The sequence below is a fragment of the Chloroflexota bacterium genome (assembly GCA_016875535.1).
GTDB lineage: Bacteria > Chloroflexota > Dehalococcoidia > SHYB01 > SHYB01 > VGPF01.
Genome location: VGPF01000003.1, coordinates 1 through 57100 on the forward strand (window position 1 = coordinate 1; position 57100 = coordinate 57100).

Genomic DNA, 57100 nt, shown 5'->3' on the forward strand with positions numbered 1-57100 from the left:
GGGCGCACGGCCGCGCGCCTTGGCGGTCACACCTTCCCGGCTCGCTGTCCTGGCGAAGGCTTACACGTAAAGATATACCATGCCATCTGCGTAAGTGTCAAGTTGTGAGGAGCGGAGAAATGTAGGAACCGGGAACGAGGGAAGAGGAGCGGAGAGTAATCCACCGAGGGCACAGAGAGCACAGAGGCAAGAACGGAGTATCGTCCGCAGATATCGCAGAGAATGCAGATGTGAGGAGGAAGCAGGGTATCCGGAGACAAAGATGATGCGCTGAGAGCGCTGAAGTCACTGAGCGGAGGAGAGTAAGTCGGAGGGAGCGGCTTGCTACGATGTGAAGAGGGAGTTCCGGCATGCGCCTTCATCGGCCCGGTTTGTTATACTTTTCGGGCTGAATCTCCCCTGTGAGGCACGCTTATGGCCGATGTGCGGCCCTTCCACGGCATCCGTTTCAATCCGGCGCGCGTTCCCGACGTGGGCGCGGCGCTCTGCCCGCCGTTCGACATCATCTCCCCGGAGGAGCAATCGCGGCTGTACGCGAAGAGCCCGCATAACATCGTGCGGGTGGAGCTGACGAGGGAGGAGGGCGGGAGAGAGAAGTATGCGCTGGCGGCGGAGACGATGCGGGCCTGGCGCGCGAGCGGCGTGCTGATGCAGGAGCCGGAGCCGGCGTACTACGCGGCGGAGCACGATTTCACCTATCGCGGGAAGACGATGACGCGGCTGGAGCTGACGGCGGCGATCCGGCTGGAGGATTTCCCCGGGGCGGTGAAGCCCCACGAGGATACGCGGAAGGGGCCGAAGGAAGACCGCCTGAAGCTGATGACGGCGACGGAGGCGAACGTCAGTCCCATCATGCTTCTGTACCAGTCGTCGCCGATGGTGCGAGAGGTGCTGCAGAAGGCGCGGGCGACGGCGAAGCCGCTGGCGGTGGAGCTGGGCGGCGGCGAGCGGTTCCGCCTATGGCCAGTGACGAACCCGGTCTTTCTGGCGGCGCTGCAGCACGCCTTTTCTCAGGAGTATCTCTACATCGCGGACGGGCACCACCGGTATGAGACGTCGCTCTATTACAGCAAGCAGAACCCCGGGAAGGGCGAGGCGGCGGCGCATGTGCTGGCGACACTGATCGCTTTTGACGATCCGGGGCTGTTGAGCCTGCCGTACCACCGGGTGCTGAAGGGGCTGGACGGCGCGGCGATGGCGAAGCTGAAGGGGGCGGTGGAGGGGCATTTCACGATCGAGCGCCACCATGCGCGAGGGCCATCGGAGGGCACCGCGGGGGCGATCCTGGACAGCCTGGCCAGGGAGGATGTGCTGTTCGAGGTGTGGGGGATGGAGCCGGAGCGCCGGTGGACGCTGCGGCTATCGGATAGGGGAGTGATCGAGAAGATCGCGGGAAGCGACCATTCGAAGTCGTGGGCGGGCCTGGGGGCGACGCTCTTTCGGGAGCTTATCCTGCTGCCGACGCTCGGCGTGAAGGAGGAGGAGGCGGAGAAGGAGGGGAGGCTGACCTTCGCGAAGGATGCGATGGAGGCGGTGGAGCTGGTGGGCAAGGGGGGCTATCAAGTTGCTTTCCTTCCGCACGCAGTGCCGATGGCTGGGCTGAAGGAGGTCTCCGACCGGCAGGAGAGGATGCCGCCGAAGGCGACGTATTTCCATCCGAAGCTGCCGACGGGGTTGGTGATGAAGTCGTTGGCGGGGGGGTTGTAGGGGGAGACCTCTCCCTTGGTCCCTCCCCTGCGAGGGGAGGGATAGGGGCTGCTGGAGCAGCCCAGTCCAGTGGTTGGGTTGCGAGGGCAACCCAGGGAGCGTAGGGCCGTTTTGTTGTGGCAAGTACCATCGCCGATGCTCAGGATGATGGGGGAGAGGGTAGTGTGAGCGGGGTTGCGGTGTGGCGAGATGGAGCGAGGGCGTGGTATACAATTTGGCCATGAGCAGACCATATCGCATCATTTCAGCAGATTCGCACGTGAATCCTTCGCCGGCGATCTATGCCGAGCGGCTGCCGCGGGAGTATCGGGACCGGGCGCCGAAGGTCTTTGAGAAGGGCGGCGAGGAGGTCGCCGTTTTTGAGGGGCGGGAGGAGAAATTCGAGATGCTGGCCTCGGTGGCTGGGATGGGCTATGAGAACTACAAGGCGGATGCGAAGAGTTATCAGGAGGGCAGGGCGGGCGGGTATGACGCGAAGGCGCGCCTTGTTGATATGGATACGGACGGCATCCAGGCGGATGTGCTGTTCGGGAGCGGGAGCGGCGGCGGCGTCCGGTTGAAGACGGAGGATAGGCCGTTCCGCTTTGCGCTGATGCAGGCGTATAACGATTGGCTGGGCGACTATTGCAAGGTCGCGCCGGGCAGGCTGATCGGGATCGCGGAGATACCGCACTGGGACGTGGAGCTTGCGGTGGGCGAGGCGAGGCGGGCGCGGAAGATGGGCTTGCGCGGCGTGGCGATCCCCGCGATCCCGACGATCGCGCCGGGGGACCGCTCGTACCTGGACCGGGTGTACGAGCCGCTGTGGTCGGCGCTGGAGGAGCTGGAGATGCCGGCGCACATGCACCTGGGGACGCGCCCGGTGACGGCGGGGATAGACCGGAATTTCTTCGTGCGGCTCTCCACGAACAAGGCGGTGATGGCGGAGCCGATCGCAAGTATGCTCTTTTCCGGCGTGCTGGAGCGGCACCCGGAGCTGAAGGTGGTCTCCGTGGAATCGGGAGTGGGCTGGATGGCCTTTCTTGTGCCGTGGATGGACAACGTATACGAGCGGCACCGGCACTGGACGAAGCTGCGGCTGCCCGAGAAGCCGAGCCACTATTTCCAGCGGCAGGTGCGCGCGACGTTCATCGAGGACCCGGTGGGCGTGCGGGAGCGGCACACGATCGGGATCAGCGTGATCATGTGGTCGAACGATTACCCGCACAGCGACAGCACGTGGCCGCATTCGCGGAAGGCGATAGACGAGCAGTTCGCGGGCGTGCCCGCGGCGGACCGGGATGCGATGGTGTACGGGAACGCGGCGGCGCTGTACGGGGTGAAGTGAGGCTAAGGGCGCGCGCTCCGGTGAAGCACACGGAGTCCTTCAGAAAGGACCGCGCGCTGACATCAGCGGCCACTGCGCGGGCGGAGAGGTGATTTCATCCGTCGCGCCGCCTGCGATGTGGTCGTAGGTGGGGCCTGGGAGACGCGCCTTCGCCAGAGCTTCGTAGTCGAAGATGTTGATGGCTTCATGGCAGGCACCGAGGCCAATCGGAGGCCACGGTAGCACAGAAGGCACCGAAGCTCAATTCCAGGGACAGGGCGAAGAAGGACCGCTTTGGACAACGGGTCCGATTCCCAAGGCGCCCGCTCCGGGCCAGAGGGCACGGGCTCTTGGCGCGGCGTCGCGGCTAGCCGTTGAGGTAGGCGAGGGCGCTGCGGACGAGGGCTTCGACGCCGACCGGAAGGGCGGCTTCATCGAAGTCGAACTGGGGATGATGGTGCGGCTTGTCCAGGCCTTTTTTGAGATTGCCGGAGCCGACCATGATGTAGCAGCCGGGGGCGTGATCGAAGAAGTAGGCGACATCGTCGCCGGTGGTGGCCTGGTCAACGGTGACGACGCGCTTTTCGCCGAAGGCCTTGGCGCAGACGCCGCGGACGAACTCGGTGAGCTTGGGATCGTTGACGAGGGGTGGGCAGCAGAAGCGGGCTTCGAAGTCGTACTCGCAGCGCATGGCCTGGCAGATGCCTTTGATGAGACCTTCGATACGGCCGATGAGGTGGTCGCGAAGCTTCATATCGTAGGTGCGGAGGGTGCCGCTCATGGTGACTTGCTCGGGGATGATGTTGTAGGCGGTGCCGCCCTTGATGGAGCCGACGGTGAGGACGACGGGATGGAAGGGCGAGACTTCGCGGCTGACGAGCTGCTGGAAGGCCATGACGATCTGGGCGGCGGTGGGCATGGGATCAATGGTCTGGTGGGGCAGGCCGCCGTGGCCGCCCTTGCCGCGGATGGTGATGCGGAGATCGTCCACACTGGCCCAGAGGGCGCCGCTGCGAAGGCCGACGGTGCCGACGGGGAGGTAGTTCCAGAGGTGGATGGAGACCATCGCGTCCGGCTTGGGGTTCTTCATGGCGCCGTCCTGGATCATGGCGACCGCGCCGTTGGCCGTCTCTTCCGCGGGCTGGAAGATGAACTTGACCTGGCCTTTGAGCTCGGGGGCCAACTTGGAGAGGACGTAGGCGGCGCCGGCGACGATGGCGGCATGGCCATCATGCCCGCAGGCGTGCATGACGCCGGTGTTCTTGGAGCGATAGACGCGGTCGGCGGTTTCGGTGATGGGGAGGGCGTCTATATCGGCGCGGAGGGCGACGGTCTTGCCCTTTGCGCCGCCCTTGAGGAGGCCGACGACGCCGGTTTTGCCGACGCCGGTCTGGACGGGGATGCCGAGGCTTTCCAGGTGTTTAGCGAGGACCTGGGCGGTGCGCTGTTCGTGGAAGGAGAGTTCGGGGTGGATGTGGAGGTCGCGGCGGAGGGAGACGACGTCCGGGGTGATGCGGGCGATGGTCTGCTTGAGGTCGGTGGGCATCTGGCTCCTTCGGCGGTATTTTAGCTTTCGCGCCGGGGTGTGTCGAGGAGAGGCGGAGGGAGGCCGCACCCCCGATGCGGCATCGGGGCCGAAGGTCCGGCCTGAGGACAGATCTCGATGACTCGACCTGTGAGTGCTTTCTCCCGGCCGCTCCGATGAATCGGAGTTGGGAGAGGGTAAGGGCGCAGTGATGCGCCCGATGGGGATGGAGTTACCTCGTGGAGGGATACCAACCGAAGGGGTCGTTCCAGGGGTCGCGGGCGCCGTTTTCGAGGCGCTGCCACATGGGGCCGCGAGGGCCGGAGAAGCCGCTGGGGAGGGATTGCTCGCCCCACATGCCTTGAAACTGGAGCCAGGGAGCGTCGTCGCTGATGAGGGCGATGACGTATTCATCGGGCGTGAAGGTGCGATCTTCGTAGGTTTCATCTTCGTTGTGGGAGCTTTTGGAGTCTTGCCGCTCGTCTTCGTCATCGAAGTAGTTGGCGTGGGAGCCGGCGCCGACATAGACGACGGGCGCTGAGCCGAGCTTTTCGACGGCGGGCCAGGGACGCGCCGCGCCGACGCCGTGCCTCGAGTAGACGAGCTCGACCGGGGGCGTGCCGGAGGCGATGGCGGCGAGGTCGTCGGTGGCGAAGTTGACCTGGAGCCATTCCCAATCGCCTTCATGGTCGTTGTAGTAGTCGTTGAAGAAATAGAAGAGCCAGTACTGGATGAAGAACCTGCCGTCTTTCGCGCCTGCGCGGGCATAGAGGGTGACGGGGTAGCGGCCTTTGTTCTCGCGAAGGATAGCGTTGTAGAGGTTGCGGGCACCCGTATGGTCCAGGATGCGGTTGCCCTTGGGCTCAAGGTCCGGCACATCGAGGAATGAGGTGGGCTTGTTCCATATGCTGTTGATCAGCTGTGCGGAGGAAGGGCGCCGGAGAACAGGCTGTGTGTCCCGCGAGAGGCGGAGAGAGGAGTGATCGAGGAGGATGTCCACGGGCATGGGGGCGAAATCGCGTCGGGCTAGGTGAAGCGCAGGGGCGTAGCGTTCGGCGATGGCGGCGAGGCGGGTGTCGCGATCGGCGATGGTGAGCCAATCGGCGTGACTTGCCGAGGCGTAGCGGACGGAGCTGGGAAGCGTTGTGGCGCCGCTCCAGAGCTCGAAGTCCACGGCGTAGCGGCCCGGGCGGGCGTTGGTGGGAACGATGAAGGGGCGCGTGCAGACGTGCCGTTCGGCCTGGGCGGGAACGGGGCACGAGGCCTCACGGAGGCGATCGGGGATCGCGCCGTCCGGCCCGATGATGGAGAGACCGAGGCGGACGTTGACCGCTTTCGTGTTGGGATTGCGGATGACGTAGGTGGCAGTGAAGGGCTCGCCTGGGCGAAGGGCGATGGGATAGATGCCGGAGGAGGCGCCGCCGGGCGAGATGCCGCCATCTTGCAGCGCAAGGGGAAGTTTGACGGCGGAGTCGCCTCCGCAGGAAATGAGGAGGAGGCCTGCGGCGGCGATGGCGATAAGGAGAGCGGAGAGGCGCATGATCGGGCTTTCTGAGCCTGTCCTTTCGGCGATGGGTCTAGCGACGGACACTACCGTACTAGATGCGCGGGCCTTCGCCAAGGTTCCATGGCGCCAGGAGTGAAAATTGACTCTGACGGAGGGCCTTTGGTAGAGTGGACGCGCCCCAGAAAGGCAAGCAACTTCCCAGAGGCGCGTTCCAGAGGCGCGCACGGCCGCCGAGGGCGGCGCAAGGAGAGGCGCATGGCGACAAAGATCGGCATCAACGGCTTCGGCCGCATCGGACGGCAGGTTTTCCGGGCGATCCACGAGCGGTACCCCGGCACGCTGCAGGTGGCGGCGGTGAACGACCTGACGGACGCCAAGTCCAACGCGCATCTGCTGAAGTACGACACGAACTACGGCCAGTTCCCCGGGAAGGTGGAGGCGAGCAACGGGAACCTGGTGGTGAACGAGCGCACGATCAAGGTCTTCGCGGAGCGTGACCCGGCGAAGATCCCCTGGCGCGATGTGGGGGCTGAGTTGGTGATCGAGTCCACGGGCGTCTTCACGGACGCGGACAAGGCCGCGGGCCACACGAAGGGCGGCGCGAAGAAGGTGATCATCTCCGCGCCGGCCAGCGGCGAGGACCAGACGCTGGTGCTGGGCGTGAACGACAAGGTTTTTGCGCCGGGGAAGCATACGATCGTCTCCAACGCCTCCTGCACGACGAACTGCGTGGCGCCCCTGGCGAAGGTGCTGCACGATACGTTCACGATCAAGCACGGCTTGATGAGCACGGTGCATTCGTACACGAACGACCAGAAGATCCTGGATGTGGTGCACAGCGATCTGCGACGGGCGCGGGCGGCGGCGATGAACATCATCCCGACGACGACGGGCGCGGCGAAGGCCGTGGGCCTCGCGCTGCCGGAGCTGCAAGGCAAGCTGCACGGGCTGGCCTTCCGGGTGCCGACCTCGACGGTCTCCGTGATTGATCTGGTGGTGGAGGTCGGGCGCAAGGTGACGGTGGAGGAAGTGAACGCGGCCTATAAGAAGGCGGCGGACGGCCCGATGAAGGGCATCCTGCAGTATTCGGACGAGCCGCTGGTGAGCAGCGATTTCAAGGGGAATGCGCACAGCTGCATCTTCGACGCGCCACTGACGATGGTGATGGACGGCACGATGGTGAAGGTGGTGGGCTGGTACGATAACGAGTGGGGCTACAGCTGCCGGGTGGCTGATCTGGCGAATTTCATCGCGTCCAAGGGGTTGTAGAGGGAATAGCGGCCGTTTCGGCAGAAGACGATGCGAGGGGAGGGTCACAAACCCTCCCCTCATGATTTCGCCGAGAGCTTTTGGCGATGACGGCTTTTCAGTGAGGAGGCACGACCATGACGACACGGCCGAAGTCGTTCATCTACAACACGAGCCTGCGGTGGCAGAGGGATGTGGAGGGCGTGCTCTCGGCGCCTGGGAAGCCGGATATCAAGGTATCGTCGCCGCCGGAGTTCAAGGGGCCTGAGGGGAACTGGACGCCGGAGAACCTGTACATCGCCGCCATCGAGACGTGCCTGATGCTGACGTACCTGGCCTACTGCCGCTCGCGGAAGGTGGAGCTGGCTTCGTACACCAGCGCCGCCGAAGGCGTGCTGGAGCCAATCTCCGGGGTGCAAATCATCAGCAAGGTGACGGTGCGTCCGAAGATCGTGGTGAAGGGCCAGGAGCATCTGGCGCAGGCGCAGGAGATCGCGAGCTTCGTGCAAGAGAAGTGCTTCATCTCCAATTCGGTGGAGAGTGACGTGATCGTGGAGCCGGAGATCTCAGTCGCGGGGTAAGGCGCCTTGGCGGCGGTAGATCTCCACGCCCTCGGCCAGGGCGTGGGCGATGAACTGGTTGCCCTCGCTTTGCATCTTGTGCAGTTCGGCCTCCGTATAGGCGAAGAGGTCAACGGGGATGCCGACGGGCGGAAGCCTGTAGTCGTCGAAGCGCTTCATGAAGGGCTTGGCGCTGTGCTTGAGCACGAGCAGGACATCGGCGTCACTGCCTGGGACGGCATCGCCGCGGGCGAGGGAGCCGAACAAGAGAGCGCGAAGGACCTCCGGGCGGCGCGCCGCGAGGCGACGCACGGCGGCGCGGACTTGATCGCGGGCGCGCCGGCGGTCAAGCGATATGATTTTCACAGAAGCGGACGATCTTGCGGGCATGGATGACCGCTTCGGCCGCCTCTGCCTTTGTGTAGTAGTCAAAGGGCGCTCCTGCAGGGTGGGCATCTGGATATCTCGACGGGATGTAGTGCCTATCGAGGAGACGCGCCGATTCGCCCAATTCGAGCGGCACGCGCTCGCGACGCTTCAGCGCCTCAAGCATCTGCCTGAGAGAATGACCGGCCACAACGCGCATGCCACGCTTGAGGAAGAGGGCTTTGAGCGCCTTTTCGCTCGCTTGATGGGCGGCGAAGCATGACCATTCGAAGTGGCCTGCTTTCGCGGCGTCTTCCGCGTGGTCGAAGTCGCGCTTGGCCTGCGCGAGCCAATCGGCGTGACGGCTTGGCACTGGTCTGCTCCCGGAAAGAGTCATGTGCAGTATACCAGCACGCCCGGAAAGACCCGGGGGAAAGAGAAAGGCTCCGGCGCACAGCCGGAGCCTTTCGTGCGAGGCCGCTGGATCGAACTAGCCGTTATTCCGGGTCGTTCTTGAGGCCGTAGAGCTGCATGGCGTTGCCGCAGAGGATCTGGTGTTTTTCCGGCTCGGAGACGCCATCGAACATCTCATTGATGACCTTGCGGGTGTAGGGCCAATCGCAGCCGTGGTGGGGGTAGTCCGTGGACCACATCATGGTCTGGACGCCGATATCGTGGCGATTCTTGACGCCGAAGCGGTCAATGATGAAGGTGACGAGCCAGTTATCGAAGAAGTACTGGCTGGGGAGCTTCTTGAGCTCGCAGTGGGCCATGGTGCGGTTGCGCCAGTAGCGATCGTCCCACCAGGCGAGGACGGCGGGGATCCAGCCGGCTTGGACTTCGACGCCGACCATCTTGAGCTTGGGATAGCGATCGAAGACGCCGGAGTGGATGATCTCAGAGCAGGCGTTGGGGAAGTTGCCGAAGGGGATGCCGCCGAGGAGACGCTTGAGGTCTTCCGAAGACTGGGCGGCCTTGATGGCCGCTTCGCGGGCGTTGCGCTCGCCGCCGCCGATGTTGATGTGGATGTGGACGGGGAGGCCCATCTCCTGCGCCGTGGCCCAGAAGAGGTCGTCGTCCTTGCTGATATTGGGCTTGCCGCTGGGATAGTGGGTGAGGATGACGCCGCGGAAGCCCTCCTTGCGCGCGCGCTTGAGCTCCGTGACGGCCGTTTCCAGGCCGAGGTTTGGCATCTGGTACATGGGGATGAGGCGCTTATGGTCGGCGCCTGAGAACTCTTCATAGATCCACTTGTTGTAAGCGTCCACGCCGGCGCGGTGGAACTCCAGGTCGTCGCTGCCGGTGAAGTAGGTCATGGTGCGCTGGGAGGGATAGAGGACTTCAGCGTCCACGCCATCGAAGAGCATCTCCTGGACTCGGGACTTGCCGTCCCAGCAGCCCTTGTTGATGGACTGATAGGTGGAGCCGTACCAGTGGAAGTCCTCATAGCGCTTGCCAGCGGTGGTGACCATGCCGATGGCGCTGGAGGGGACGTCCGGATAGAACTGCCAGGCGTCGCCGCCCTTCTTGTCCTTGACCACTTTAGGGATCCGGTCATGGAACTTCTTGGGCATATAGCGCTGCCACATATCGGGTGGCTCGATGGTATGGCCGTCGGCGTTGATGACGTTGTACTTCATAGCTCCTCCACTCTCAATGCTTCGCATGCGATTGGGCGTTGGTTGGCGGATTTTGCTCCTGCCGTAGGCGAAAATCAAGCCGCTGGGGATGAGGCTCATACTGCCATGACGAGAATCGTCATGGCAGGCAGGCGCGGCTTTGGGAGACGCGGCGTATCCGACGGGAGGAGTCGCCGAATCTTGCCCGTGCGATACCACCGGTGTACCATCACCGGGCCCTGAAGGAAAGCAGCTAGCCCCAGGCCAGCCGCAAGGAGCGCCGATGCCGTTGTCCGACTTTTCGATCGCGGGGAAGACGGCCGTGATCACCGGGGCGAGCCGAGGCATCGGCAAGGCGATCGCCCTCACGTTCGCCGAGGCCGGGGTGGACCTGTGCGTCACGGCCCGGAGCGGGGCCGACCTAGAGAAGGTGGCGGCGCAGGTGCGGGGGATGGGTCGCACGTGCGTCGTCGCGGCGGCGGATGTGGCGAAGGCGGAGGAGGTGGACAGGATGGCGAAGACGGCCATCGAGGGACTGGGTCGCGTGGATATCCTGGTCTGCAACTCCGGCGTGAACTTCGGCAAGCCGCTGGTGCCGCTGCCGGGCTACAAGTCGGAGACGGCATCGGGCGACCCGAGCTACTACCAGCCGACTTCGGACGCGGAGTGGGACATGGTGCTGGACACGAACCTGAAGGGCGTCTTCCATTGCATCCGCGCTCTAGGGCCGCAGATGCTGGAGCGCAAAGATGGCAAGGTCATCATCATGAGCTCCATCGGCGCGGTGAAGGCCTCCGTGAAGCGCGTGATGTATGACACGAGCAAGGCGGCGCTCTCCGGGCTGACGCGCTCGCTGGCGGTTGAGTGGGCGAAGCACCAAGTGCAGGTGAACGCCATCGGCCCCGGGGTGACGAGCGTGGAGTATCTGGAGAACGACCCGAACTTCCCGCGCATCAAACAGACCATCGAGTCGCGCATCCCGATGCGTCGCCTCGCGACGACGCGGGAGGTGGCGCTGCTGGCGGCCTACCTCGCATCGCCCGCCGCTTCCTACATCACAGGCCAGACGATCTTTCTCGATGGCGGCGTGCTCGCCTAAGGCAGGAGGGACGATGGACTTCGCCTGGACAGCGGAAGATGCGGCCTTCGCCAAGGAGTTGGACGATTTCCTGAAGGCGGAGCTTCCCCCGTGGTGGCGCGGCATGTTCACGAGCGGCGAGCGCGGCTGGGAGTACACGAAGGAGTTCTGCCAAAAGATCGCCAAGAAGGGCTGGCTCACGATGGCGTGGCCCAAGGAGTACGGCGGAGGGGACGCCTCCCTGTGGAAGCAGGTGATCTTCCGCGAGGCGATGGCGCGGGCCGGGGAGCCGCGGGGCTCGCAGTATATGAACACGAACTGGATCGGGCCGACGATCATGCAGTTCGGGACGGAGGAGCAGAAGCGCTACCACCTGACGCGCATCTCCAAGGGGGATGTGCTGTGGTGCCAGGGCTTCAGCGAGCCGAACTTCGGCTCGGACCTCGCCTCGCTGCAGACGCGGGCGGCGCAGGACGGCGACGACTATGTGATCAACGGACAGAAGATCTGGACGAGCTATGCGGAACGCGCCGAGTTCTGCTTCCTCCTGGCGCGCACGAACCAGGACGCGCCGAAGCACAAGGGCATCTCCGTCTTCATCGTGCCGATGAAGACGCGGGGCGTGACGGTGCGCCCCATCATGAGCATGGCGGGCGGGGACGACTTCAACGAGGTCTTTTTCGAGGATGTGCGGGTGCCGCGATCGGCGATGCTTGGGGCGAAGGACGAGGGATGGCGCGTGGTGACGGCCGTGCTCAACTTCGAGCGCATCGGCCTGGCGCGGTACGAGGCGGCGAAGTGGGCGGTGGACGAGGTGATCGCCTATGCGAAGCGGAGCGAGACCCACGGCCGATCTCTGGCGAAGGACCCGCTGCTGCGCCAGCGCGTGGCGGACGTCTATGCGCGCTACCGAGTGGCGCGGGCGCTGAACTATCGCCTGGCCTCGCTGATGTCCAAGAAGGGCGAATCGCCGGGGCCGGCCGATGCCTCGCTGACGCGGATCCACAATATCCTGATGACGCGCCGCGCCGGAGACCTGGCGATGGAGGCGCTCGGCCTGGAAGGGCGCCTCTCCGAAGGGACGGCGGATGCGCCGCTGGCGGGCATGCTGGAGTATGAATGGCGCAAGTCTATCTCGGCGACGATAGCGGCGGGGACGCTGGAGATCCAGAAGGACCAGGTGGCGACACGCGGCCTGGGGCTTCCGAGGTAGCGATGGATATCACGCTGAGCGAGCAGGAGCGGATGCTGCAGGAGCAGGCGCGCAGCTTCCTGGCGAAGGAAGCGCCGCTGGAGCTGGCACGGGCGATGGAGCATGATGCGCGCGGCTATCCGCCCGCGCTGTGGAAGAAGATGGCGGAGCTGGGCTGGCTGGGCATCCCGCTGCCTGAGGCGCACGGCGGCGCGGGACTGGGCCTGCTGGAGCTGACGATCATCATCGAGGAGATGGGGAAGGCGCTGGCGCCGACGCCGCTGATCCCGACGGTGGCGCTGGGCGCGATGGCGGTGGCGGAGGGCGGAAGCGAGGAGCAGCAGCGTCGCATCCTCCCGCGCGTGGCCGGCGGGGAGCTGGTGCTTTCGGTCGCTTACATGGAGCATGGGAGGCCCGACCTGGGCTGGGTGCGCGATGTGGTCGCCACGGCGGCGCACAAGACGAAGGACGGCTACACGGTCACCGGGCAGAAGCAGTTCGCGCAGTATGCCCACGTTGCCGATATGCTGTTGGTGCTGGCGCAGGAGGCAGCCTCGGGGAAGCCGCTCTGGCTGCTGGTTGACCGCAACGCGCCGGGGGTGACGGTGCGGCATCTTTCCACAACGGCGGCGGACCACCAGTGCCACGTGGAGCTGAAGAACGTGGCCGTGCCTTCGCAGGATGCGCTGCCCGGGGATGCGTGGACGCTGCTGGAGCGCATGCTGCAGCGCGGAGCCATCGCCACGTGCGCCGCCATGACGGGCGGGGCACAGCGCATGCTGGAGATCACGACGGAGTATGCGAAGACGCGGGTGCAGTTCGGGAGGCCCATCGGGACGTTCCAAGCGGTGAGCCACCGGTGCGCCGATATGGCGGTGGAGACGGAGGGGGCGCGATATATCACATACGAAGCGGCGTGGGCCTATAGCCAGGGGCGCGATGCGGCGCTGGACGTCTCCACGGCGAAGGCCTATGTGAGCGATGCGGTGCGCGAGGTGATGCTGAACGGCCACCAGGCGCATGGAGCCATCGGCTTTTCCGAAGAGCACCCGGTGCCGCTCTATTCGCGGCGGGCGAAGATGGGAGAGGCGCTCTTCGGCAGCGCAAGCCTGCACCGGGAGCGCGTGGCGCGACTGCTGGGGATGTAGCGCGGGGCGCTTGGTCGTTACGGTTTTCCCCTTCGCCCAAGCAGACCCATCCAACCTCTGTCCGGTAAGACAAAGCGGCCGGTGACGGGACCCCGTCACCGGCCGCTTTGCTTTTACAGAGGCCTTTTGCGGTTCTTACGAGAGGGCGATGGTCTGAACGCGGTCCGGATATGCCGCGCCGATCTCCACGCTCACGGCCGGACTGCCCGGGACATTTTCCCAACTGATCGTGGAGGCTTCGCCGTAGAACTCCCGCCCCCGACCGTTCGCCGGCTTCCGTCCCACGGGATCGTGCATGTAATACTGCTGCGCTTCACGATTTCGCACCACGGCCAAGCGCATCCCTTCGCCCACCGTGAACGGCCCGTAGGGCATGCTGGTATCCGAATAGTGGACGGCCAGGGTGCTCAGGGGTTTCTTTGGGAATGTCACGGCCCCCTGGGAGACCGGATAGCCTCGCGAGACCTGCCTCCTGGCATCCGGCAGATTGTCCAAGCCGCAGTTGGGGTTAAGATACAGGGGATGGCAACTCCTGCGCTTCAACCTGGCGTTGTGATGCTATCCTGGTGGCGATAGGAGCCATAAGACTGCCATGCCCCTCATCTTCACGGAACGGGCCCGCGCCGCGCTGAAGCGTCTCTTGGATGAGACGGAGCATGAGCCTGGGCAGGTCATCCGCATGCGGTCGGACGTGCACGGGCACTATCACCTCGTCTTGGGAGCGCGCCAGGAGGACGACCAGGCGGTGGAGCACGAGGGCGAGGTGGTGCTTGTCATAAAGGCGAGCGTTGGCGCGCATCTCGCCGAGCACTTGCGCGGGGCGGAGCTGGACATCCTCGAGACGGCCGAAGGACCCGTTCTTGACGTACCTAAAGTGCAGGAGGGGCGATGACTAGGCTTTGGAAAGCTGCTGTGGGCCTGGCGAATTGGCTCAACGGTACAGGGGCACCGAAAGAGAGGGGCCGTTCAGCCCTTTCCAAGCGTGACTATGCCTTGGCGCTGGACCCGCTCTTCCGCTGAGAGGACGAGGCCCTCGCCGTCGGCGAGATCTACTCCCTCGCAGGCCTGAACCCCCGCACGCCGTACTGAATCCGCCAATCCGCAGCGGGTCTCAGCGCGTATACCAGAGCGACGCTACTCTAGGGGGCTGCTATGCGACGTGCGCTCTTCCTCTCCACCTTGGCCATCGGCCTGACGTTGACCCTGGCCGCGTGCAGCGGCGACGACAAGCCCGCGCCGACGGCGACACGAGCGCCGCAGCAGCCGACGGCTGCGCCCGCCGCCACGGCAACGCCGGTTCCCACCGCTCCGCCGCCCACGGCCACCCGCCCACCGGCGACAGCAACGTCTGCGCCCGCGACCAACACGCCTGTGTCGCCGACCGCGACGTCGCGCCCAGCCGCCACAAACACCCCGGCGCCCACGAACACGCCCGTTCCTTCGACGGCGACTTCAGCGCCCGCCCCAGGGGGGCAGACGCGCGAATCGCTCATCTCCGGCTTCACCCTGGAGACGATCACGATTCGCAGAGGGACGGCGATAGCCTGGACGAACAGCGATCCCGCTCCCCATACAGCCACGTCCTCGCAAGGGGCGGTCCAGCGGTTCGATACCGGCATCTTGAATGGGAGCCAGCGCTCCGGGCCGATCGTCTTCAACACTGCGGGGACGATCAACTACTTCTGCGCCGTGCATCCCAGCATGACAGGGACGATCACCGTTACGCAGTAAGCGCAACCGCGCCGCAATGAACCAAGAGGGAGGGGACGTCCCTCCCTCTTCTCTTTCATCTTTCACTGGATGCGTTCGCCGCGCGCGTGGTATAGTGCCGCCGACTTTCCCGATGGAGAGAGCCATGCCCCTTGACCCCCAGATGAAGGCCTATGTGGATATGATGGCGCACGTCCGCGCCGTGCCGATGGAGACGCTGACGCCCCAGGAGGCGCGCAATATGGTGCAGGCCGCGCCCCGCCCGCCCGCGCCGGAGCCGGCGAAGGTGGAGGACCGCACGATCAAGGGACCGCACGGCCCGATCCCCATCCGCATCACCTGGCCCAAAGGGAAGGGCCCGTTCCCCGCCTTCGTCTGGTTCCACGGCGGCGGCTGGGTCATCGGAAGCATCGAGCTGACGGACCACCTGGTGCGGCACTTTGTGCACAACGCGGGCTGTGTGGGTGTCTCCGTGGACTACCGCCTGGCGCCGGAGAACAAGTTCCCCAAGGCGGTGAACGATTGCTACGCCGCCACCAAGTGGGTCTACGACAATGCGAAGGCGCTGAACGTGAACCCAAAGAAGCTGGCCGTGGGCGGGGATAGCGCGGGCGGCAACCTGTCCGCGTGCGTGGCGGTGATGGCGCGGGACAAGGGCGGCCCCAAGCTCTCCCACCAGGCCTGCATCTACCCGGTGATTGACCGCGATTTCACACGCAAATCATACGTTGAGAACGCCGCCGGGCCGGTGCTGACGCGCGGCATGATGGAGTGGTTCTGGAAGCTGTACATGCGGACAGATAAGGATGCCAAGGATCCGTACGTCGCGCCGCTCTACGCGAAGAGCCTCAAGCGGCTCGCGCCGGCAACGGTCATCACGGCGGAGTTCGACCCGCTGCGGGATGAGGGAGACGCCTACGCCAAGAAGCTGAAGAAGGACGGCGTGCCGGTGGACTACAAGTGCTACGCCGGAGTCACCCACGGCTTCGTGAGCATGTGGCCGTATGTGGACATCGGCAAAAAGGGCGTCGAGCACGTCTCGAAGAACCTGAAGAAGGCCTTCAAGTAAGCCGCATCATCGCTTGAAACGGAAGGGCTTGTCCGTCACGGAGAGGCCCTTTTTTTTATTTCTAGCAGCCGAGCCGGTTCACCACAACGTCGCAGGGGTTGGCCTGCGTGATTTCAACGCTTCCCGCCATGGAGAAGGGCGTCATGAACTGCTTGACCTTCGCCTCGTTCGCCGAGTCCAGGATGAGGTAAAAGGTGTGCTTGCCGTCCAGCACGGCATCGGCGTGGATGTTGACGCCCATCTTTGCCGAGTTCTCCTTGGAGACGTGATGGAGGAGCATCTGTCCCATCTTGGGGTCTTTGGCGGGGCAGCGCTCGGCGGGATGCTGATGCTTCACAACGAACAGGGCCATGGTCTTCTCTCCTAACCGGGTTTGACTTCTTCTTTCTTGACGATGCTGACAAACTTCATCTTGCTGTGGGAGCTATCGCAGAAGGGCTTGTTCTGGGAGTGGCCGCAGAGGCAGAGCCAGAACTCGCCCTCCGTGGGGATCTGGTTGCCTGCTGAGTCCTGCAGGACGACGGTCCCCTTCACATGATACGAGCCGTTCCGTGTCGCGCGAATCACTACATCCGCCATGAAAACGCCTCCTCAGTCTTGCGATGTGGCACGCGAATCGCCATTGTACTTTGATGCCGTTCCGGGCGAAAGGTTCCAGGCTGCGGCAGCCTTACAGCAACGGCTCGCGCCCGATGATCTTCGCCGCCGCGAGCCGCGCCGTCTCGGCGTCGCTTCGCCCCAACAGCTCGCGTAGGGCGTATTCGTTGTGCTCGCCGAGCATCGGGGCCGGACGCTTCCACGGCACAGGCTCCCCTTGGACATGGAATGGCAGGCCGGGGTAGGGCTGCCTGCCGATGAGGTCGCGCTCGAGCCACTGGTTGAAGCCGCGCGCCTCCAGATGCGGGTCCTTGATCAGATGCACAGCATCGAAGGCCGCGCCCGCCGCGACGCCTGCGCGCTGAAGGGCCTCCATCGCTTCAACCTGGGTGCGCAGGCTGGTCCAGGCGGCGATGTGCGCGCCCAGGGCCTCCCTATTACGGTAGCGGCTCAGCGTGTTGGCGAAGCGAGCATCGTTCACCCACTCGGGCCGACCGATGGCATTGGCGAAGCGTTGCCATTCCTCCTCCGTGCGCACGCTGATGCCGACCCATTTGTCTTTGCCCTGGCATGGGTAGAAATCATGCGGCGCGGCCAGGGGTTCATCGTTGCCGGCGCGCATCGTCTCGCGCCCGGTGAGCTGGTAGGTGAGGAGGGACGGCCCGGCGAAGGCCGTAAGCGACTCTAAGTGCGCCAGGTCCACGAACTGCCCTTGGCCGGTGACGCGCCTGTGCTCGAGGGCGGCGAAGACGGCGAAGGCGCCGTGCATGCCCATGATGGGATCGGCCGCGGCGCCGATGTTGCAGGGCGGGCCATCGGCGAAGCCGGTATGGTGCGCGATGCCGGAGAGCTGTTCCAGGTTGAAGGCGAAGCCGGTGAAGTTGCGCCAGGGGCCATCGTTGCCGAAGCCGGGCATGGAGACCATGATGAGCGATGGGTTGATCGGCCTCAGGTCGTCATAGCCCAGGCCCAGGTTGCCCATGACGCGTGCGCTGAAGTTCTCCAGCACCACGTCTGAGATGCGCACCAGCTCCTTCAGCGCCTTCTTCCCATCGTCGCGCGTCAGGTCCAGAGTGATGTCCTTCTTCATCATGTTGATGAAGTTATAGGTGGGGCCCTTCTCCCAGGCGTGCTCGCCCGTGGCCGCGGCGCTGCCGCGATAGCCGTCCACCCGCTGGATGGACTCCACCTTGATGACTTCGGCGCCCCAACCGGCGAGCTGGACGGTGGCGTACGGCCCTGCCCAGTAGTGGCTCAGGTCAATGATGCGGATGCCGGAGAGGGGGTAGCGCATCAGATGTCCCTCTGCTCGCGGAGCAGCGAAAGTTCGCCGCGCGAGAGGCCGAGCATGCCGCAGAAGACCTCTTCGTTATGCTGGCCGAGTCGCGGCGCGGGGGTTCGCAGGGCCCACGGCGAGCGCGTGAGGCCGATGGGCGCGCCCGGCTGCAGGGCATCGCCCATCTTGGGATGGCGGGTCGTCACGTAGTAGTCGCGCGCCGCAAGCTGCTCCGATTCCAAGGCGTCCTTGGGCGTGGAGACAAGGCCCGTTGCCACTTGCCAGCCCTGGCCTTCATGGAAGAGTTCTTGCTTGGTGCGCGTGGCGAAGTAGGCCTCCGCCCTCTGGCGCAGGTAGGCGGAGTGCTCCCAGCGCCCGGGGCCGGTGGCGAAGCGCGGGTCCGCCAGGGCATCTTCCATCCCCAACCAGCCGCACATGAGCTCCCAGTGGCGCTCCGTGAGGGAGTTGAGGCCCACATAGCCGTCCTTGCACTGCAAGATGCCCTGGCTGGGGAAGGGATACATGCCGCGCGTCTCCACCGCGCCGGTCATGGAATAGCGCAGCATGGAGCCGGGCAGCATCTGGTTGATCGTCTCCATGATGGAGAGGTCCACGCTCTGGGAGCGGCCCGTCTGCCGCGTCATCTCGCAGGCCGCGACGGCCGCCGAGGCCGCCTGGACGCCCGCGACGAGGAGCGAGAGATTCATCCCAGGCTGCAGGGGCTGGCGGTCCTTGTGCCCCAGGTATTGCGCCCACCCTGCCATGGCCGAAAGGGTCATGTGGTCGGCCTTGTAATCGCGATAGGGGCCCGTGAGGCCGAAGTTGGTGATGCTGAGGCATGCGGCGCGCGGGTTGGCCTTGGCGATATCGCGATGGGTCAGGTGCAGGCGCTCCAGGCTCGCGGGCGAATGGCCGGTGACGACGAGGGTGGCCCAGCGCATCAGCTCCCGGACGATCTCCTGCCCCCCATGCGTTTCCAGATTGATGGTGACGCTCTTCTTGTTGCCGTTGAGATAGATGAAGGTCCCGCTGGCCTCGCTATCCGGCACGTCGTTTGGGAAGGGGCCGAGCCTGCGTGAGGAGTCGCCTTTCCCCGGGCGCTCGACCTTCAGGACGTTCGCGCCGTAATCGGCAAGGAACTTGGTGGCGTACGGCCCGGCGATGTGCTGGGTCAGGTCCAGCACTGCGATGTGCGAGAGGGCGCCCCGGCTCATGTGTAGGTGACTCCCTTTGAGGGGATGGCCTTCCACACATAATCGGGCTCGCCGGGGTTGGGCCGCCGCATCACCAGGATGCGCGCGCCCATGAGGGAGCGCGGGTGCAGGGTGAGCCGGTAGAGCGATTGCTCCTTCATGACGCCGACGCCTTTGGAGCGGAAATGGGTTGCCGCCTTGTCTATGTCCGTTGAGCTGAAGCCGACGCTGTGGATGCCTGCGCCCTGGCTCTTCATCACCTTGGCCAGGGTGGAATCGGGCGAGGCGGGCATGATGACAGAGAACTGCGCGCCGCCGAGCATATAGAGGAGGGCCAGCTTCGCGTGGACGCCGTTCACCAGCGCGCCTATGGGCTTGGCGTGGAAGACCTCCTTCCAGAATTGCTCCGTCGCGCGCGTCTCTTCCACCAGGACGGACATGGAGCGCAGGCCCTGGATGCCCATGGGCGAGGCGGCCCAGCGCTCGGGCTTCCAACCCGGCTCGTTGCGCGGATCGCCGGGAAGGCGGGCGTCCGTGAACTCATAGCGCGCGCCGTGCATATCGTCCGGGTGGGCCGTGAAGCAATGGGCTCGCCTCTCGATGGTGCGCACCCCTGCCTTGTGCAAGGCCTCTTCGGCCGCCTTCAGGTCCTTGACGCCGAGGAGCATGGAGGTGAAAAGGCCCCCGTATCTCTTGATATACGGCGATTCGCGCTCTTCCTTGGTCGCCGCCACAAGCTCGAAGCAGACTTCGCTCACCAGGAGGTGCGTGGCGGTGCGCCCAGTGACAGCCGCCTTGCCGCGATGGAAGACCTGCCCATCGAAGATGCGCTGGTACAGCTCTTCGGCGGCTGGAACGTCCGTGACGGTATGGGCGACGGAAAGGAGGCGCGTTATCTGAAGCATGGGCGTGGTGACAGCCTATGGGAGGCTCGAAAACGAGTCAAGGGAAAGGGGGACGAGTCAGCCCACAAGCCGCCGGGCGTTCTCGCTCATGATGGCGCGCTTCGCCCCGGTGGGGAGCTTGGCCTTCGCCACCTGCTCGCCCAGGCGCGGCTGCGCGATGAGGGGCCAATCGGTGGCGAAGAGGATCTTCTCGTGGCCGATGAGCGTCGCCGCGGCCTCAAAGACCTTTGGCTCATAAAGGAAGGGCGAAGCGGCGGTATCGAAGTAAGTGTTCTTGAGCGCCTTGCGGACCTCCGGCATGAGGGCGTAGAAGGGGAGGCCGCCGCCCCAATGGGCCAGCACGATGGGCTGGTTGGGAAAGGTCTCCACAAAGGCGAGCAACCGCTCGGGCGTCACGCGTCCCTTGCCCGGGTAGCGGTGGCCCACCGGCTCCGAGGCGTGCGCGGCGACGATGAGCCTGCGCCTGCGCGCCGCCTCCATCACCGGCGCCATCACCCGCGCGTTGGCGATATCGTAGCCCTGGGTGTCCGGGTGCAGTTCGCCGAGGCCCCGAGCGCCTAGGGCGGCGCAGCGCTCGATCTCCTTGACCGCGAGGGCGCCCCACATGGGATTGACGGAGCAGAAGGGCACCAGCCGCTTGGGGTAGCGCTTGGCCGAGGCGAGGATGTAGTCGTTCGATTCCCGGCAGGCTGCGTAGGTCTGCCAGCCGATGTTCAGGACCCAGGCTGCATCGAAGCCGGAGCCATCAAGGGCCTGGACGAGCTCTTCAGCCTTCGCCAGCTTTGCCTTCGAGCTGCCGTACAGGTCGCCGAAGGTCGCGTCCGCCTTCGCTAGAGCCGTGCGCCTGCGGGCAAAGGAGGGGGGGAATATCTTGGTATGGGCGTCTATCTTCATCGAGAGTCATGATAGCAAAAGGTAAGCATCCAGCCCTTTGCCAGGCGCATCCAGCCTCGTTAATTTACACAAGGTGGCGGGATTGGCTGCCCTGCCGGTTAGATGGGCGTGACGAGCGGTAACATACCTGTAACAATGGGGTCTGTGAACCATGGAACTAACGAATCTCGTCAGAGTGGGTTCGGTAAATTGATGGACTTTTTGCTGGACATAGCCCCTCCCCCATGCCATAATTTCACCGCGTCGCCACCTGTAGCCCAGGCTGGCGGCGATCCGAAGCATCAGGAGGAGCATATGAAGAAGACCGTCCAGCACAGCCGCCCCTCCAGCTATCGTTTTGGAACAACAACCTTGTTTAGCCGGTAACCCCACAGGCTGAACGAGGCGACGGATGTACCGGAAGCTCTCCCACGCTCTCTCGTCTGAATCTGACGCTGCTCCTCGCGCGGTTTCCCCACAGCAAGCTTTGGAGTCTGACATGGCTGTTACCAAATCGGCGGTGCGCTGGTTCAAAGATGTCGGCAAGGAGAACCTGGCCGAGGCTGGCGGCAAGGGCGCCAACCTTGGCGAGATGACACGCCACGGCATCCCCGTGCCTCCAGGTTTCGTCGTCACTGCCGGCGCCTACTTCGATTTCATCGGCCAGGCGGGCCTGCGCTCCCTTATCCGGGAGGCGACCCAGGGCCTGGACGTCCATAACTCCGCCGCCTTGGAAAAGGCCGCCGAGCGCATCAAATCGGCCATCCTGTCCGCCAAGATGCCGGTGGACATCGTAGAAGAGGTCCGGGAGGCCTATCGCCAGCTTGGCGGCGGCTATGTCGCCGTGCGCTCATCGGCCACGGCGGAAGACCTGCCGGACGCCTCCTTCGCCGGACAGCAGAGCACCTTCCTCAACATCCTTGGGGAGGAAGAGGTCGTCCAGGCCGTCAAGGCCTGCTGGGCCAGCCTCTTTGAGGCGCGCGCCATCTTCTACCGCCAGGAGAACAAGTTCGACCACTTGAGCGTCGGCATCGCCGTCCCCGTCCAGCGCATGGTGGAATCGGAAGTCTCCGGCGTGATGTTCACCGCCGAGCCTATCTCCAGCGATACCTCCAAGCTCTTCATCGAAGCCGTCTACGGTCTGGGCGAGGCCATCGTCTCCGGCCAGGTGACGCCCGATACCTACCTTATAGACAAGGCTACGGCCAAGGTTGAGAAGTCCTCCGTCGCCCCGCAGGACTGGATGCTTGCCCGGAGTGTCAACGGCAGGGGGCCGGAGGGCGCGAACCACAGGGTCGCCATCCCCAGGGACAAGGTGCGCGCGCCCAAGCTCGATGAGGCCCTCGTCCACAAGCTCGTCGCCCTTGGCAAGCATCTTGAGGCGCACTACAAGCACCCGCAGGATATCGAGTGGGCCACCGAACGCGGCAACGTCTATATCCTGCAGACGCGCCCCATCACCACCCTCAAGCAGGGCGCGGCCAAGCCCGCCTCCGCCGGCTTCGATGCGCCCATCCTCGTCAAAGGCGCGCCTGCCTGCCCGGGCGTCGGCGCGGGCAAGGTCGTCATCCTTGAAGGGCCGCACGAGATAGACAAAGTGAAGAAGGGCGATGTTCTTGTGGCGGACATGACCACGCCCGATTACGTTCCCGCCATGAAGCGCGCCGCCGCCATCATCACCAACAAGGGCGGGCGCACCTGCCACGCCGCCATCGTCAGCCGCGAGCTGGGCGTCCCCTGCATCGTCGGCGCGGAGGGCGCGACGGGCCTTCTCAAGCCCGGCCAGGATGTCACGGTGGACGCCACCAACGGCAAGGTCTACGCGGGGATTCTGCATTTTGAGACGCAGCAGATCGCAACCGTGGGCAAATACACAAAGACGCGCACCAAGCTCTATGTGAACCTGGCCGACCCGGCGCGCGCCGAGCAGATCGCGGCCATGAACGTGGACGGCGTCGGCCTCCTCCGCGCCGAGTTCATCGCCGCCCACATCGGCGAGCATCCGCACTACATGCTGGACCAGGGCAAGGGGCAGGAGTTCACGGACAAGCTCGCCAAAGGCATCCGCGCCTTCGCCAAGGCCTTCTATCCGCGCCCCGTCACCTACCGCACCACGGACTTCAAGACCAACGAGTACCGCAACCTCAAGGGCGGCAAGCAGTACGAGGATGAGGAAGAAAACCCGATGATCGGCTTCCGCGGCTGCTTCCGCCACCTGGCCGACGAGGCCGTCTTCCGCCTGGAGACGGATGCCATCAAGAAGGTGGAGCAGGAGTTCGATAACCTGAACGTCATGATCCCCTTCGTCCGCACGCCGAACGAGCTGCGCCAGATAAAAAAGGTCCTGGCCGACCACAAGGTCGCCAAGGGCAAACTCTGGATCATGGTGGAGATCCCCGCCACCGTCATCCTGCTCGATCAGTTCCTGGACGAGGGCGTGGACGGCATCTCCATCGGCTCCAACGACCTTACCCAGCTCGTCCTGGGCGTGGACCGCGATAACGCTAAGTACGCCGAGCTCTTTGACGAGCGCAACGAGGCCGTGCTCTGGTGCCTGGAGAAGATCATCGGCACCTGCCGCCGCCGGGGTATCACCGCCTCCATCTGCGGCCAGGCCCCCTCCTTCTATCCCGATTTGACCGCGAAGCTCGTGGATTGGGGCATCACTTCTGTGTCAGTGAGCCCTGACATGATCGTCCGCACTCGCGATATAATCGGCGAAGTGGAAGAGCGGATGAAGATCCTCCCGCCGCAGAGCTAGACGCCCCGTTCCCCGCCCGTCCCTCTCGCCGGAGCCCGCCGCTCTCTCCTTTGGGAAAGCTTCGCTATGGCCATCTCTTCGACGATCCTTCAGCGCATCCGCTCCAAGGATGCCGCCCTCTCCCCTCACGCCGCTCGCCTGGCCACAACCAGGGGCCGCGAGCGCCCGGAGGCCGCCGATGCCTCGCGCGACGCCTACGCCGTGGACCGCGAGCGTATCGTCCGCTCCAAGGCCTTCCGCCGCCTCATGCACAAGACCCAGGTCTTCCTGGCCCCGCGTGGGGACCACTACCTCACGCGCCTTACGCACACCATGGAGGTCTCGCTCCTCGCCCGCGCCGTCGCCCGCAACCTCAACCTGAATGAAGAGCTGACGGAGGCCGTCTGCATGGGCCACGATCTGGGCCATGCCCCCTTCGGCCACCTTGGCGAGGCGACGCTGGCCGAAGTCTCCGGCTCCGGCTTCCGCCACAACCGCCAGAGCGTCCGCGTCATCGAGCTCTTGGAGAACGGCGGCAAGGGGCTCAACCTCACCTGGGAGGTGCGCCAGGGCATCCTGCGCCACTCCAAAGGGCGCGGAGGCATCGAAGGCCAGGCGGCGGAAGGGCTGGACACCCTGGAAGGGCAGATCGCCAAGATAGCCGACGCCCTGGCCTATGTGACCCACGATACGGAAGATGCCGTCCGCGCCGGGATGATTACGGAGGCCGATATCCCTGCCTCCGTCACCGGCGTTCTGGGCAGGACGCGCGCCGAATGGATACCCACCCTGGTGCGCGACCTCACCGAAACCTCGTGGGCCGCCGCCGGCGAACCCGCCGCGAGCGATGGCTCGATCCCCATCATCCGCATGAGCCCCCGCGTCAGCGCCGCCGCCAATGGATTGCGCGACTTCCTCTTCGCTCGCGTCTACGAGCCCGCCAGCGCCAACGACCAGGCGGAGCGCGCCCGGGAGATCATCCGCCTCCTCTACCGCCACTTCCTCGCGCATCCCGCTAGCGTCCCGGACGATTACAGCATCCCCGGCGAGCCGCCCGAGCGCCGCGCCCTGGACTACATCTCCGGCATGACGGACGGCTATGCCCTCCTCGTCGCCGAAGCGGTCAAGCCCGGCTGCACCACGGGCTTCTGGGAGCAAGGCGTCCCCCTCTCCCTGCCGCGCTAACCCCGCCTCCGGAACCGCCACATGGCCCTCTCACCATCAGCAGCGCGAATTGTGGTATACCCCTTCTCACTATGACCGTTGTTGACGATATAAAAGCCAAGATAGATATCGTGGACTACATCAGCGAGTCCGTCCCCCTTAAGAAGGCGGGGCGGAACTGGTCCGCGCCCTGTCCCTTCCATTCGGAGCGGACGCCTTCCTTCATCGTCTCGCCGGACCGCCAGACCTGGCACTGCTTCGGCGCCTGCAACACCGGCGGCGATGTCCTCCGCTTCGCGATGAAAAAGAACGGCGTGGAGTTCGGCGAGGCCTTGCGGATGCTGGCGCAGAAGGCCGGCATCGCGCTGGAGCCCGTCCACCTCTCCAGGGAGAAGGCCAAGAGCCATGAGCGGCTCAAGGCCCTGAACCGCGCCGCCGCGCTCTTCTTCCATGACACCCTCATGCACACCAAGGAGGCCGCCTTTGTCCGCGACTACCTGGAGAAGCGCGGCGTCTCCTATGACGCCATGGAAGAGTTCCGCCTCGGCTACTGCATAGACCAGCCGGGCCTCCTGGAACAGCGTCTCAAGGCCGCAGGCTTTCTGGAGAAGGAGCTCATCGCCAGCGGCCTCTTGAAGGAGCGCGACGACGGCTCCATCGGCTCCTTCTTCCGTGGCCGCCTCATGATCCCCATCCAGGATGAGCGGGCCGATTACATCGGCTTCGGCGCTCGCGCCATGGACGATTCGAACCCTAAATACATCAACACCTCCCAAACGGAGGTCTTTGAAAAGGGGAGCGTCCTCTACGCCATCCACAAGGCCCGCGACGCCATCCGCAAGGAGGGCATTGGCATCATCGTGGAAGGCTACATGGACGCCCTGGCCGCCCACCAGCACGGCTATGCCAACGTCGTCGCCTCCATGGGCACGGCCCTCACTGAGCGCCAGGTGGGCGCTCTCACCAAGCTCGCCAGCCGCTTTGTTCTCGCCCTGGACCCCGATGCCGCTGGGGATGAGGCCACCCTGCGGAGCTTGGAGTCCTCCTGGCGCATCTTTGATCGCCCCCAGGCCAAAAGCCAGTCCGGCCCGGTGCTGACAGGCCCAGCCGCCAAACAGCCCGAGCTCCGGGTGATGAACCTCCCCAGGGGGCGCGATCCCGACGAAATCATCCGCGAAGACCCGGAGGGCTGGAAGCGTCTCGTCGAAACGGCCACCCCAGTGGTGGATTACGTCTTTGACGCCATCGTCAAGCGCTTTGACCCGGCGACGGCCCAGGGGAAGACAGAGATCACCAAGCGCCTAGCGCCCTTGATTCAAGGCTCCCCCGGCGTCTTTATGCAGCAGGAGCGGGTGAAAAAGCTTGCGCTCTTGCTGAAAGAGGACGAAAATATCATCTGGCGCGCTGTGGGCGGGCCGGTATCTCCCAAGGGCGGCTATAGGCCGAGAAAGGGGCCCGCTCCTGTCAGCGCTCCCTACTCCGACCCTGCGCCCAAGGAATCCTTAGAGGAGTATTGCCTTGCCACCTTGCTGCACTTCCCGGAGCTCCGCAAGCGCGCGGAGGAGCTGACGCCGGAACACTTCATCAACCCCGCCAACGCCGAAATCTTCAAGCGTCTCATCGCCATCAAAAATGTAGAGGATCTGCAAAGGGAATTAGACGAGGTTCTGGTCGGCCACCTGGAGGCGCTCAACGATTTCAAGATGCCTCCGGCCTACGGCCAGCGTGAAGCAGGCCTGGCCGATTGCGTGATGCGGCTGGATGAGCGCAAAGTGAGATTCGAGATGGCCCTCCTGCAGGGCCAGATGAGTGAACAGACGGAGAAGGAACATCCGGACGATCCGGAGGATGTCCAAGAGCTGATGCGGCGGGCCGAAGAGTTGCGACAGCGGCTCGCGGGCATCCATCAGAGCCGGAATCTGCCGGCGGGTCGCGGCGCGTAAGCCTAATAGGGAATACTGAAGATCGGTGGGGAAAGATGCCCAATAAAGCCAAGATGGCACCAGTGAAAAAGGCGGCGAAAAAGGCGGCGGTGAAGGCCAAGCCGAAGGCAAAGGCGGCCAAACCGGCCAAGGCCAAAGCCGCCGCGCCCCAAAAGGTCTCCAAGCCCAAGGTGGTCAAGCGCATCGCCAAGCCTGCGCCAAAGAAGGCCGTCGCCGCCAAGGCGCCCAAGAAGACGGTCAAGGCTGCGCCTGCCAAGAAGCCCGTGAAGGCCAAGGTTGCTCCAAAGCGCCCAGCAAAGGCCGCCCCCAAAGCCAAGCCCGCAACCAAGGGCAAGGCCAAACCCGCCCCCAAGCCGATCAAGAAGGCCGTCAAAGCGGCGCCGCCAAAGAAGGCGGTAAAGGCCCTGCCTAAGCCCGCAACCAAGGGCAAGGCTGCGCCTCCTGCCAAGGCCGTCAAGCAGGCTCCAAAGCCTGCTCCCGCCAAGGCCGCCCCCAAGGCGGCGGAGAAGGCCCAGGCTGTAAAGCCTGCCAAGGCTCCCGCGCCCGCGAAGGCCGCTCCTGCGGCGAAAGCCGCGCCCACCGCCTCTGCAGAAAAGTCCGGCCTCAAGACCCCAAAAGTCTCCAAGGGCAAGACCTCCAAGAAAGACGTCCTGGAGCTCATCGTCGGCAAGAACGGCAAGGACGAGGAGATCGGCGGCGTTTACCTTGTTGACATGGAGAAGGAGCCGGCGGGTCCCGACCAGGAACAGCCGAACGAGAAGGACCTGGCGGAGGAGCCCGAAGTTGACCTGGAAGCCGCCATCCGCATCGAAGACCATGAGATGCTGGACGACCCCGTCCGCATGTATCTCCGCGAGATCGGCCGCGTGAGCCTGCTGACCGCCCAGGACGAGCGCGTCCTGGCCCGCAAGATGGAGGCCACGCGCCACCTGCGCAAGCTCGAGAAGATCTTCCAAGAGGCCAATAACCGCCAGCCTGACGCCTGGGAAATCGTCGTCATGATGCTGGAGCAGGTCGAAGCCTCCCAGCCGCTCCTGGCCGCCTTCGCCAAGAACCTGGAGATCACCAAGAACCCGGCCCTGGGCGTCCTGACGGGCGAGCGCGGCCTTGCCTCCAAGCTGGAAGGGGAGCCGAACCCCGAAGCCCTGGCCGCCATCGCCAAGCAGCGGGGCGCCGATACCATCGCCGTTCGGGACGAGATCGTCCAGATGGCCGTCAACGCGCGCCTCCTGCCGCCGGACGCCGTGGACATCATCGGCGAAGAGGTCCCCGTCAACGCCATCTCCCATGACCTCAAGCGGGAGGCCGTCCGCAAGGAGCTTCGCAGCCACGAGCCCAGCTTCCGCAGCCACTTCAACGGCCTGCGGGACGAAGGCAACCGCGCCCAGCGCCACCTGACGGAGGCCAACCTCCGCCTGGTGGTCAGCGTCGCCAAAAAGTACATCGGCCGCGGCATGTCCCTCCTGGACCTGATCCAGGAAGGGAACATCGGCCTCATCCGTGCCGTGGAGAAGTTCGAATACCGCAAAGGCTATAAGTTCAGCACCTATGCCACCTGGTGGATCCGCCAGGCCATCACCCGCGCCATCGCCGACCAGGCCCGCACCATCCGCATCCCCGTCCACATGGTGGAGACCATCAACAAGCTCCTCCGCGTCAGCCGCCGCCTGGTCCAGGAGTACGGCCGCGAGCCCACCAGCGAAGAGATCAGCGCCGATATGGACATCCCGGCGGAGAAGGTGCGGGAAATCATCAAGATCTCCCAAGAGCCCGTCTCCCTTGAGACGCCCATCGGCGAAGAGGAAGACAGCCACCTGGGCGACTTCATTGAAGACCGCACCGCCCTCGCGCCCGCCGATGCCGCCTCCCACCAGCTCCTTAAGGAGCAGGTGGAGCGCGTCTTAGGGACGCTGAACGACCGCGAGCGCCGCGTCCTCCAGCTTCGCTTTGGGCTGGAAGACGGCCGCAGCCGCACCTTGGAAGAGGTGGGCCGCGAGTTCAACGTCACCCGCGAGCGCATCCGCCAGATCGAGGCCAAGGCCCTGCGGAAGCTCCGCCACCCCACCCGCAGCAAGAAGCTTAAAGACTTCTTGGAATAGCGCAAGCCGCCATAGCGCGCATGAAAAGGCCCCCGGCTATCGGGGGCCTTTTGCTTTCCCTATCCACAGCTGATAGACCTCGCGCCGCGGCCTGCCCGTCTGCCGCGCGATCTCGCCCACCGCCTCGTTCGGCGCCACGCCGCTCCGGCGGAACTGCTCCACGAGCCTCGCCACATCCTGCTCCGCCATCGCCGCAGGCGCGCTTTCGCCCGCCCCGCCGATGACCAGTGTGAACTCCCCCTTCGGCGCGGCGAAGCGCTCCGCCGCCTCCTGCGCCGTCCCGCGGAAGACCTCTTCATGGAGCTTCGTTAGCTCCCGGCAGACCGCGATGGGCCGCTCCGCGCCGAGTATCGCGGCGATATCCTTCAGCGCGCCCTGCACCCGGTGCGGCGATTCAAAGGCCACCAGCGTCCACGGCTGGCGCGCCAACGACTCCAACAGCCTGCGACGCTCGCCGGGCGCGCGCGGCAGGAAGCCGATGAAGGTGAAGCGGTCCGAAGGCAGGCCGGAGAGCGCGACGGCTGTCGGCACCGCCGAAGGGCCGGGGATGACTTCCACCCGGATGCCCTGCTCGATCGCCGCGCGCACCAGGCCGAAGCCCGGGTCGCTGATGGAGGGCATGCCCGCCTCAGTGATGAGCGCCACGTCATGCCGGCGCAGGCGCTCCAGAAGCTGGGCAACTTTGCCGCCGGCCCCCTGCTCGTGATAGCTCACAAGGGGTGTCGAGATGCCGTGGCGCTGGAAGAGGACCTTGGCCCTTCGCGTATCCTCAGCCGCCGCCAGCGGCGCTTCCTTGAGGATGCGCAGCGCGCGAAGGGTGATATCCTCCAAGTTGCCGATGGGCGTCCCTACCAGATAGAGCGTCGGCACTTGGCTCCTCTCCTCTGTCCCATCCTAGTAGGGATCGGCCTATCCCTTCCGAGGGACGACCGTGCCTGGCACGGGAGAAGGCCGCCCCGCCCTCTCACAACCCAATGATAAGCCCGCGCTCCATGCCGCCCAGATCGCGGTAGGCCGTCACCGTCGCCGTTGGGAAATAGCCCTTGGCTATGGCCGCCGCCCGCTCGGCCTGCCCTTCGCCAAGCTCCAGCACCAGCCACCTGGGCCTCTGGGCCAGCGCGAACGTCTGGCTCAGGAGCCGCGCAACCGTCTCCAGGCCGTCGCCCTCCGCAAAGAGGGCCTGCGGCGGCTCAAAGAGCCGGACCTCCGGCTGGAGCGATCCGGCTTCGCCGTGGGCGATATACGGCAGGTTCGCTACGATGATGTCCACCGGCGTTACAAGAGGCGTCAGCAGGTCGCCGTGCAGGAAGTGCACCCGGCCCTCAACGCCGTGGCGGCGGGCGTTCGCGGCGGCGACCTCCAGCGCATCCTTCGAGATGTCTATGGCGTAGAGCGCCGCCTTGGGCAGGTTCGCCGCCAGGCTCACTGCGATTGCCCCGCTCCCGGTTCCCACATCGGCGATGGCGCATGACCCGCGGTACGGCCCGCGGGCGATGTCCAGCGCCAGCTCCACCAGCGTCTCCGTCTCCTGTCGCGGCACAAGGACGCGGTGGTCCACCGTGAAGTCCAGGCCGAAGAACTCGCGCCGGCCCGTGATATAGGCCAGCGGCTCCCGCTGAAGCCGCCGTTCCAGATAACCTCCCAGGCGCTCTCGGGCGGTTATGGTCACCGGCTCGCCCAGCGAGGCATAGAGAGATTCCCGCGTCCGCTCGGCGGCGTGCATGACCAGCACCTCCGCCTCCAGCCGCGCTTCCTGGATGCCCGCCTCTTCCAGCGCCGTCCGCGCGGCGCGCAGGGCCTCCGCCGTCTTCACGCCGTCGCCTCCTCCAGCCGCCGCGATTGCTCGTGCGCCAGCAGCTGGTCAATGAGCCCTTCGATCTTGCCGTCCATGATTTCGGAGAGGTTGTGGAGCGTCACGTCCATGCGGTGGTCCGTCACCCGGTTCTGCGGGAAGTTATAGGTGCGTATCTTCTCGGAGCGGTCGCCGGTGCCCACTTGGGAGCGCCGCGCGCTGGAGATGGCCTGTTCCTGTTTCTGCGTCTCCATGTCCATCAGGCGCGCCTGCAGGACCTTCATCGCTTTGGTCTTGTTCTTCAGCTGGGATCGCTCGTCCTGGCAGGTGGCGACGATGCCCGAGGGCAGGTGAGTGATGCGCACCGCTGTGGCGACCTTTTGGACGTTCTGCCCGCCGTGGCCTCCCGCGTGAAAGATGTCTATCTTCAGGTCGGCCGGGTTGATGTGGATGTCCACCTCCTCCACTTCCGGCAGCACCGCCACTGTGGCCGTGGAGGTATGGATGCGCCCGCTGGCCTCCGTCTCCGGCACCCGCTGGACGCGGTGGACGCCGCTTTCGTGCTTCAGGCGGCTATAGGCCCCCTTGCCGCGCACCTCAAAGATGATTTCCTTGAAGCCGCCGGCCCCGGAATCACTGCTGTCCATCACTTCCGCCGCCCAGCCCTTCATGGCGGCGTAGCGCGTGTACATCCGGTAGAGGTCGGCGGCAAAGATGCCCGCCTCGTCGCCGCCCGTGCCTGCGCGTATCTCCACGATGACGTTCTTCTCATCGTTCGGGTCCACCGGCAGGACCGCCACTTGCAGGTCTGGCCCCAGCCGGTCCCGGCGCCTCTCCAGGCTGGCCAGCTCGTCCTTCGCCATCGCCAGCATCTCGGCGTCGCCGCCGGAGGCGACCATCGCCTTCGCCTCGGCGATCTCCTTCTCGATGCGCTTGTATTCGCGGTAGAGCGTCACCGCCCGCTCGAGGGAGGCGCGCTCCTTGGCAAGCCCTTGCACCTTCTGGAAATCGGTCACGATATCGGGCCTGCCCATCATTTCGGCAAGCTCGTCGTACCGGCGCTCCTGGGCCTTCAGTTTCGGCAGCAGTTTTTCGATCATATGCGTCTATCGTGAGAAAGCCCCCGTCGCGGGGGCTTGAGATAGAGAAAGTATACCCCACCTGGGCATAGAGCGGTTTCCAGAAGGGCGGGCCGCGACACATCAAGGCTCGTTATCAAGGCTCCTGGGCGGTTGACTCCCCTGCCGCTCCCTCGCTATGCTCCCACTTCCTCGGGCGATGGCGGCGCAACCATGGAGGGCAGCGGGATGCTGATGGAGAAGGACTTCTCGGTCTTCGATTGCGATGCCCATATCAACGAGCCGCACACCATCTGGTCCGACTACGTAGAGCCGGAGTACAGAGAGGCCGTCAAAGCCGCCTTCTGGAAGGACGAAGACTTCGCCTACCTGACCGCCGCCGCCGCCTCGCTCATCGCCACCTGCCGCTGGGAGCCATCCGCCATCCGCTTCACCGCCACCACGCCTTGCCGCACCTCGTCGTCGCCCAGGATGAGCGCATAGGCTGCGCCCACGCTCTCCGCATAGCGCATCTGCGCCTTCATGCTCTTTCCGCCCGGCGCCAGCACCGCCGTCACGCCCTGCTCCCGAAGGGAGGAGGCCAGCGATAGCGCGTGCGCCCTCGCCCCATCGCCAAGGTGCACCACCACGGCCGTGATGCCGCGCTGTCCCGGCACGGCGATGCCCTGCCGCTTCAGGTTCAGGATGATGCGCTCCATCCCTGTGGCGAATCCCACGGCGGGAGTAGGCTTGCCGCCCAGCTGCTCGATGAGCCCATCGTACCGTCCGCCGCCGCCGATGGTGCTCTGCGCCCCATCCTCCTGCGGCACGATCTCGAAGACCGTGTGCGTGTAATAGTCCAGGCCTCGCACCAGCCGATGGTCTATCGTGAACGGGATATGCAGCGTCTTGAGTGAGGCGGTCAGCTCGTTCCAGTGCCCCCGCGAAGAGTCCGAAAGAAAGTCCAGCGTGCGCGGCGCCTGCTCCGTATGCGGCCGGCACGTCTCCTTCTTGCAGTCCAGGAGCCGCAGCGGGTTCGTCTCCAAGCGGCGCTTACAATCGCCGCAGAGCTGCGCCGCCAGGGGTTCGTAGTACCTCTTGAGCGCGGCGATGTACGTGGGCCTATCGCTCCTGTCGCCGATGCTGTTCAAGACGACCGTCAGGTTCCTCAGCCCCAGCTTCGCGAAGAGCCGCCACGCCATCTCGATGATTTCCACATCCACCGCCGCCTCTTGGCTTCCGATCGCCTCCACGTTCACTTGATGGAACTGGCGATAGCGCCCGGCTTGCGGGCGGTCGTAGCGAAACATTTGCGCGTGGATGGAGTAGAGGCGCACCGGCTGGGGCAGGACGTGCATCCCGTGCTCGAGGTAGGCGCGGCAGACCGGGGCCGTCCCCTCCGGGCGCAACGTCAGATCGTCGTTCCCCCGGTCCTTGAAGCTGTACGTCTCCTTCTCAACGATGTCCGTCGCCTCGCCCACCGAGCGGTTGAAGAGCTTCGCATCCTCGAAGATCGGCGTCTCTATGCGCCCATAGCCGAATCGCTCGCACAGCTCCGCAGCCGTGGTCTCCACATAGCGCCAGTACGGCTGGTCGGCGGGCAGGATATCAGCGGTGCCGCGGGGAGACCTAAACAAAGGGAGCCCCCGACCGGACGGCCAGACACTCTTTGATGGCCTTGCGCACGTTCTTCCCCGCCTCCGCCCGAGTCTTCCCTTGGCTGAAGCACCCTGGGATGGAAGGACATTCGGCGATGAACATCCCGTCTTCGTCCTGGGATATCGTGATAGGCAACTTCATCTCTTCAGTCCAAATACGGCCTGCCGACTCAGTATACCTGTTCAAGGCACAAGCGTATCTTCTCTTCACCATCTATCTCAGTGCGTCTGTGGAATCTGTGGCGAAATCTCCCCATCCGTGGATGTATAATTCCCCTGGTATCGTCACCACGGCCAACCCATGGACTACCCACGCGCCCTCCAGTACGTCCTCTCCTTCGCCGATTACGAACGCGCCTCCACGTCGCGCGTGAAGTACCGCGACTTCAACCTGAAGCGCGTCCGGGAGATGCTTCGCCGCCTCGGCAACCCGCACCTGGTCTATCCCTCTGTCCACATCGCCGGGACCAAGGGTAAGGGCAGCACCGTCGCCATGGTCGCCTCCATCCTCACTACGGCGGGCTATAAGACGGGCCAGTACACCTCGCCGCACCTGCATACCGTCCGCGAGCGCATCGCCATGGACGGCGAGCCCATCTCCGAACGCGACTTCGCCCAGCGCGTCACCGAGGTCCGCCAGGTCGTAGACATGGTCAACGCCGATCCCGTCCTCGGCCCTGTCACCGTCTTCGAAGTCCTTACTGTTCTCGCCTTCCTCCACTTCCGCAGAGCAGGCGCACACATCGCCGTTGTCGAAGTCGGCCTCGGCGGCCGCCTGGACGCCACCAACGTCCTGACGCCCAGGCTATGCGCCATCACCAATATCAGCCTGGACCACACGGAGGTCCTCGGCGATACGCTGGCCAAGATCGCGGAGGAGAAGGCCGGCATCATCAAGCCCGGCGTCCCCGTCGTCGTCAGCGCCCAGCAGCCCGAAGCGCTGGAGGCCATCGTGCGCATAGCCCAGGCCAAAGGGGCGCCTCTGGTGAACGCCGGCCGCGATACGTCCATCGAACTGCTCTCCAAGGACATCACCGGCCAGGAGTTGTCCATCACCACCGTCAAGCAGACCTATCGCGTGCGCCTGCCCCTCCTTGGCGATTTCCAGCGCGAGAATGCCGCCGCCGCCATCGCCATCTGCGAGACCCTCGGTGGCCTCGGCGCCACCATCACCCCCGAGGCCATCGTCCGCGGCCTCTCGCGCGTCAAGTGGCCCGCGCGCGTGGAGGTCGTCGCCCAAGAACCGCTCGTCATCGTGGACGGCGCGCACAACCCCTACTCCATCGCCCGCCTCCGCGAAAGCCTTCAGCACGATTTCACCTACGCCAATGCCCACCTCATCTTCGGCGTCAACCGCACAAAGGACCTTGGCGGCATGGTTGCCGCGCTCAAAGGACTGCCGGGCGATGTCATTGCCACAGCATCCCAGCATCCCAAGGCGGTCCCCGCCCAGGAGGTCGCGCAAGCCCTGGCGAGCGGCGGCATCCTCGCCATCACCAAGCCGGATACGGCCGCCGCCCTCGCCTATGCGAAGAGCCGCTACCGCAAAGGCGACCTCATCATCGCCACCGGCTCCCTCTTCATCGCCGGAGAGGTACGCGAAGCTGTCCTCGGCATCATCCCGGACGCCTACCCCGCCTCCAGCCCCACTGCGATATAGTGGATGCATGCCTAAGCACCGTCCCCCCTCCCAGCGCGTCGTCATCACCGGCCTTGGCGCGCTCACCCCTATCGGCAACACCGTCGCCGACTATTGGAAATCCCTCGTCGAAGGCCGCTCCGGCATCGCCCACTTCACCCTTATCAATCCCGAAGGCTACCCCTGCACCTATGCCGGCGAAGTGAAGGGCTTCTCGCCGGAAAACGTCATCGAGCCAAAGGCCGCGCGCCGCATGGCCCGCTTCTCCCAGTTCGCCGTCGTCGCCGCCGCCCAAGCCATCGCCGATGCCAAGCTCGATATGACCAGGGAAGACCCCTTCAAGGTCGGCGTCCTCCTCGGCAACGGCAACGGCGGCTACCCGACTATCGAAGAGGGCGTCCGTACCCTCGTCGCCAAGGGCGGTATGCGCCTCAGCCCCTTCTTCTTCCCCATGACCCTGCCGAACATGGCCGCCTCCCAAGTGAGCCTTACCTATGGCCTCAAGGGCTACTCCTCCACCGTCGTCACGGCCTGCGCCGCGGGCAACCAGGCCATCGGCGAGGCGGCGGAGGTGATTCGCCGCGGCAACTGCGACGTCATGGTCACCGGCGGCGTCGAGGCAGGCATCAGTCTCCTGGGCCTGGGCGGCTTTGCCGTGATGAAGGCCCTCAGCACCGGCTTCAACGATGATCCCTCCAAGGCCAGCCGCCCTTTCGATGCCAAGCGCGACGGCTTTATCCCCGCCGAAGGCGCGGGCATCCTCATCATCGAAAGCCTGGAGCACGCCATGCGACGCGGCGCAACCATCCACGCCGAGATCCTGGGCTACGGCGCATCGGCCGACGCCTTCCACATCGTCGCGCCCGATGAAGACGGCGCAGGCGCCGCCAAGGCCATGGAGCGCGCCATCGAGGATGCGGGCCTCGCGCCGGAAGAGGTGGACTACATCAACGCCCACGGCACCTCAACGCCCCTCAACGACCTCACGGAGACCCTCGCCATCAAGCGGCTCTTCGGCAAGCGCGCTTTCCAGGTACCCATCAGTTCGTCGAAATCCATGATCGGCCATGGCCTGGGCGCCGCGGGCGGCATGGAGGCTGTGGCCTGTGTGAAGACCATCACGGAAGGCATCATCCATCCCACCATCAACCAGGAAGTCCCCGACCCCAAGTGCGACCTCGATTACGTCCCCAATATCGCCCGCAAAAAAGAGGTCCGGGTCGCCATCAAGAACAGCTTCGGCTTCGGCGGCCAGAACGCCTGTGTCGCCTTTGGCCGCTTCGAAGCGTAGGCCCGAGTTCCGGCCTATTGTGGTATCTTGCTTGGAGGAATGAGGCAGGAGGACGCGGATGGCTCAGGCACAAATGAAACCCCGCAGATCAAACCGCGAGCAGTTGCATCGCCTTGTGGATCTTCTTCCCCGGAAGAATCTTTCTACCGCTCGCCGCCTTTTAGAGGAACTGAAGTCAAAGGATGACCCGGTTCTTCGGGCCGTCCTCAATGCCCCCTTCGATGATGAGGAGCTTTCAGAAGAGGGGGAAGCGGCTATCGCTGAAGGCCTTGCTGATTACAAAGCTGGGCGTGTGGTTCCCCACGAAGAGGTTCGACGAAGAAGCACTCGTCGCCAATGATTTGGCGACTTACCTGGTCAATCCGCGCCAGGAAAGATCAGACACGCCTCGATGAGGAGACCCACCAGCGGGTTCTTCGGGCCTTGGAGCGTTTCTGCGAAATAGGCTACGGTGACGTCAAGCTCCTTCACGGGCGTGAGCGCATTTCTCGGTTGCGGGTGGGGGACTGGCGCGTCTTTTTTGTTTTAGATTCACAATCTGAAACATTGACCGTTCTTCGAGTCCTCCACCGCCGTGAGGCCTATCGCTAGCCTTCCCTTCTCGGCGGCCAGAACGCCTGTGTCGCCTTTAGCCGCTTCGAAGCCTAGTTTCTCCTGTTGTGGACTTTGACAAAAAGTTCACAATCCACTATATTTTCAGTTCATCTTTTATCAGGACGCCCAGAGGCGCGGCCCCAGGCGCGGAAGCCGGAGAGGCAACCGGCCCTCGCCCACAGCCCCGCTGCTGGACCTCCGCCCAGCGCTTGGACGGGCGAGCGTAGGACATGGCTACCAGGGACAACAAGGAAGCTCGGGACTTCGTTTTCCATACGGTCAAGGAAAACGATGTCAAATTCATTCGCCTCTGGTTCACCGATATCCTCGGGAACCTGAAGGGCTTCGCCATCACGGTGGAGGAGCTCCGGGAGGCCATGGAGCGCGGCAAGCTCTTCGATGGCGCCGCCATCGAAGGCTACGCCCGCCACGGCGAGAGCGATATGATCGCCATGCCCGATCCCACCACCTTCACCCTGCTCCCCTGGCGTCCCAAGCAGAACGCCGTCGCCAAGATGTTTTGCGATGTGCTGACCCCCGAGGGCAAGCCCTTTGAAGGCGACCCGCGCCAGGTCCTCAAGCGCAACCTCAAGCGCGCCAGCGATATGGGCTACACCTATTACACCGGCGTCGAGCTGGAGTACTTCTATTTCAAGGACAGCATCGGCGCGCAGATCGTGGACCAGGGCGGCTACTTCGACCAGATCGCCCAAGAGCTCGGCGGCGACCTCCGCCGCGAGACGGTGCTGACCCTGGAGCAGATGGGCATCTCCGTCGAATACAGCCACCACGAAGGCGCCCCCAGCCAGCACGAGATTGACCTTCGCTACGGCGACGCCCTCACCATCGCCGATAGCATCATCACCTTCAAAGCCGTCGTCAAAGAGCTCGCCACCAAGCAGGGCGTCTACGCCAGCTTCATGCCCAAGCCCATCTTCGGCGTCAATGGCAGCGGCATGCACTTCCAGCAGTCTCTCTTTAAGGACGAAGGGAACGCCTTCGCCACCAAGAAGGGCCAGCACCAGCTCTCGGATATCGCCCAAAAGTTCCTGGCGGGACAGCTGCGCCACGCCCCGGAAATCACCATCGCCACCAACCAGTGGGTCAACTCCTACAAACGCCTCGTCCCCGGCTTCGAGGCCCCCATCCACGTCACCTGGTCCCGGGGCCGCAACGACCTCGCCCGCATCCCGGCCCACCGCCCCGGCCGCGAAGACGCCACGCGCATCGAATACCGAGCGCCGGACGCCGCCTGCAACCCCTACCTCGCCCTCAGCGCCCTCCTGGCCGCCGGCCTGGAAGGCATCGAGAAGAGCGCCCCGCTCCCGCCTCCTATGGAGCAGGACGCGGCCTCCCTCACCGAGGCCGAGCGCGCCAAGCTCGGCATAAAGAGCCTGCCGCGCAGCCTCCGCGAGGCAATCGAGGCGGCGGAGCAGGGCGCGCTCCTCCGCAAGGCCCTCGGCGACCATACCTACGAAAGCTTTATCGAGAACAAGCGCCTGGAGTGGGAGCAGTATCGCACCCAGGTGCACGATTACGAGATCAAGCGGTACTTACCGGTCCTGTGACCGGAAGCAACCCGGTGGAGCACGGCATGGCTAGCGGCAAACAGGACATGAGCGGCACCCTCTATGACCCGCGCTATGAGCGGGACGCTTGCGGCGTCGGCTTCGTCGCCGATGTCACGGGCCACAGGAGCCACGGCATCCTGGAGAAGGCCGTCCAGTGCGTCTGCAACGTCACTCACCGCGGCGCCATCAGCGGCGATGGCAAGACCGGCGATGGCGCAGGCATCACCACCCAGGTGCCGCACAAGCTCATGCAGCGCGAGATCGCCAAGCTCGGCCACCGCGCCCCCGATGGCAAGGACATCGCCGTCGGCATGGTCTTCCTCCCCGGCAAGAATTCCGAGGCCGCCAAGAAGTCCCGGGAGATCATCGAAGCCGCCGTCAAAGAGCAGGGCATCCACAGCTTCGGCTGGCGCAAAGTCCCCACCGACCAGTCCGCCCTGGGCGTCATGGCCCGCGAAAGCGAGCCCGAGATCGAACAGCTCCTCATGGGCCGCCACGGCGGCTCCGAGGAGAAGTTCGGCCGCGCCCTCTACCTGGCCCGCCGCGTCGCCGAAAATCACGCAGCCGAGAGCGGCCTCAATGACCTCTATATCCCCTCGTTCTCTGATAAGACCGTCGTCTACAAGGCCCTCCTCGTCGCGCCCCAGCTCGCCCACTTCTACCGCGACCTTGAGGACAAGGACTTCGAGACGGCCCTCGCCCTCTACCACCAGCGCTACAGCACCAACACCTTCCCCAACTGGTACCTCGCCCAGCCCTTCCGCTACCTGGCCCACAACGGCGAGATCAACACCCTCCAGGGCAACACCAACTGGATGCGCGCCCGCGAGCCGGAGCTCCACTCCAAGGTCTGGGGCGGCGACCTCAAGAAGCTCCTCCCCATCATCTGGGAGGGCGGCAGCGACTCCGCGATGCTCGATAACGCCGCCGAGTTGCTGGCCCAGTCCGGCCGCGACCTCCTCCACACCATGATGATGCTCGTCCCCGAGCCCTGGGAGAATATGCCCCACATGGAACCCCTGTGGAAGGAGTTCTACGAATACCACGCCTCCATCACGGAGCCTTGGGACGGCCCAGCCGCCCTCGCCTTCATGGACGGCGTCGTCGCCGGCGCCTGCCTCGATCGGAACGGCCTCCGCCCCGCGCGCTTCAAGCTCACGGACGATAACATCGTCGTCATGGGCTCCGAGGTCGGCGTCGTGGACCTGGACGATGCCCGCGTCATCGAAAAGGGTCGCCTCGGCCCCGGCGAGATGATCGCCGTGGACACCGGCAGGAAGCGCATCCTCCGCAACCGGGAGATCAAGAACAAGTACGCCTCCCGCGAGTCCTACGGCAAGTGGGTGCAGAAGCATCAGTACCGCCTCGGGCACGTGGATGGCCCCGCCAAGCCGGAAAGCCCCAACGGCCACCTGGACGTCTTCCAGCGCCAGCGCCTTTTCGGCTACACCCTGGAGGATATGTCCTTCGTCATCAAGGCCATGGTGCTGGATGGCAAAGAGCCCGTCTTCTCCATGGGCGACGACACCCCCCTCGCCGTCCTCGCCTATAAGCCGCGCCTTCTCTACAGCTACTTCAAGCAGCGCTTCGCCCAGGTCACCAACCCGCCCATAGACCCCTTGCGGGAAGAGCTCGTTATGTCCCTTAACGCCTACCTGGGCCCGCGCCACAGCCTCCTGGAGGAGACCCCGGAGCACGCCCACCTCATCCACCTCTCCTCGCCCCTCCTCTCCAATGAAGAGCTGGCGGCGCTCAAGGGCCTCCACGATAAGACCTTCAAGCACGCCGATCTCACCTGCACCTTCCTCGCCGCCGCCGGGGCCGAGGGCCTTGAAAAGGCCCTGGCCGACCTCTGCGCCTCCGCCCTCCACGCCATCGAGCAGGGCGCTTCTCTCCTGGTCCTCACCGATCGCGGCGCCGATGCCGTCTCCGCCCCCATCCCCGCCCTCCTCGCCGTCGGCGCGGTGCACCAGCACCTCATCCGCTCCGGCAAGCGCATGCGCGCCAGCCTCATCGTCGAGTCCGCCGAGCCGCGCGACGTCCATCACTTCGCGGCCCTCTTGGGCTACGGCGCCAACGCCGTGAACCCCTATCTCGGCTTCGAGATCATCGGCGAGCTCATCGAGGCCGGCGAGATCCCGGATATGGACCACAAGACGGCCCAGAAGAACTTCCGGAAGGCGATAGACGGCGGCATCCTGAAGATCATGTCCAAGATGGGCATCTCCACCGTCACCAGCTACCAGGGCGCGCAGATCTTCGAAGCCATCGGCGTCTCGAGCGCCCTCATCGAGCGCTGCTTCACCGGCACCACCTCGGCCATCGGCGGCATCGGCATCAAGGAGATCGCGGAAGACGTCGTCGCCCGCCACGCCCACGCCTTCCAGCCCGCCACCGGCAAGAAGCTCGACGACTACGGCTACTATCGCTTCCGGAAGGACGGCGAAGAGCACCTCAATAGCCCCGTGATGGTCAAGCTCATGCACGCCGCCGTCACCTCGGGCCGCTACGAGGACTACAAGGCCTTCTCCAAGCTCGTGGACGGCCGCGAAGCCATGGCCATCCGTGACCTCCTGGACTTCAAGCCCGGCTCGCCCATCCCCCTGGACCAGGTGGAGCCGGTGGAGGCCATCGTCAAGCGCTTCGTCAGCAGCGCCATGTCCCTCGGCGCCCTCAGCCCGGAGGCCCACACGACGCTCTCCAAGGCTATGAACCTCATCGGCGCCAAGAGCAACACCGGCGAAGGCGGCGACGACCCCTCACGCTACTGGCCCGGCCCCACCGGCGAATCGGCCCGCAGCGCCATCAAGCAGGTCGCCTCAGGCCGCTTCGGCGTCACCGCGGAATACCTCGCCTCCGCCGATGAGCTGGAGATCAAGATGGCCCAGGGCTCCAAGCCCGGCGAAGGCGGCCAGCTCCCCGGCCACAAGGTGGTGGAGCACATCGCCAGGCTGCGCCACGCCGTCCCCGGCATCCAGCTCATCTCGCCGCCGCCGCACCACGATATCTACAGCATCGAAGACCTGGCCCAGCTCATCTACGATCTCAAGCAGGCCAACCCCCGCGCGCGCATCGCCGTTAAGCTCGTCTCCGAATCAGGCGTCGGCACCATCGCCGCCGGCGTCGCCAAGGGCTATGCCGATAACATCCTCATCAGCGGCGATACCGGCGGCACCGGCGCATCGCCCCTCAGCTCCATCAAGAACGCCGGCGTCCCCTGGGAGATCGGCCTCGCCGAGACCCAGCAGACCCTCGTCATGAACGACCTCCGGGGCCGCGTCCGCGTCAAGACGGACGGCGGCATCCGCACCGGCCGCGATGTCGTCATCGCCGCCATGCTCGGCGCGGAGGATATCGGCTTCGGCACCGGCGCCCTCATCGCCATCGGCTGCAAGATGGCCCGCCAGTGCCACCTCAACACCTGCCCCGTCGGCGTCGCCACCCAGAAGGAGGAGCTGCGGAAGAAGTTTTTCGGCACCCCCCAGATGGCCGCCAACTACTTCCGCTTCGTCGCCATGGAGGTCCGCGAGATCCTCGCCTCCCTCGGCTATCGCAGCCTCGATGAGGTCATCGGCCACACCGACCTCCTGCGCCAGCGCCAGGTGAAGAACCCCCGCGCCCACCTGGTTGATCTGAGCAAGCTGCTTGCAAATCCCGACCCCTCCAACACCAAGCCGCGCCGCTGCAACACGCCCCGCAACGAGCGCCCCGGCGATATGCCCCTGGACATCCAGATCGTCAAGGACGCCCGCGCCGCCATCGAAGGCCCCAATCCCGTGAAGCTGGACTACGCCATCCGGAACGTGAACCGCACCGTAGGCGCGCGGCTGGCCGGCGAGATCGCATACCGCCATCACACTTCAACCATGCCGCGCCACGTTGCCGAGGTCACCTTCCGGGGCAGCGCTGGCCAGAGCTTCGGCGCCTTCTGCGTCGGCGGTCTGCGACTCGTCCTGGAGGGCGAGGCCAACGACTACGTCGGCAAGGGGATGGCCGCCGGCGAGATCATCGTGCGCCCGCCCAAGAACGTCCGCTTCGCCCCCAGCGAGAACATCATCATGGGCAACACCGTCCTCTATGGCGCCACCGGGGGCTTCCTCTTCGCCGCGGGCCGCGCCGGGGAGCGCTTCGCCGTCCGCAACAGCGGCGCCACCGCCGTCGTCGAAGGCGCGGGCGACCACTGCTGCGAATACATGACCGCCGGGCTTGTCGTCGTCCTCGGCGAGACGGGGCGCAACTTCGGCGCAGGCATGACCAACGGCCAGGCCTACGTTCTGGACGAGGCCGACCAGTTCATCCACCGCTACAACCCGGAGCTCATCTCCCACGCCCGCGTCGCGGAGCCGGAGGACGTCAGCGTCCTGCGCTCCCTGATCCAGCGCCACCTCGATTACACCGGCAGCCCCAAGGCCCGCGACATCCTGGACAACTGGCAGCGTTACCTGCCCAAGTTCTGGAAGGTCACGCCCATCGCCACCAAGCTCTCCAAGGAGCGCGAGAAGGCCCCCGGCCCCGACCCGGACGCCGCCCCCGCCGCCAAGCGGTAGGGGAGCAGGTTCTACCCTGCAACGGAGTCACCCTCTCCTTTTGTCCCTCCTCCATCTTCGCTCCCGAGGACGGGAGCTAGGGAGAGGAGAGGAAGCGGAGGGGCAGAGGGAGCAGGTTCCACCCTGCAACGGAGTCACCCTCTCCTTTTATTCCTCTCCCATCTTCGCTCCCGAGGACGGGAGCTAGGGAGAGGAGGGGGAGACGGGGGTGCAGGGGGCGCTGGCCCATTTGGTGGGAGTCAGGGGCGCGTGCCCCGCGCCCCTACAGGTTGTCCATCTTGTTGCCTCCTGATGTTTTGTTCATTCCGTCGGCTCCTTTCTTGGTTCTGAATGACTGAGTGGCGCGATGTGTGCGCAGGCGGCCCTTCTTTTCGAGTCTCGTTCCGCGAACGGAACGCCAAGTCCAATGCCCGCCGGTGGGCTGCACGTTCACCCGGAGGTGAGCGTCCGCAGTTGTGCACAGCGACATCCGTCGGCCGTATGAACCTGGCGCGGTCGTCATCCTTTCGCCAAATTGTGCTCCGGAACAGCCAAGGGCCGCCTGCGTCTTTTCGACCACGGCAGTTCATGACCTGCCGCAATCGGGACAAAAAGAAAGGGAGACGTCCCGATGCGGGCGGAAGCCCGAGCGGGACGCCTCCCCGGCTCTCTGTCCTGGCGAAGGCGTGAGCGTAGCGATACGCTCACGAAACAATACTAAACGGAGTAGGAGAGAGTGTCAAGTACACGGCAGATTGAGAATCACGATGTCATCTGCTGATTGACATACAGCAACCGGTCAAGCAGTATTACGTTACTAGCAGTCAATTTCGTATAGCGCAAGCTGAGTTGCATCCATGCGCAGCCCTCTGACCACAAGAATTAACAGCAACCGAAGCCCAGAGTCTTCCGGCGGTTTTATATATCGGGGCCACGCTGAGGGCTCACGGGAGAAGGCATGCCGAAAGCCGCGCCTTCTGGATCTTTTTTGTTGCGCGGGTGGAGCTGGGGTAGGCTACAGTCAAGCCGGGTTTGAGGTTGTGGGTGTGGACATCGACTCGCAGCCCAATTATCCATTTGCTTTTCTGCAGGCTGATGCACTCTCTCTCGATCCTGTGTTGATTACTCAGTTCGATGCAATCCACGCCCCTCTCCTCCTTGTCAGTCGTACTCCGACCTTGCGAAGCGTAATCGCAACGGCGATAAATGGCCGCGTTTGATCGAATTGGTACGTGACATGCTGCTTCAAATCGGACTGCCGTACGTTATCGAGAACGTGGAGGGAGCGCCCCTGCGAGACCCAATCGTTCTCTGCGGGACGATGTTCCCAGGTCTGCGCGTTTTACGGCATAGGCTCTTTGAATCAAACTTTCCGATTCTTGTCCCGGCACACAGTACGCACCCCCGAGTACACACCTTCGATCTCGAAAGTCCCATTTCGGAAAGACGAATGAGTGGACGGATTTCGTGCAAGTCACAGGAGGCGGAAACTGCTCTCTGGCAGCGGCGCGGTCGGCTATGGGAATTGATTGGATGAGCAAGGGGGAAATAAATGAGGCGATCCCCCCTGCCTACACGAAGTTTATCGGCGCACAGCTACTACAGTATCTGAGAATTTCCCGACAGGAACCAGTCGAAGCTTATGGCAACGCGAAGGCCGGGGTCTAAAGAACGAATCAGACAGTTCCTGCTTGCACACGTAGGAGAAGTGGTCACGTCCCTACAGATCCGTGATGCAGTCGGCCGCGATGTCAGTGAATGGGCGAGGCGTCTGCGCGAATTACGGGAGCAAGAGGACTGGCCGATCATCTCGCACAACGACAGCGCAAAGCTCAAGCCGGGCGAGTATATGCTTTAGCGCAGGCCGACAGAAAAGGCCGTGACATTCGCGCGCGGCATCTCTGCGAAGCTCAGAGCAGAGGTCCTTGATCGCAACGGGTTCACGTGTCAGATGTGCGGCTTGACGCCGGGCGAGATTGACCCGGCCACCGGACGGAAGGTTCGACTGCACTTAGGACATATCAAGGATAAGGACCTGGGCGGCAAAGATGAATTGGCGAACCTTCGAACGCTCTGCTCCACATGCAATCAGGGCGCAAAGAACATCACGACCGAAAAACCGACAACGATCTGGCTTCTCTCCCAAGTACGACGAGCAGGCCAGGATGAGCAGAAAGCCGTCTACGAATGGCTTTCTAAGAAGTTTCGCCGATAGTGGACCGAGTCTCTAAGCAACGGCGCAGCGCGAATATGCGCGCCGTCAAGGGTCGAGACACAAAGCCTGAGTTGGCAGTCCGCCAGCTCGTGCATCGAATGGGCTATCGTTTCCGTCTCAACCGAGCCGATCTACCGGGGAAGCCCGATCTTGTCTTTCCAGGCCGCAGGGCAGTCATTTTTGTCCACGGCTGCTTTTGGCATGCTCATTCCTGCAAACGAGGGTTGAGCACGCCTAAGACTCATGCGACCTTCTGGGCAAAGAAACGTGCTCAGAACGTGAAGCGTGACACGGCCAATCTGGTCAGTCTGAGAAAAATGACTTGGCAAGCGCTCACTGTCTGGGAGTGCGAATTGAGAAACGCACGCCGATTACGCTCAAAGATACGGCGTTTCCTCGGGTAGAATTCATAGAGGTTGTCTCTGAGATGGCCTCCGTCTTCTCTGCGGTTGACGCCTCAGGCAACCCGTGCCATCATCATGTGACCCTCGGGGAGGCCCTGGGGCGACCCTGTGCCGAAGGAGGCGCCGTGAGCCAGCAAACCGCCACCATAGACTTCCCATCCCTCGCCTTCATGGAGGCCCTCGCCAGAAGCGTCAACGGCAATCCCAACTTTCGCTCCCTCGGCACCATGGACCTGGCCCTCGGCATCCGCATCCTGGCCGATGGGAAGCACAGGCAGACCCACCTCTACACCTTCCTCTTCGACGGCTACACCTGCGAGCATGTCGCCGAGGCCTCCGCCGGCGCCGTCCCGGACCTGGACTTCGTCATCGAAGGCACCTACAGCGCCTGGAAGGAGATGTTCCAGAACATCCAGGCCAACGGCCGCGCCGACACCAAGCACACGCTGAACCACCTGACGATGCTCGACGACCCGATGCGCGCCGTCGGCCCGGACCAGACGCGGATAGACAAGCTCTACCGGTACAACTACGGCATCCAGTCGTTCCTCCACGAAGCGGCCAAGATCCCGACACGATATGCGTAGCGTCGTCACCCTGAGCGCCAGTCGTTTTCTCAGGAGCGAAGGGTCTACGAGTCCGGTAGGGGCCGTCGGCTCTGCGACCGTCTTCGGCCCTGAGGGCGGCCCGGAGCGGAAGCGGGCTGGGCATGGCCCCGACTTCGTCGTCCCGAGGACGGGCAGCCCCTACACGTTTCGACAGAACCCTCGGAGGTTACCCATGAGGGCGATGCGTGAAGCAATAGCATCCTCTCCTCTCGCCCCGTCATGGGAGAGAACGTTGGCAACGAGTCCGGTAGGGGCCGTCGGCTCTGCGACCGTCTTCGGCCCTGAGGGCGGCCCGGATCGGAAGCGGGCTGGGCATAGCCCCGACGTTGTCGTCCCGAGGACGGGCAGCCCCTACACGTTTCAATAGAACTCCCCGGAGGTTTTTTTATGAAAGCGACGTACTTCACCGAGTTCGGCGGGCCTGAGGTCTTCAAGTACGGCGATGTGCCGGAGCCGGCCATCGGCCCGAACGAGGTCCTGATCCGGGTACGCGCCTCGGCGCTCAACCACCTGGACCTGTGGCGCCGGGCGGGACAGCGCGGCACCAAATCGTCGCTCGCGGGGCCGATGATCCTGGGCTGCGACATCGCAGGCGAGGTGGCGGAGACCGGCGCACAGGTGAAGGGCGTGGCCAAGGGCGACCGGGTGGTGGTGAACCCGGGCATCACCTGCGGCCGCTGCGACTTTTGCCTCTCCGCCAGGGACAACATGTGCAACGGTTACGTGATGATCGGCTCGATGGCGAACGGCGGCTACGCCCAGTATGCCAAGGCACCGCAAGAGAACGTCCACCTGTTGACCGCCGACCTCACGTGGGAAGAGGCGGCCGCGATGCCGCTCACCTTTCTCACGGCCTACCACATGCTGATGACGCTGACGAAGCTGCGCCCAGGGGAGACGGTCCTGATCCAGGCCGTCGGCTCCGGGGTAGGCGTGGCGGCGCTGCAGATCGCGAAGCTGGTCGGCGCGCGGACCATCGTCACCGCCAGCACGGACGGCAAGCTGGGCAAGGCGCGGCTCTTGGGAGCCGACCATACGATCAACTATGACCAGCACGACTTCGCCGCCCGGGTGAAGGAGATCACCGAGGGCAAGGGCGCGGACGTCGTCTTCGACCACGTTGGACAGGCGACGTTCGAGAAGGACCTGCAGAGCATGGCCAAGGGGGCGCGCTTCGTGAGCTGCGGCATCACCAGCGGCTACGAGGCGAAGCTGCACATGGGGGTGCTGTTCACCAAGCAGATCCAGCTCTTCGGCTCCTACATGGGGACGAAGGCCGAGATGGGCGAGGTGATGCGGTTAGTGAACCAGGGGAAGCTGCGGGGCATCGTGAGCAAGACGTTTGAGCTGAAGGACGCCGCGGAGGCGCACAAGACGATGGAGAGCCGGGACTTGTTCGGGAAGCTGGTGCTGGGGATACCGTGAACCTCTCCCTCTTATCCCTCCCCTGCGAGGGGAGGGACGATTTGTTGAACTTAACACAGGCAATCCCGTGGAGCGCAACAGAAGAAAGAGCGGTGATGCAGGCGTATTCTCATACCATCTCCACGAGAGGATAGACCTCTGAGCAGCTTCCTCTTATCCCTCTCGTAGCTCGCGGACGAGCGTAGGCCATCAGAATGAGCACGGCGAGGAGGAGGGATGATTTGTTGGACTTAACAAAGACGACCCCGTGAAACGAACCGGAGTAGTGAAACAGCGGTCATCGGTGCACTTGTCACGCAATGTTGTGAGACGGCAGGAGATTAGCGAGGATAAGCGGGAAATCGTGAAGTTGTTGCGGCGGGAGATGACAGGCGCCGAGAAAGTTCTCTGGAGGCGATTGAGGGGCAACCAGGTCGGCGGACTCCATTTTCGCAGGCAGCAGATCATCCAGGGTTTCATCGTGGATTTCTATTGTGATAGCGCTGCGCTGGCAATCGAAGTGGACGGCGATATCCACCTGTCCACTCAGGAATACGACCGGGACCGTGACCGAAGCATCGAGGGGTTGGGGATTCGAGTTCTTCGCTTTTCCAACGAGCAAGTCCAGCGTGATATAGAGGCAGTCCTCATTTCAATTACGACGGCGGCCATTGACGCTCCCCCATAAGCAGAGCATTAGGTTGACTGTGCCAAAGAGCCTACGTACAGACATGCGAATAGCCCCTTCCCTCGCAGGGAAGGGGTAGGGGGCTAGGTAGACTGCGGGCCGCCCCTACAAAAAGGACCAAGGAGGGTGAGCAGTGCCTACACAGCCGATACGCTTCGGACTGCAGACGGCGCCTGAGGGAGCGGTCTGGTCGGAGCTGGTGAAGGTCTGGAAGTTCGCGGACGACCTGGGCTACGACAGCATGTGGACGTCCGACCACTACATCACGACGCTCTACATGGAGAACCTGGACACGCCGGTCTTCGACGGGTGGACGGCACTGGCGGCCCTGGGAGCGCTGACGAAGCGCGTGCGCATGGGGGTGATGATTACGGGGAACACGTACCGCCACCCGCCGCTGCTGGCGAAGATGGCGGTGACGATAGACCACATCACGAACGGGCGGCTGATCATGGGCATCGGCGCCGGGTGGTACGAGCGGGAGCACGCGATGTTCGGGATCCCGTTCCCGGCGCCGGGCGAGCGCGTCCACCGCATGGGCGAGGCGATCCAGATCTTCGACAGGCTCTGGCGGGAGAAGCGCGTCACGTTCAACGGGAAGTACTACACGCTGCAGGACGCCATCTGCGATCCGAAGCCGGTGCAGAAGCCGCGGATCCCCATCTGGGTGGGCGGCTGGGGCGAGCAGCTGACGCTGAAGTATTGCGCGATGTACGGCGACGGCTGGAACCTCACGGGGTCGCCGATCAACCTGGCGCCGAAGGTGGAGGCGCTGAAGCGCCACTGCGAGGCGGTGGGGCGGAACATCGCCGAGATCGAGAAGTCGGTGATGCACATGCGGCTCATCATGACGGACGACCAGGCCTACGTGAAGGAGTACGTGCAGTCGCGGCGCTATAAGCGGGCCGACAGCTACGAGGACATGCACGGGCACTTCATGATCGGGACGCCGGACGATATGAAGCGCACCATCGAGCGGCTGCTGAAGCTCGGCTTCACCCACTTCGTCGCGGAGGTGGTGCAGCCGTACGACTACCGGGCCATCGAGCGGTGGTACAGGGAAGTGGCGCTGGAGTTCAAGGGGAGGTAGGGGATAAGGAGACCTCTCCCTGGCCCTCTCCCGGCCGAAGCCAGCTTCGCTGGATTCTGGGAGAGGGTAAAGGCGCGATGTTTGCGCCCGATGGGAAGGGCTGGCCCCTCCGATGGAGTCGGAGCCCTTTGGAAAGGGGAGGCCAGCCCCTACCAGGATGGTGAGTGGGTTGCGGAGGCAGCCCAGACCGTTAGGGCGTTCCGACCGACTTACTGACGCAGCATGCTTGACAGGCACTTTTTCGTAGTGTATTTTACCAATTAGTTCATAAACGGATTGGTAATATACCGATGCCAGCCGACCACCTTGATACAACGTTTGCGGCGCTTGCTGACCCGACGCGTCGGGCGATCCTTGCGCGCCTGGCCTCGGGAGAGGCCTCAGTCACCGAGCTGGGCGAGCCGTTCGATATGACGCTCCCCGCGATCTCAAAGCACCTGAAGGTGCTGGAGCAGGCTGGGCTGATCACGAAGGGCCGAGAGGCGCAGCGGCGGCCGTGCACGCTGAACGCAGCGCCGCTGAAAGAGGCCGCTGACTGGGTGGAGCGCTACCGGCAGTTCTGGGAGGAGAGTTTCGATCGCCTGGACGACTATCTGCGCATCCTGCAGAAAAGACGAAAGAAGAGAGGCAAGAAAAGGAGAGGACATAGAAAAGGTAGATAAGGCGAAGCGAGAGCTGACGATCATCCGGGAGTTCAACGCGCCGCGGGAGATGGTCTTCGAGACCTTCACCTCGTGCGCGCACGTGAAGAAGTGGTGGGGCCCGCGCACGTGGCCGCTCTCTGCCTGCACGATGGACCTCCGGCCGGGCGGCGTCTGGAATTATTGCCTGCGCGGACCGAAGGGCGAGGAGGCCTGGGGTAAGGCCGTCTACAGCGAGATCGCAAGGCCGGAGCGCATTGTCTATACGGACTATTTTTCGGACAAGGACGGCAACACGGCGCAGAACATGCCTGTCTCGGTCATCACGACGAGATTCGAGGCAAAGGGCCGCAAGACGCTGCTGACGAGCACTGCCATATACGGCACCCTTGAGGCACTGGAGCAGGTGCTGGCGATGGGCGTGGTGGCGGGGATCAATGAGACGTTCGACCGGCTGGACGAGTACCTGGCGAAGATGCAGAAGGATGGCGAGACAAAGGAGACCACACCTCCGCCTCTTGTCAACACAAGGGTCTTCGATGCGCCGCGAGATCTGGTGTGGGAGGCGTGGACAAAGCCGAAGCAGATGGCGAAGTGGTGGGGGCCGAACGGATTCACAAATCCGGTCTTTGAGATGGACGTTCGTCCGGGTGGGGCCATCCTGATCCACATGAAGAATCCTCGGGACGGGTCGGAGTATCCCGTAACCGGCGCTTTCCTTGAAGTTGTGCGGCCTGAGCGGCTGGTGTTTACCCATTGCGCTTGGGATAACGAACTTTTGAACACGGTTACCTTTAGTGAAACGCACGGCAAGACAACGATGCGACTTGAAGTCGCGCTCACAAAGTCGAGTGGGTGGAACGCTCAAGCGATGGAGGGCGCGAAGATGGGCTTCACCCAGAGCTTTGAGCGGCTGGCCGCGCTATTGGCGGAAGTCCGGAATGGGTGACAAATGATGGGAAAGGGAGACATCGGCAAAAAGGGAGCGAAGATGGACGTAGGGGGATACTTGACGTCACTGCCGCCCGACAGGAAGGCGACGCTGGCACAGGTGCGGGCGGCGATCAGGGCCGCCGCGCCCCAGGCGGAGGAGGGCATCAGCTACGGGATGCCGGTCTATAAGCGGAACGGCATGCTGGTGGGGTTCGCGGCCTTCAAGGACCACTGGAGCCTGATGCCCATGAACGGCACGTATGTGGCGGCGCATGCGGCGGAGCTGAAGGGCTACACGACGACGAAGGGGACGATCCACGTGCCGTACGGGAAGTCACCGCCGCTGGCGCTGGTGCGGAAGCTGGTGAAGGAGCGGCTGGCGGAGAACGAGGCGAGGCTGAAGGAGAAGAAGAGATGAAGAAGGTGGCGAAGCGAGTGGGGAAGATGACGGTGGAGAGGCGCGGCGACCGAGAGCTTGTCCTGACACGGGAGTTCGACGCGCCGCTGGCGCTGGTCTTCGAAGCCTTCACGAAGGCGGAGCACATCGTGAACTGGTGGGGGCCGCGCAGATACGCGACGATCGTGGAGAGGCTGGACCTACGGCCCGGCGGGAAGTGGCGCTTCATCAACCGGGAGGCGAACGGCACGGAGCACGGCTTCCGGGGCGAGTTCCGCGAGGTGATGCCGCCGGAGCGGCTGGTCTGGACCTTCGAGTACGAGGGGTTCCCGGGGCATATCTCGGTGGAGACGGCGACGTTCGAGGAGCGCAACGGCAAGACGCTGCTCACGGCGCGGGCGGTCTATTCGACGCCGGAAGACCTGCTGGCCATCCTCCAGACCGATATGGCGGAGGGTGCGGCGGAGAGTTACGACAGGCTGGAGGAGTTATTGCAGAAGCTTTCAAAAGGAAAGCGCGGCAGGAAGTAGAGGCGATGCAAAGGAGCACATGAAGAAGGTCACACCGTTCCTATGGTTTGACGGCACGGCGGAGGAGGCGGCGACGTTCTACGTCGCGCTCTTCAAGGATGCAAGGATACTTGAAGTCTCGCGACGGGGGCCGAAGGGGCCCGTCTTCATCGTGCGGTTCACAGTCGCCGGGCAGGAGTTGCTGGCGCTGAACGGCGGGCCGACGTTCAAGTTCACGGAGGCGATATCGCTCTACGTGAACTGCGAGACGCAGAGGGAAGTGGACCGCTTGTGGAAAAAGCTATCCTCTGACGGTGGAGCCGAGGGCCAGTGCGGTTGGGTAAAGGATAAGTACGGCCTCTGGTGGCAGATCGTGCCGACGATCCTGCCGAAGTTGCTGCAGGACAAGGACCCGGCGAAGGCCGGCCGCGTGACGCAGGCGATGCTCAAGATGAAGAGGCTGAACATCAAGGGACTGAAGGCGGCCTACGTAGGGAAATAGCAGTCCAGTTGCATTCTGCTACCCTGGATATGTTTGCACTCGTGATGCCCACTTTCTAGGAACATAGAAATAGGAGACCCCTGTGAAGTCGCTCGCTCAGTTCTGCTATCGGAAACGCCGCACGGTTGTCATCGCGTGGATCGTGCTGTTGCTCGGCCTCTTCGCCATCTCCGGCGCAGTGGGCGGGGAGTACAACACAGAGTTCAAGCAGCCCGACTCGGAGAGCGCGCGGGCGATCACCTTGCTCAAGGAGCGCGGCCTGAGCGAGCGGACAGGCTTCCAGGGTCAGATCGTCTTCAAGGCGGAGAAGGGCGTGAACGACCCGGGCGTGAAGAGCCGGATGGAGGAGTTCTTCGCCAAGGTGGGGAACGTGCTGGAGGACGAGCAGATCGTCAGCCCGTACGGGCCGCAGAACGTGCACCAGATCTCCAAGGACGGCAAAGCGGCCTACGCGGAGATCAACCTCTCGGAGCGAGACAACAAGCAGTACCTGGACGACGGGAAGGCCGTGCGCGAGGTGTGGAAGGATGCCCCGAGAGACGGAATCCAGGTGGAACTGGGCGGCGATATCTTCGCCGAGCAGATAGATTTCTCCAGCGAGATCATCGGAATCGGGGCGGCAATCATCATCTTGATCGTCGCGTTCGGCTCGCTGCTGGCGATGGGCCTGCCGATCGTCACGGCCTTGTTCGGCATCGGCTGCGGATTCGCCATCATCCGCATCATCCCCGCGTGCTCCAGACGCCCGATTTCACGGGCGCCATGGCGGCAATGATCGGCATCGGCGTGGGGATAGACTACGCGCTGCTCATCGTGACGCGATATCGCCAGGGATTGCGGGACGGACTGTAGCCTAAGGAGGCGGTCAGCCTCGCGCTGGACACCTCGGGCCGAGCGGTGGTCTTCGCGGGCATCACCGTTGTCATCTCGCTGCTCGGCATCTTCATCATGAATCTGGATTTCATGCGCGCCGTCGCCATCGCGGGCGTCTCCGCCGTGGCGATGACGATGCTCGCGGCGGTGACGCTGCTCCCGGCGCTGCTGGGCTTCGCGGGGCGCAACGTGGACCGCCTGCGCGTGCCCATCCTGGGCGGGAAGAAAGAGGGGGAGATGGCAGGCTCCTTCTGGTACCGGTGGAGCCGTGTCATCCAGGCGCGCCCGTGGCCTGCGCTGATCGTGAGCGCGGGGCTTCTCATCCTTATCGCGGCGCCGGTCTTTTCGATGCGGCTGGGCTTCCCCGATTCGGGCAACCGCCTCACGAGCGATACAACGCGCCGGGCGTACGACCTTCTGGCGGACGGCTTTGGGCCGGGCTTCAACGGCCCGATCCTGATGGTGGCGGACACGCCCGGAGGCCAAGCGGACGCGCCGAAGGTCCAGCAGCTGGCGAAGGCGATCAAGGCTACGGAGGGCGTGGCCTCCGTGGTGGAGCCACAGATCATCCCGGACGCGAAGGTGGCGCTGATCACCGTTTTCCCCGCCACGGCCTTCCAATCCAAGGAGACGACGGACCTGGTGCACCGGCTGCGGAAGGAGACGGTGCCGCCGGTGGAGCAGAGCACCAAGCTGGAGATCTATGCCTCGGGCGGGCCGCCCTTCATCGTTGACTTTTCGGACTACATGGGGCGCCGGCTGCCCTATTTTATCGGCGCGGTGCTGGTCCTCTCGTTCCTGTTGTTGCTCGTCGTCTTCCATAGCGTCGTGGTGCCGCTGAAGGCCGTGGTCATGAACATGCTCTCCATCGGCGCGGCCTTCGGCGCGACGGTGGCGGTCTTCCAGTGGGGGTTCGGGGCATCACTGATCGGCGTGAAAGAGGGTCCCGTTGACGCCTGGGTGCCGATGATGCTCTTCGCCATCGTCTTCGGCCTTTCGATGGACTACGAGGTCTTTCTGCTGACCCGGGTGCGGGAGGAGTATGACAAGACGGGCGATAACGCGCGCGCCGTTGCAGACGGCATGGCGGCCACGGGGCGGGTGATCTCGGCGGCCGCGGCGATCATGGTCTGCGTCTTCGCCAGCTTCATGCTGGGCGACGACCGGTCGCTGAAGCTCTTTGGCTTCGGCCTCGCGGCCGCCGTCTTCATAGACGCCACCCTGGTGCGCCTGGTGCTGGTGCTGGCGGCGATGGAGCTGATGGGCAAGGCGAACTGGTGGGCGCCGGATTGGCTGGCGCGCCGCCTGCCGACCATCCGTGTAGATAATGTAGAAAAGACGACGCCGAGGCCACGGGGATAGGCGGGCGACGACGATCTCTAGGTAGTCCTATCTCTCAAACTGTAAGGATGCTGTAATAGGCAATGGCAGAAATCCGCTCTGCCTTCGGTTATCGTTTGCTGGTTGGGAAGGCAAACATCATTGACCGAGGTGAGCAGCGATGAAGAAGTACCTGGTTATCTATCAGTCGTCCGTTTCCGCGATGGAGCAGATGGCAAAGGCGACGCCGGAGCAGGCAAAGGCCGGGATGGCGGCCTGGATGACGTGGGGCGAAAAGAATAAAGCCGCCATCGTGGATATGGGTTCGCCCGTAGGCAATCCGCAGAGCTTCAAGTCCGGCGGGGGCTCCTCAATCAAGAGCGCCATCGGCGGATATTCCATCCTGCAGGCGGCTTCGCAGGACGGCCTGAAGAAGGCACTGGCGAATCAACCACACCTGATGATGGCGGGGAATACTATCGAGGTGCACGAGTTCCTACCGATCCCCGGCATGTAGCGGCAGGCGCCGCTGTCTAAAAAATCGCCATGGGGTTGATGGGCGAGCCGGTAGCGCCGACGACTTTCAGCGGCGACATGGCGAGCATGAAGTCGTAGCGCTTCTCCTCCGCGCAGGCCTGGGCCAGCGGCTCCAGGAGGGCGTTGTCCACAAGGGCCATGCCGTAGCTGAAGAGGACGCCGTGGACGGGGATGAGGAGGTCGTAGCCGCTGGGGCGCGCGTCAATCATGTCCCAGACGAGCATCGAGGCGTCGCACTCCCGGATGAACTCGAGGCAGGAGGCGTGGAGGCCGGGCTGCTGTCCCTGGAGCTCGTGACAGCCCCAAGGCGTCTCCGCGTGGGCGCGCTGCCAGGCCTCGCGGCCGCAGTGAATGACGAGGGCATCGCCCGGGGTAATCTTGACGCCTTGGGCCTTGACGGCGGCCTCCAGGTCCCAGCCGTGGACGGGCTCGCCGATCTCCACGAACGTGCCGCGCAGTTTGGGGATGTCCAGCAGGACGCCTCGGGTGGCGATGCCATCGGCCCAGGCTTCGATGGAGCCCCAGGTGGCGCCGTTGTAGGTGATCTCCTTATTCGGGTCGCGGCCGTTCCACATAACGCCGTTGTCCCAGACGTGGCAGAGGGCGTCTATGTGGGTGGCGCCGCCGCCGTGGTAGAAGATGCCGATATAGTCCACCGCCGAGCCGAAGCGTCCCGGGAGGGACGATTTGCGCATCCAGTGGTCGGCGGGATAGTGGTTGCCGGGGCGCGGCTTGGTGGGGAAATCGCGGCTGAGTGAGACGAGGCGGCCGGACTTCACGAGCTTCGCGGCTTCTATGCGCTTCTGCGGCGTGATGAGGTTCAGTGCACCTTTCTGATCGTCCTTGCCCCAGCGTCCCCAGTTGCTGCCCTTCTTGAGCATCTGGTTCACTTCTTGCTGGGTGGGAATGCGGCGGGATTTCATTGTGACCTACTTTCAGAGAGAGGTTTAGGCATGGAGTTGCCCGATCGGCAGATGCTCTGATGGACGCAAGTGAGGGCGAGACAAGTCTGCGCGGCTCGCCCCTACGGGCTGGAACGTCAAAATAGGGCGATGGGGTTGATGGGGCCGCCGGTGCCGCCCATGAGCCGGAGCGGCGCGAGGGAGACCATGAAGTCGTAGCGCTTCTCTTGCGCGCAGACCTGGGCCAGCGGCTCCAGGAGGGCGTTGTCCACAAAGGCCATGCCGTAGGCGAAGATGGCGCCGTGGACCGGGACGCCGAGGCTATAGCCGCTGGGCGTGGCGTCCATCATGTCCCAGATGAGAACGGCGGAGTCATAAGCCTTGAAGAACTCCAGGCATGAGGCGTGGAGGCCCGGCGTCTGGCCTGCGGGGCCGCCCTGGGCGTAGCCTTTGCCGGGGTTGGCGCGCTGCCATTCTTCGCGGCCGCTATAGACGCAGAGAGCGTCCCCAGGCTCAAGCTTCAGGCCCTGGGCCTTGGCGGCGGCCTCAAGCTCCCAGCCGTGGACGGGCGCATCCAGTGTGACGAAGAACTTTTTGCGGAACTTGGGGATGTCTATCAACACGCCCCGGGTGACGATGCCTTCGGCCCAGGCATCAATGCCGCCCCAGGTGACGCCGTTGAAGGTGATGTGCTTCTTGGGGTCGCCGCCGTTGTAGATGCCGTCCCTGCCCCAGAAGTGGGAGAGGGCGTCTATATGGGTGTTGGCATAGCCGTGGAAGTAGATGCCGATGAAATCGCCGGAAGAGCCATAGCCCTCCGCCTGGTGGGCCTTCATGTAGTGCTGGACGGGCCGGGCATTGTTGGGCGCCGACATGGTCGCCAGATCGCGCGTGAGGGAGACGATGCGGCCGGTCTTCACGAGCTTGGCGGCGGCGGCGCGCTTCTTGGCCGTGATGAGATTGATCGCGCCCTTCTGATCGTCCTTGCCCCAGCGTCCCCAGTTGTTCTTTTCATAGAGCCAGGAGCGGAGGTCTTTCTCCGTGGGGACGCGCTTGCTGAGGGGCATGAGGGCTCCTTACGAAGTGGGGGCAGGATTAGAGCCTGGCTGGGCCAGCCCCGGCA

52 protein-coding genes and 5 pseudogenes are annotated in these 57100 nt (G+C 64.3%); 37 read left to right on the forward strand and 20 right to left on the reverse strand.

The genetic code is table 11. The features are described from left to right. Window positions 1–414: 414 nt before the first annotated feature. Entirely contained in the window at window positions 415–1707 is a 1293-nt protein-coding gene (locus FJ039_01560) for a DUF1015 domain-containing protein (protein MBM4404861.1), read from the forward strand. Between the two features lie 220 nt (window positions 1708–1927). Then, complete coding sequence (locus FJ039_01565; GenBank protein ID MBM4404862.1) at window positions 1928–3034, forward strand: amidohydrolase; 1107 nt, start codon at window positions 1928–1930, stop codon at window positions 3032–3034. Window positions 3035–3073: 39 nt separating this feature from the next. Here FJ039_01565 and FJ039_01570 read toward each other — a convergent pair whose 3' ends face one another. From FJ039_01570 to FJ039_01580, 3 genes are all read right to left on the reverse strand, one after another. After that, window positions 3074–3259, reverse strand: a complete 186-nt coding sequence (locus tag FJ039_01570) for a hypothetical protein (protein MBM4404863.1) — start codon at window positions 3257–3259, stop codon at window positions 3074–3076. A 121-nt stretch (window positions 3260–3380) separates the two neighbouring features. Further along, window positions 3381–4559: an amidohydrolase gene (locus FJ039_01575; GenBank protein ID MBM4404864.1), complete on the reverse strand. Its 1179-nt coding sequence runs from the start codon at window positions 4557–4559 to the stop codon at window positions 3381–3383. Between the two features lie 211 nt (window positions 4560–4770). Beyond that, entirely contained in the window at window positions 4771–6078 is a 1308-nt protein-coding gene (locus tag FJ039_01580) for a hypothetical protein (GenBank protein ID MBM4404865.1), read from the reverse strand. 222 nt (window positions 6079–6300) lie between these two features. Here FJ039_01580 and gap point away from each other — a divergent pair, with 222 nt between their 5' ends. Together gap and FJ039_01590 are read left to right on the forward strand one after the other, a co-directional pair. Continuing rightward, a complete protein-coding gene (gap, locus tag FJ039_01585; GenBank protein MBM4404866.1) occupies window positions 6301–7314 on the forward strand; it encodes a type I glyceraldehyde-3-phosphate dehydrogenase in 1014 nt (337 codons plus the stop codon). 116 nt (window positions 7315–7430) lie between these two features. Next, entirely contained in the window at window positions 7431–7874 is a 444-nt protein-coding gene (locus FJ039_01590; GenBank protein MBM4404867.1) for an OsmC family peroxiredoxin, read from the forward strand. Here the strand turns inward: FJ039_01590 and FJ039_01595 are convergent. The 3 genes from FJ039_01595 to FJ039_01605 all read right to left on the reverse strand — a co-directional run bounded on the left by FJ039_01595 (window position 7860) and on the right by FJ039_01605 (window position 10186). Then, the gene (locus FJ039_01595) at window positions 7860–8309 is read right to left on the reverse strand and encodes a nucleotidyltransferase domain-containing protein (protein MBM4404868.1); all 450 of its coding nucleotides are present in this window, start codon (window positions 8307–8309) and stop codon (window positions 7860–7862) included. The genes FJ039_01590 and FJ039_01595 overlap by 15 nt on opposite strands. Continuing rightward, on the reverse strand, window positions 8200–8592 hold the full coding sequence (locus FJ039_01600) for a HEPN domain-containing protein (GenBank protein ID MBM4404869.1): 393 nt from the start codon (window positions 8590–8592) through the stop codon (window positions 8200–8202). The genes FJ039_01595 and FJ039_01600 overlap by 110 nt, the downstream gene beginning before the upstream one ends. A 124-nt stretch (window positions 8593–8716) precedes the next feature. Continuing rightward, the gene (locus FJ039_01605) at window positions 8717–10186 is read right to left on the reverse strand and encodes an amidohydrolase (GenBank protein MBM4404870.1); all 1470 of its coding nucleotides are present in this window, start codon (window positions 10184–10186) and stop codon (window positions 8717–8719) included. Between FJ039_01605 and FJ039_01610 the strand changes: the two genes are divergently transcribed. The 3 genes from FJ039_01610 to FJ039_01620 are packed head-to-tail and all read left to right on the forward strand — an operon-like array spanning window position 10122 to window position 13256. Next, on the forward strand, window positions 10122–10937 hold the full coding sequence (locus FJ039_01610) for an SDR family oxidoreductase (protein ID MBM4404871.1): 816 nt from the start codon (window positions 10122–10124) through the stop codon (window positions 10935–10937). The two genes, FJ039_01605 and FJ039_01610, sit on opposite strands and share 65 nt — an antisense overlap. Next, window positions 10918–12129: an acyl-CoA dehydrogenase gene (locus FJ039_01615; protein ID MBM4404872.1), complete on the forward strand. Its 1212-nt coding sequence runs from the start codon at window positions 10918–10920 to the stop codon at window positions 12127–12129. The genes FJ039_01610 and FJ039_01615 overlap by 20 nt, the downstream gene beginning before the upstream one ends. Continuing rightward, entirely contained in the window at window positions 12036–13256 is a 1221-nt protein-coding gene (locus FJ039_01620; GenBank protein MBM4404873.1) for an acyl-CoA dehydrogenase, read from the forward strand. Before FJ039_01615 ends, FJ039_01620 begins: the two co-directional genes overlap by 94 nt. Window positions 13257–13391: 135 nt before the next feature. Here the strand turns inward: FJ039_01620 and FJ039_01625 are convergent, their stop codons facing one another. Continuing rightward, window positions 13392–13688, reverse strand: coding sequence for a hypothetical protein (locus tag FJ039_01625; GenBank protein ID MBM4404874.1), 297 nt, complete (start codon window positions 13686–13688; stop codon window positions 13392–13394). A gap of 160 nt (window positions 13689–13848) precedes the next feature. Between FJ039_01625 and FJ039_01630 the strand changes: the two genes are divergently transcribed. The 3 genes from FJ039_01630 (at window position 13849) to FJ039_01640 (ending at window position 16035) form a co-directional block, all read left to right on the forward strand. Further along, window positions 13849–14148 (forward strand): hypothetical protein, encoded by a 300-nt coding sequence (locus FJ039_01630; GenBank protein ID MBM4404875.1) that lies wholly within the window; start codon window positions 13849–13851, stop codon window positions 14146–14148. A 260-nt stretch (window positions 14149–14408) separates the two neighbouring features. After that, complete coding sequence (locus FJ039_01635) at window positions 14409–14987, forward strand: hypothetical protein (GenBank protein MBM4404876.1); 579 nt, start codon at window positions 14409–14411, stop codon at window positions 14985–14987. 16 nt (window positions 14988–15003) lie between these two features. Beyond that, window positions 15004–16035: an alpha/beta hydrolase gene (locus FJ039_01640; GenBank protein MBM4404877.1), complete on the forward strand. Its 1032-nt coding sequence runs from the start codon at window positions 15004–15006 to the stop codon at window positions 16033–16035. A 61-nt stretch (window positions 16036–16096) separates the two neighbouring features. On the opposite strand, the gene FJ039_01645 is transcribed toward FJ039_01640, so the two are convergent. The 6 genes from FJ039_01645 to FJ039_01670 all read right to left on the reverse strand — a co-directional run bounded on the left by FJ039_01645 (window position 16097) and on the right by FJ039_01670 (window position 20900). Beyond that, complete coding sequence (locus FJ039_01645; GenBank protein MBM4404878.1) at window positions 16097–16387, reverse strand: sulfite oxidase; 291 nt, start codon at window positions 16385–16387, stop codon at window positions 16097–16099. An 11-nt stretch (window positions 16388–16398) separates the two neighbouring features. Then, window positions 16399–16614, reverse strand: coding sequence for a CDGSH iron-sulfur domain-containing protein (locus tag FJ039_01650; GenBank protein ID MBM4404879.1), 216 nt, complete (start codon window positions 16612–16614; stop codon window positions 16399–16401). Between the two features lie 91 nt (window positions 16615–16705). Continuing rightward, a complete protein-coding gene (locus tag FJ039_01655) occupies window positions 16706–17926 on the reverse strand; it encodes a CoA transferase (GenBank protein ID MBM4404880.1) in 1221 nt (406 codons plus the stop codon). After that, the gene (locus tag FJ039_01660) at window positions 17926–19122 is read right to left on the reverse strand and encodes a CoA transferase (protein ID MBM4404881.1); all 1197 of its coding nucleotides are present in this window, start codon (window positions 19120–19122) and stop codon (window positions 17926–17928) included. The genes FJ039_01655 and FJ039_01660 overlap by 1 nt, the downstream gene beginning before the upstream one ends. Beyond that, window positions 19119–20006 (reverse strand): hypothetical protein, encoded by an 888-nt coding sequence (locus FJ039_01665; protein MBM4404882.1) that lies wholly within the window; start codon window positions 20004–20006, stop codon window positions 19119–19121. The genes FJ039_01660 and FJ039_01665 overlap by 4 nt, the downstream gene beginning before the upstream one ends. A gap of 57 nt (window positions 20007–20063) precedes the next feature. Beyond that, the gene (locus tag FJ039_01670) at window positions 20064–20900 is read right to left on the reverse strand and encodes an amidohydrolase (protein MBM4404883.1); all 837 of its coding nucleotides are present in this window, start codon (window positions 20898–20900) and stop codon (window positions 20064–20066) included. A 478-nt stretch (window positions 20901–21378) separates the two neighbouring features. On the opposite strand from FJ039_01670, the gene ppsA reads away from it, so the two are divergent. The 5 genes and pseudogenes from ppsA (at window position 21379) to rpoD (ending at window position 28825) form a co-directional block, all read left to right on the forward strand. Then, window positions 21379–23640, forward strand: coding sequence for a phosphoenolpyruvate synthase (gene ppsA, locus FJ039_01675; GenBank protein ID MBM4404884.1), 2262 nt, complete (start codon window positions 21379–21381; stop codon window positions 23638–23640). Between the two features lie 66 nt (window positions 23641–23706). Further along, entirely contained in the window at window positions 23707–24804 is a 1098-nt protein-coding gene (locus tag FJ039_01680) for a deoxyguanosinetriphosphate triphosphohydrolase (protein MBM4404885.1), read from the forward strand. A gap of 71 nt (window positions 24805–24875) precedes the next feature. After that, the gene (dnaG, locus tag FJ039_01685; GenBank protein MBM4404886.1) at window positions 24876–26726 is read left to right on the forward strand and encodes a DNA primase; all 1851 of its coding nucleotides are present in this window, start codon (window positions 24876–24878) and stop codon (window positions 26724–26726) included. Between the two features lie 713 nt (window positions 26727–27439). Then, window positions 27440–27643: pseudogene (locus tag FJ039_01690) on the forward strand (hypothetical protein). Window positions 27644–28108: 465 nt separating this feature from the next. Then, window positions 28109–28825, forward strand: a pseudogene (rpoD, locus tag FJ039_01695) (RNA polymerase sigma factor RpoD). 36 nt (window positions 28826–28861) lie between these two features. Here the strand turns inward: rpoD and rsmI are convergent. From rsmI to FJ039_01720, 5 genes are all read right to left on the reverse strand, one after another. Continuing rightward, window positions 28862–29695 carry a 16S rRNA (cytidine(1402)-2'-O)-methyltransferase gene (rsmI, locus tag FJ039_01700; protein MBM4404887.1) on the reverse strand — a complete coding sequence of 278 codons (834 nt, stop codon included), beginning with the start codon at window positions 29693–29695 and terminating at the stop codon, window positions 28862–28864. Between the two features lie 94 nt (window positions 29696–29789). Continuing rightward, the gene (gene prmC / locus FJ039_01705; GenBank protein MBM4404888.1) at window positions 29790–30665 is read right to left on the reverse strand and encodes a peptide chain release factor N(5)-glutamine methyltransferase; all 876 of its coding nucleotides are present in this window, start codon (window positions 30663–30665) and stop codon (window positions 29790–29792) included. Continuing rightward, on the reverse strand, window positions 30635–31705 hold the full coding sequence (gene prfA / locus FJ039_01710; protein ID MBM4404889.1) for a peptide chain release factor 1: 1071 nt from the start codon (window positions 31703–31705) through the stop codon (window positions 30635–30637). The genes prmC and prfA overlap by 31 nt, the downstream gene beginning before the upstream one ends. Window positions 31706–32061: 356 nt before the next feature. Next, the gene (locus FJ039_01715; protein ID MBM4404890.1) at window positions 32062–33312 is read right to left on the reverse strand and encodes a histidine--tRNA ligase; all 1251 of its coding nucleotides are present in this window, start codon (window positions 33310–33312) and stop codon (window positions 32062–32064) included. Further along, window positions 33305–33475, reverse strand: coding sequence for a type II toxin-antitoxin system HicB family antitoxin (locus FJ039_01720; protein ID MBM4404891.1), 171 nt, complete (start codon window positions 33473–33475; stop codon window positions 33305–33307). Before FJ039_01720 ends, FJ039_01715 begins: the two co-directional genes overlap by 8 nt. Window positions 33476–33634: 159 nt before the next feature. Between FJ039_01720 and FJ039_01725 the strand changes: the two genes are divergently transcribed. The 22 genes and pseudogenes from FJ039_01725 to FJ039_01830 all read left to right on the forward strand — a co-directional run bounded on the left by FJ039_01725 (window position 33635) and on the right by FJ039_01830 (window position 55055). Continuing rightward, entirely contained in the window at window positions 33635–34993 is a 1359-nt protein-coding gene (locus FJ039_01725; protein ID MBM4404892.1) for a bifunctional folylpolyglutamate synthase/dihydrofolate synthase, read from the forward strand. 7 nt (window positions 34994–35000) lie between these two features. Next, window positions 35001–36263 (forward strand): beta-ketoacyl-ACP synthase II, encoded by a 1263-nt coding sequence (gene fabF / locus FJ039_01730; GenBank protein ID MBM4404893.1) that lies wholly within the window; start codon window positions 35001–35003, stop codon window positions 36261–36263. A 58-nt stretch (window positions 36264–36321) separates the two neighbouring features. After that, window positions 36322–36603 carry a hypothetical protein gene (locus FJ039_01735; protein ID MBM4404894.1) on the forward strand — a complete coding sequence of 94 codons (282 nt, stop codon included), beginning with the start codon at window positions 36322–36324 and terminating at the stop codon, window positions 36601–36603. Continuing rightward, a complete protein-coding gene (locus FJ039_01740) occupies window positions 36600–36854 on the forward strand; it encodes a type II toxin-antitoxin system RelE/ParE family toxin (protein MBM4404895.1) in 255 nt (84 codons plus the stop codon). Before FJ039_01735 ends, FJ039_01740 begins: the two co-directional genes overlap by 4 nt. A 233-nt stretch (window positions 36855–37087) precedes the next feature. After that, on the forward strand, window positions 37088–38425 hold the full coding sequence (locus FJ039_01745) for a glutamine synthetase (protein MBM4404896.1): 1338 nt from the start codon (window positions 37088–37090) through the stop codon (window positions 38423–38425). A 26-nt stretch (window positions 38426–38451) separates the two neighbouring features. Next, complete coding sequence (gene gltB / locus FJ039_01750; GenBank protein MBM4404897.1) at window positions 38452–42975, forward strand: glutamate synthase large subunit; 4524 nt, start codon at window positions 38452–38454, stop codon at window positions 42973–42975. A gap of 899 nt (window positions 42976–43874) precedes the next feature. Then, window positions 43875–44622, forward strand: a pseudogene (locus tag FJ039_01755) (DNA cytosine methyltransferase). Next, window positions 44597–45169: pseudogene (locus FJ039_01760) on the forward strand (HNH endonuclease). Before FJ039_01755 ends, FJ039_01760 begins: the two co-directional pseudogenes overlap by 26 nt. Continuing rightward, window positions 45166–45573: a DNA mismatch endonuclease Vsr gene (gene vsr / locus FJ039_01765; protein MBM4404898.1), complete on the forward strand. Its 408-nt coding sequence runs from the start codon at window positions 45166–45168 to the stop codon at window positions 45571–45573. Before FJ039_01760 ends, vsr begins: the two are co-directional and overlap by 4 nt. A 125-nt stretch (window positions 45574–45698) precedes the next feature. Beyond that, the gene (locus FJ039_01770; GenBank protein MBM4404899.1) at window positions 45699–46160 is read left to right on the forward strand and encodes a hypothetical protein; all 462 of its coding nucleotides are present in this window, start codon (window positions 45699–45701) and stop codon (window positions 46158–46160) included. A gap of 408 nt (window positions 46161–46568) precedes the next feature. Then, window positions 46569–47606, forward strand: a complete 1038-nt coding sequence (locus tag FJ039_01775) for a zinc-binding dehydrogenase (protein ID MBM4404900.1) — start codon at window positions 46569–46571, stop codon at window positions 47604–47606. Window positions 47607–47970: 364 nt separating this feature from the next. After that, the gene (locus tag FJ039_01780) at window positions 47971–48273 is read left to right on the forward strand and encodes an endonuclease domain-containing protein (GenBank protein ID MBM4404901.1); all 303 of its coding nucleotides are present in this window, start codon (window positions 47971–47973) and stop codon (window positions 48271–48273) included. Between the two features lie 133 nt (window positions 48274–48406). Continuing rightward, window positions 48407–49363, forward strand: a complete 957-nt coding sequence (locus FJ039_01785; GenBank protein MBM4404902.1) for a TIGR03560 family F420-dependent LLM class oxidoreductase — start codon at window positions 48407–48409, stop codon at window positions 49361–49363. Window positions 49364–49653: 290 nt separating this feature from the next. Then, complete coding sequence (locus tag FJ039_01790; protein MBM4404903.1) at window positions 49654–50025, forward strand: helix-turn-helix transcriptional regulator; 372 nt, start codon at window positions 49654–49656, stop codon at window positions 50023–50025. A gap of 49 nt (window positions 50026–50074) precedes the next feature. Beyond that, window positions 50075–50485, forward strand: a pseudogene (locus tag FJ039_01795) (SRPBCC domain-containing protein). Between the two features lie 471 nt (window positions 50486–50956). Then, window positions 50957–51355, forward strand: a complete 399-nt coding sequence (locus FJ039_01800; GenBank protein MBM4404904.1) for a hypothetical protein — start codon at window positions 50957–50959, stop codon at window positions 51353–51355. Beyond that, entirely contained in the window at window positions 51352–51864 is a 513-nt protein-coding gene (locus FJ039_01805) for an ATPase (protein MBM4404905.1), read from the forward strand. The genes FJ039_01800 and FJ039_01805 overlap by 4 nt, the downstream gene beginning before the upstream one ends. 19 nt (window positions 51865–51883) lie before the next feature. Then, the gene (locus FJ039_01810) at window positions 51884–52345 is read left to right on the forward strand and encodes a VOC family protein (GenBank protein ID MBM4404906.1); all 462 of its coding nucleotides are present in this window, start codon (window positions 51884–51886) and stop codon (window positions 52343–52345) included. Between the two features lie 82 nt (window positions 52346–52427). Beyond that, entirely contained in the window at window positions 52428–53120 is a 693-nt protein-coding gene (locus FJ039_01815) for a hypothetical protein (GenBank protein MBM4404907.1), read from the forward strand. Next, complete coding sequence (locus tag FJ039_01820) at window positions 53108–53197, forward strand: hypothetical protein (protein MBM4404908.1); 90 nt, start codon at window positions 53108–53110, stop codon at window positions 53195–53197. Before FJ039_01815 ends, FJ039_01820 begins: the two co-directional genes overlap by 13 nt. 45 nt (window positions 53198–53242) lie before the next feature. Next, window positions 53243–54580 carry an MMPL family transporter gene (locus FJ039_01825; protein MBM4404909.1) on the forward strand — a complete coding sequence of 446 codons (1338 nt, stop codon included), beginning with the start codon at window positions 53243–53245 and terminating at the stop codon, window positions 54578–54580. Between the two features lie 139 nt (window positions 54581–54719). Beyond that, window positions 54720–55055, forward strand: a complete 336-nt coding sequence (locus FJ039_01830; GenBank protein ID MBM4404910.1) for a hypothetical protein — start codon at window positions 54720–54722, stop codon at window positions 55053–55055. A gap of 16 nt (window positions 55056–55071) precedes the next feature. Here the strand turns inward: FJ039_01830 and FJ039_01835 are convergent, their stop codons facing one another. Beyond that, window positions 55072–55998 (reverse strand): cyclase family protein, encoded by a 927-nt coding sequence (locus FJ039_01835; protein MBM4404911.1) that lies wholly within the window; start codon window positions 55996–55998, stop codon window positions 55072–55074. 116 nt (window positions 55999–56114) lie between these two features. Beyond that, the gene (locus FJ039_01840; GenBank protein MBM4404912.1) at window positions 56115–57044 is read right to left on the reverse strand and encodes a cyclase family protein; all 930 of its coding nucleotides are present in this window, start codon (window positions 57042–57044) and stop codon (window positions 56115–56117) included. Window positions 57045–57100: the final 56 nt, after the last annotated feature.

Excerpts from the sequence above, each read along its gene's own strand:
- FJ039_01560 (MBM4404861.1), top strand. The coding sequence starts at position 415 with ATGGCCGATGTGCGGCCCTTCCACGGCATCCGTTTCAATCCGGCGCGC.
- FJ039_01565 (MBM4404862.1), top strand. The coding sequence starts at position 1,928 with ATGAGCAGACCATATCGCATCATTTCAGCAGATTCGCACGTGAATCCT.
- FJ039_01575 (MBM4404864.1), bottom strand. The coding sequence starts at position 4,559 with ATGCCCACCGACCTCAAGCAGACCATCGCCCGCATCACCCCGGACGTC.
- FJ039_01580 (MBM4404865.1), bottom strand. The coding sequence starts at position 6,078 with ATGCGCCTCTCCGCTCTCCTTATCGCCATCGCCGCCGCAGGCCTCCTC.
- gap (MBM4404866.1), top strand. The coding sequence starts at position 6,301 with ATGGCGACAAAGATCGGCATCAACGGCTTCGGCCGCATCGGACGGCAG.
- FJ039_01590 (MBM4404867.1), top strand. The coding sequence starts at position 7,431 with ATGACGACACGGCCGAAGTCGTTCATCTACAACACGAGCCTGCGGTGG.
- FJ039_01595 (MBM4404868.1), bottom strand. The coding sequence starts at position 8,309 with ATGCCCACCCTGCAGGAGCGCCCTTTGACTACTACACAAAGGCAGAGG.
- FJ039_01610 (MBM4404871.1), top strand. The coding sequence starts at position 10,122 with ATGCCGTTGTCCGACTTTTCGATCGCGGGGAAGACGGCCGTGATCACC.
- FJ039_01605 (MBM4404870.1), bottom strand. The coding sequence starts at position 10,186 with ATGCCTCGGCTCGCCCCGGTGATCACGGCCGTCTTCCCCGCGATCGAA.
- FJ039_01615 (MBM4404872.1), top strand. The coding sequence starts at position 10,918 with ATGGCGGCGTGCTCGCCTAAGGCAGGAGGGACGATGGACTTCGCCTGG.
- FJ039_01620 (MBM4404873.1), top strand. The coding sequence starts at position 12,036 with ATGGCGCAAGTCTATCTCGGCGACGATAGCGGCGGGGACGCTGGAGAT.
- FJ039_01630 (MBM4404875.1), top strand. The coding sequence starts at position 13,849 with ATGCCCCTCATCTTCACGGAACGGGCCCGCGCCGCGCTGAAGCGTCTC.
- FJ039_01635 (MBM4404876.1), top strand. The coding sequence starts at position 14,409 with ATGCGACGTGCGCTCTTCCTCTCCACCTTGGCCATCGGCCTGACGTTG.
- FJ039_01640 (MBM4404877.1), top strand. The coding sequence starts at position 15,004 with ATGAACCAAGAGGGAGGGGACGTCCCTCCCTCTTCTCTTTCATCTTTC.
- FJ039_01645 (MBM4404878.1), bottom strand. The coding sequence starts at position 16,387 with ATGGCCCTGTTCGTTGTGAAGCATCAGCATCCCGCCGAGCGCTGCCCC.
- FJ039_01650 (MBM4404879.1), bottom strand. The coding sequence starts at position 16,614 with ATGGCGGATGTAGTGATTCGCGCGACACGGAACGGCTCGTATCATGTG.
- FJ039_01655 (MBM4404880.1), bottom strand. The coding sequence starts at position 17,926 with ATGCGCTACCCCCTCTCCGGCATCCGCATCATTGACCTGAGCCACTAC.
- FJ039_01660 (MBM4404881.1), bottom strand. The coding sequence starts at position 19,122 with ATGAGCCGGGGCGCCCTCTCGCACATCGCAGTGCTGGACCTGACCCAG.
- FJ039_01665 (MBM4404882.1), bottom strand. The coding sequence starts at position 20,006 with ATGCTTCAGATAACGCGCCTCCTTTCCGTCGCCCATACCGTCACGGAC.
- FJ039_01670 (MBM4404883.1), bottom strand. The coding sequence starts at position 20,900 with ATGAAGATAGACGCCCATACCAAGATATTCCCCCCCTCCTTTGCCCGC.
- ppsA (MBM4404884.1), top strand. The coding sequence starts at position 21,379 with ATGGCTGTTACCAAATCGGCGGTGCGCTGGTTCAAAGATGTCGGCAAG.
- FJ039_01680 (MBM4404885.1), top strand. The coding sequence starts at position 23,707 with ATGGCCATCTCTTCGACGATCCTTCAGCGCATCCGCTCCAAGGATGCC.
- dnaG (MBM4404886.1), top strand. The coding sequence starts at position 24,876 with ATGACCGTTGTTGACGATATAAAAGCCAAGATAGATATCGTGGACTAC.
- FJ039_01720 (MBM4404891.1), bottom strand. The coding sequence starts at position 33,475 with ATGAAGTTGCCTATCACGATATCCCAGGACGAAGACGGGATGTTCATC.
- FJ039_01725 (MBM4404892.1), top strand. The coding sequence starts at position 33,635 with ATGGACTACCCACGCGCCCTCCAGTACGTCCTCTCCTTCGCCGATTAC.
- fabF (MBM4404893.1), top strand. The coding sequence starts at position 35,001 with ATGCCTAAGCACCGTCCCCCCTCCCAGCGCGTCGTCATCACCGGCCTT.
- FJ039_01735 (MBM4404894.1), top strand. The coding sequence starts at position 36,322 with ATGGCTCAGGCACAAATGAAACCCCGCAGATCAAACCGCGAGCAGTTG.
- FJ039_01740 (MBM4404895.1), top strand. The coding sequence starts at position 36,600 with ATGATTTGGCGACTTACCTGGTCAATCCGCGCCAGGAAAGATCAGACA.
- FJ039_01745 (MBM4404896.1), top strand. The coding sequence starts at position 37,088 with ATGGCTACCAGGGACAACAAGGAAGCTCGGGACTTCGTTTTCCATACG.
- gltB (MBM4404897.1), top strand. The coding sequence starts at position 38,452 with ATGGCTAGCGGCAAACAGGACATGAGCGGCACCCTCTATGACCCGCGC.
- FJ039_01775 (MBM4404900.1), top strand. The coding sequence starts at position 46,569 with ATGAAAGCGACGTACTTCACCGAGTTCGGCGGGCCTGAGGTCTTCAAG.
- FJ039_01780 (MBM4404901.1), top strand. The coding sequence starts at position 47,971 with ATGACAGGCGCCGAGAAAGTTCTCTGGAGGCGATTGAGGGGCAACCAG.
- FJ039_01790 (MBM4404903.1), top strand. The coding sequence starts at position 49,654 with ATGCCAGCCGACCACCTTGATACAACGTTTGCGGCGCTTGCTGACCCG.
- FJ039_01800 (MBM4404904.1), top strand. The coding sequence starts at position 50,957 with ATGATGGGAAAGGGAGACATCGGCAAAAAGGGAGCGAAGATGGACGTA.
- FJ039_01805 (MBM4404905.1), top strand. The coding sequence starts at position 51,352 with ATGAAGAAGGTGGCGAAGCGAGTGGGGAAGATGACGGTGGAGAGGCGC.
- FJ039_01810 (MBM4404906.1), top strand. The coding sequence starts at position 51,884 with ATGAAGAAGGTCACACCGTTCCTATGGTTTGACGGCACGGCGGAGGAG.
- FJ039_01820 (MBM4404908.1), top strand. The coding sequence starts at position 53,108 with ATGGCGGCAATGATCGGCATCGGCGTGGGGATAGACTACGCGCTGCTC.
- FJ039_01830 (MBM4404910.1), top strand. The coding sequence starts at position 54,720 with ATGAAGAAGTACCTGGTTATCTATCAGTCGTCCGTTTCCGCGATGGAG.
- FJ039_01835 (MBM4404911.1), bottom strand. The coding sequence starts at position 55,998 with ATGAAATCCCGCCGCATTCCCACCCAGCAAGAAGTGAACCAGATGCTC.
- FJ039_01840 (MBM4404912.1), bottom strand. The coding sequence starts at position 57,044 with ATGCCCCTCAGCAAGCGCGTCCCCACGGAGAAAGACCTCCGCTCCTGG.